This is a genomic window from Methylobacterium sp. J-043 (genome assembly GCF_022829505.1).
GTDB lineage: Bacteria > Pseudomonadota > Alphaproteobacteria > Rhizobiales > Beijerinckiaceae > Methylobacterium > Methylobacterium extorquens_A.
Window position 1 is genome coordinate 616,494 of the sequence record NZ_JAKSYB010000063.1, and the last position, 56,625, is coordinate 673,118.

50 protein-coding genes (1 of these 50 cut by a window edge) are annotated in these 56,625 nt (G+C 70.0%); 25 read left to right on the forward strand and 25 right to left on the reverse strand.

The annotated features are described in order from the left end of the window. From MKK50_RS20890 to MKK50_RS20920, 7 genes are all read left to right on the forward strand, one after another. Positions 1-30 carry the final stretch of a baseplate multidomain protein megatron gene (locus tag MKK50_RS20890; RefSeq protein ID WP_499025038.1) on the forward strand. Its footprint begins 3,879 nt before the window's first position, so 30 of the gene's 3,909 nt are visible here — the last part of the coding sequence; its start codon lies off the left edge, out of view; its stop codon occupies positions 28-30. A 24-nt stretch (positions 31-54) separates the two neighbouring features. Beyond that, positions 55-1,137 carry a DUF2793 domain-containing protein gene (locus MKK50_RS20895; RefSeq protein WP_499025039.1) on the forward strand — a complete coding sequence of 361 codons (1,083 nt, stop codon included), beginning with the start codon at positions 55-57 and terminating at the stop codon, positions 1,135-1,137. A 56-nt stretch (positions 1,138-1,193) separates the two neighbouring features. After that, positions 1,194-1,757 (forward strand): lysozyme, encoded by a 564-nt coding sequence (locus MKK50_RS20900; RefSeq protein ID WP_253373631.1) that lies wholly within the window; start codon positions 1,194-1,196, stop codon positions 1,755-1,757. A 31-nt stretch (positions 1,758-1,788) separates the two neighbouring features. Continuing rightward, on the forward strand, positions 1,789-2,394 hold the full coding sequence (locus tag MKK50_RS20905) for a hypothetical protein (RefSeq protein WP_253373632.1): 606 nt from the start codon (positions 1,789-1,791) through the stop codon (positions 2,392-2,394). Positions 2,395-2,443: 49 nt separating this feature from the next. Beyond that, a complete protein-coding gene (locus tag MKK50_RS20910; protein ID WP_253373633.1) occupies positions 2,444-2,797 on the forward strand; it encodes a hypothetical protein in 354 nt (117 codons plus the stop codon). 462 nt (positions 2,798-3,259) lie between these two features. After that, a complete protein-coding gene (locus tag MKK50_RS20915; RefSeq protein ID WP_253373634.1) occupies positions 3,260-3,631 on the forward strand; it encodes a PepSY domain-containing protein in 372 nt (123 codons plus the stop codon). 38 nt (positions 3,632-3,669) lie between these two features. Next, positions 3,670-4,347: a response regulator transcription factor gene (locus tag MKK50_RS20920; RefSeq protein ID WP_253373635.1), complete on the forward strand. Its 678-nt coding sequence runs from the start codon at positions 3,670-3,672 to the stop codon at positions 4,345-4,347. A 4-nt stretch (positions 4,348-4,351) separates the two neighbouring features. Here the strand turns inward: MKK50_RS20920 and MKK50_RS20925 are convergent, their stop codons facing one another. Next, positions 4,352-4,750, reverse strand: a complete 399-nt coding sequence (locus tag MKK50_RS20925; protein WP_253374113.1) for a type II toxin-antitoxin system VapC family toxin — start codon at positions 4,748-4,750, stop codon at positions 4,352-4,354. Next, positions 4,750-4,986 carry a type II toxin-antitoxin system VapB family antitoxin gene (locus MKK50_RS20930; RefSeq protein ID WP_253373636.1) on the reverse strand — a complete coding sequence of 79 codons (237 nt, stop codon included), beginning with the start codon at positions 4,984-4,986 and terminating at the stop codon, positions 4,750-4,752. The genes MKK50_RS20925 and MKK50_RS20930 overlap by 1 nt, the downstream gene beginning before the upstream one ends. 92 nt (positions 4,987-5,078) lie before the next feature. Between MKK50_RS20930 and MKK50_RS20935 the strand changes: the two genes are divergently transcribed. The 8 genes from MKK50_RS20935 (at position 5,079) to MKK50_RS20970 (ending at position 14,016) form a co-directional block, all read left to right on the forward strand. Then, positions 5,079-6,494, forward strand: coding sequence for an ATP-binding protein (locus tag MKK50_RS20935; protein WP_253373637.1), 1,416 nt, complete (start codon positions 5,079-5,081; stop codon positions 6,492-6,494). Positions 6,495-6,643: 149 nt separating this feature from the next. Next, positions 6,644-8,200 carry a c-type cytochrome biogenesis protein CcmI gene (ccmI, locus tag MKK50_RS20940; RefSeq protein ID WP_499025140.1) on the forward strand — a complete coding sequence of 519 codons (1,557 nt, stop codon included), beginning with the start codon at positions 6,644-6,646 and terminating at the stop codon, positions 8,198-8,200. Positions 8,201-8,360: 160 nt separating this feature from the next. Further along, the gene (ccmE, locus tag MKK50_RS20945; RefSeq protein WP_499025041.1) at positions 8,361-8,870 is read left to right on the forward strand and encodes a cytochrome c maturation protein CcmE; all 510 of its coding nucleotides are present in this window, start codon (positions 8,361-8,363) and stop codon (positions 8,868-8,870) included. A gap of 46 nt (positions 8,871-8,916) precedes the next feature. Next, positions 8,917-10,917: a heme lyase CcmF/NrfE family subunit gene (locus MKK50_RS20950; protein ID WP_499025043.1), complete on the forward strand. Its 2,001-nt coding sequence runs from the start codon at positions 8,917-8,919 to the stop codon at positions 10,915-10,917. Further along, entirely contained in the window at positions 10,914-11,375 is a 462-nt protein-coding gene (locus tag MKK50_RS20955; protein WP_499025046.1) for a cytochrome c-type biogenesis protein, read from the forward strand. Before MKK50_RS20950 ends, MKK50_RS20955 begins: the two co-directional genes overlap by 4 nt. Positions 11,376-11,487: 112 nt before the next feature. After that, positions 11,488-12,165, forward strand: a complete 678-nt coding sequence (locus MKK50_RS20960; RefSeq protein WP_499025048.1) for a DUF1007 family protein — start codon at positions 11,488-11,490, stop codon at positions 12,163-12,165. Then, the gene (locus tag MKK50_RS20965) at positions 12,156-13,169 is read left to right on the forward strand and encodes a nickel/cobalt transporter (RefSeq protein ID WP_499025049.1); all 1,014 of its coding nucleotides are present in this window, start codon (positions 12,156-12,158) and stop codon (positions 13,167-13,169) included. The genes MKK50_RS20960 and MKK50_RS20965 overlap by 10 nt, the downstream gene beginning before the upstream one ends. Positions 13,170-13,284: 115 nt before the next feature. Next, positions 13,285-14,016 (forward strand): hypothetical protein, encoded by a 732-nt coding sequence (locus MKK50_RS20970; protein ID WP_499025051.1) that lies wholly within the window; start codon positions 13,285-13,287, stop codon positions 14,014-14,016. On the opposite strand, the gene MKK50_RS20975 is transcribed toward MKK50_RS20970, so the two are convergent. After that, positions 14,007-14,618, reverse strand: a complete 612-nt coding sequence (locus MKK50_RS20975; RefSeq protein ID WP_499025053.1) for a histidine phosphatase family protein — start codon at positions 14,616-14,618, stop codon at positions 14,007-14,009. The genes MKK50_RS20970 and MKK50_RS20975 overlap by 10 nt on opposite strands. A 244-nt stretch (positions 14,619-14,862) precedes the next feature. On the opposite strand from MKK50_RS20975, the gene MKK50_RS20980 reads away from it, so the two are divergent. Genes MKK50_RS20980 through MKK50_RS20990 form a run of 3 tightly spaced genes read left to right on the forward strand, consistent with a single transcriptional unit; the run spans position 14,863 to position 18,530 of the window. Continuing rightward, positions 14,863-17,064, forward strand: coding sequence for a marine proteobacterial sortase target protein (locus MKK50_RS20980; RefSeq protein WP_499025056.1), 2,202 nt, complete (start codon positions 14,863-14,865; stop codon positions 17,062-17,064). Beyond that, entirely contained in the window at positions 17,061-17,678 is a 618-nt protein-coding gene (locus MKK50_RS20985) for a class GN sortase (RefSeq protein WP_499025058.1), read from the forward strand. The genes MKK50_RS20980 and MKK50_RS20985 overlap by 4 nt, the downstream gene beginning before the upstream one ends. A 51-nt stretch (positions 17,679-17,729) precedes the next feature. Beyond that, on the forward strand, positions 17,730-18,530 hold the full coding sequence (locus MKK50_RS20990; RefSeq protein ID WP_499025060.1) for a helix-turn-helix domain-containing protein: 801 nt from the start codon (positions 17,730-17,732) through the stop codon (positions 18,528-18,530). A 4-nt stretch (positions 18,531-18,534) separates the two neighbouring features. On the opposite strand, the gene sugE is transcribed toward MKK50_RS20990, so the two are convergent. From sugE to MKK50_RS21010, 4 genes are all read right to left on the reverse strand, one after another. Continuing rightward, positions 18,535-18,855: a quaternary ammonium compound efflux SMR transporter SugE gene (sugE, locus tag MKK50_RS20995; protein ID WP_499025062.1), complete on the reverse strand. Its 321-nt coding sequence runs from the start codon at positions 18,853-18,855 to the stop codon at positions 18,535-18,537. A 140-nt stretch (positions 18,856-18,995) separates the two neighbouring features. Next, a complete protein-coding gene (pbpC, locus tag MKK50_RS21000) occupies positions 18,996-21,017 on the reverse strand; it encodes a penicillin-binding protein 1C (protein WP_499025064.1) in 2,022 nt (673 codons plus the stop codon). Positions 21,018-21,282: 265 nt separating this feature from the next. Continuing rightward, a complete protein-coding gene (locus MKK50_RS21005; RefSeq protein WP_499025067.1) occupies positions 21,283-26,601 on the reverse strand; it encodes an alpha-2-macroglobulin family protein in 5,319 nt (1,772 codons plus the stop codon). A gap of 112 nt (positions 26,602-26,713) precedes the next feature. Then, positions 26,714-27,160, reverse strand: coding sequence for a DMT family transporter (locus tag MKK50_RS21010; RefSeq protein WP_253373650.1), 447 nt, complete (start codon positions 27,158-27,160; stop codon positions 26,714-26,716). A 354-nt stretch (positions 27,161-27,514) separates the two neighbouring features. Between MKK50_RS21010 and MKK50_RS21015 the strand changes: the two genes are divergently transcribed. Further along, on the forward strand, positions 27,515-28,990 hold the full coding sequence (locus tag MKK50_RS21015) for a trypsin-like peptidase domain-containing protein (RefSeq protein WP_499025068.1): 1,476 nt from the start codon (positions 27,515-27,517) through the stop codon (positions 28,988-28,990). 66 nt (positions 28,991-29,056) lie between these two features. Here MKK50_RS21015 and MKK50_RS21020 read toward each other — a convergent pair whose 3' ends face one another. The 7 genes from MKK50_RS21020 to dctP form a co-directional block, all read right to left on the reverse strand. Further along, entirely contained in the window at positions 29,057-29,212 is a 156-nt protein-coding gene (locus MKK50_RS21020; protein WP_156635778.1) for a DUF3309 family protein, read from the reverse strand. Positions 29,213-29,326: 114 nt separating this feature from the next. Beyond that, positions 29,327-30,373, reverse strand: a complete 1,047-nt coding sequence (locus MKK50_RS21025; RefSeq protein WP_499025070.1) for a cysteine synthase A — start codon at positions 30,371-30,373, stop codon at positions 29,327-29,329. A gap of 67 nt (positions 30,374-30,440) precedes the next feature. Beyond that, positions 30,441-30,674, reverse strand: coding sequence for a hypothetical protein (locus MKK50_RS21030; RefSeq protein ID WP_253373653.1), 234 nt, complete (start codon positions 30,672-30,674; stop codon positions 30,441-30,443). Between the two features lie 800 nt (positions 30,675-31,474). Continuing rightward, complete coding sequence (locus tag MKK50_RS21035) at positions 31,475-31,672, reverse strand: hypothetical protein (protein WP_499025071.1); 198 nt, start codon at positions 31,670-31,672, stop codon at positions 31,475-31,477. 167 nt (positions 31,673-31,839) lie between these two features. Continuing rightward, entirely contained in the window at positions 31,840-33,192 is a 1,353-nt protein-coding gene (locus tag MKK50_RS21040) for a TRAP transporter large permease (RefSeq protein ID WP_499025073.1), read from the reverse strand. After that, on the reverse strand, positions 33,189-33,911 hold the full coding sequence (locus MKK50_RS21045; RefSeq protein ID WP_499025075.1) for a TRAP transporter small permease: 723 nt from the start codon (positions 33,909-33,911) through the stop codon (positions 33,189-33,191). Before MKK50_RS21045 ends, MKK50_RS21040 begins: the two co-directional genes overlap by 4 nt. Beyond that, positions 33,908-34,930, reverse strand: coding sequence for a TRAP transporter substrate-binding protein DctP (gene dctP, locus MKK50_RS21050; protein WP_253373657.1), 1,023 nt, complete (start codon positions 34,928-34,930; stop codon positions 33,908-33,910). The genes MKK50_RS21045 and dctP overlap by 4 nt, the downstream gene beginning before the upstream one ends. A gap of 175 nt (positions 34,931-35,105) precedes the next feature. On the opposite strand from dctP, the gene MKK50_RS21055 reads away from it, so the two are divergent. Next, positions 35,106-35,765 (forward strand): GntR family transcriptional regulator, encoded by a 660-nt coding sequence (locus MKK50_RS21055; protein ID WP_499025077.1) that lies wholly within the window; start codon positions 35,106-35,108, stop codon positions 35,763-35,765. Between the two features lie 92 nt (positions 35,766-35,857). Next, positions 35,858-37,330 (forward strand): carbohydrate porin, encoded by a 1,473-nt coding sequence (locus MKK50_RS21060; RefSeq protein WP_499025079.1) that lies wholly within the window; start codon positions 35,858-35,860, stop codon positions 37,328-37,330. Positions 37,331-37,386: 56 nt separating this feature from the next. Here the strand turns inward: MKK50_RS21060 and MKK50_RS21065 are convergent, their stop codons facing one another. The 6 genes from MKK50_RS21065 to MKK50_RS21090 all read right to left on the reverse strand — a co-directional run bounded on the left by MKK50_RS21065 (position 37,387) and on the right by MKK50_RS21090 (position 42,860). Then, positions 37,387-39,516, reverse strand: a complete 2,130-nt coding sequence (locus tag MKK50_RS21065) for a TonB-dependent receptor family protein (protein WP_499025080.1) — start codon at positions 39,514-39,516, stop codon at positions 37,387-37,389. 43 nt (positions 39,517-39,559) lie between these two features. Beyond that, a complete protein-coding gene (locus MKK50_RS21070) occupies positions 39,560-39,916 on the reverse strand; it encodes a hypothetical protein (RefSeq protein ID WP_499025083.1) in 357 nt (118 codons plus the stop codon). 141 nt (positions 39,917-40,057) lie between these two features. Next, on the reverse strand, positions 40,058-40,705 hold the full coding sequence (locus MKK50_RS21075; RefSeq protein ID WP_499025084.1) for an SCO family protein: 648 nt from the start codon (positions 40,703-40,705) through the stop codon (positions 40,058-40,060). After that, entirely contained in the window at positions 40,695-41,219 is a 525-nt protein-coding gene (locus MKK50_RS21080; RefSeq protein ID WP_499025085.1) for a copper chaperone PCu(A)C, read from the reverse strand. Before MKK50_RS21080 ends, MKK50_RS21075 begins: the two co-directional genes overlap by 11 nt. Positions 41,220-41,332: 113 nt before the next feature. Further along, a complete protein-coding gene (locus MKK50_RS21085; RefSeq protein ID WP_499025087.1) occupies positions 41,333-42,409 on the reverse strand; it encodes a DUF1775 domain-containing protein in 1,077 nt (358 codons plus the stop codon). A 49-nt stretch (positions 42,410-42,458) separates the two neighbouring features. Continuing rightward, positions 42,459-42,860 (reverse strand): hypothetical protein, encoded by a 402-nt coding sequence (locus tag MKK50_RS21090; protein ID WP_499025088.1) that lies wholly within the window; start codon positions 42,858-42,860, stop codon positions 42,459-42,461. A gap of 284 nt (positions 42,861-43,144) precedes the next feature. On the opposite strand from MKK50_RS21090, the gene MKK50_RS21095 reads away from it, so the two are divergent. The 3 genes from MKK50_RS21095 (at position 43,145) to MKK50_RS21105 (ending at position 46,203) form a co-directional block, all read left to right on the forward strand. After that, entirely contained in the window at positions 43,145-44,449 is a 1,305-nt protein-coding gene (locus MKK50_RS21095) for a L,D-transpeptidase family protein (RefSeq protein WP_253373666.1), read from the forward strand. 335 nt (positions 44,450-44,784) lie between these two features. After that, positions 44,785-45,348: a sigma-70 family RNA polymerase sigma factor gene (locus MKK50_RS21100; RefSeq protein WP_012752434.1), complete on the forward strand. Its 564-nt coding sequence runs from the start codon at positions 44,785-44,787 to the stop codon at positions 45,346-45,348. Between the two features lie 84 nt (positions 45,349-45,432). Then, positions 45,433-46,203, forward strand: a complete 771-nt coding sequence (locus MKK50_RS21105; protein WP_253373667.1) for an anti-sigma factor family protein — start codon at positions 45,433-45,435, stop codon at positions 46,201-46,203. Positions 46,204-46,539: 336 nt separating this feature from the next. Here MKK50_RS21105 and MKK50_RS21110 read toward each other — a convergent pair whose 3' ends face one another. After that, positions 46,540-47,433: a class I SAM-dependent methyltransferase gene (locus MKK50_RS21110; RefSeq protein WP_499025092.1), complete on the reverse strand. Its 894-nt coding sequence runs from the start codon at positions 47,431-47,433 to the stop codon at positions 46,540-46,542. Positions 47,434-48,089: 656 nt separating this feature from the next. Between MKK50_RS21110 and MKK50_RS21115 the strand changes: the two genes are divergently transcribed. After that, positions 48,090-51,926 carry a glycosyltransferase gene (locus MKK50_RS21115; RefSeq protein WP_499025094.1) on the forward strand — a complete coding sequence of 1,279 codons (3,837 nt, stop codon included), beginning with the start codon at positions 48,090-48,092 and terminating at the stop codon, positions 51,924-51,926. On the opposite strand, the gene MKK50_RS21120 is transcribed toward MKK50_RS21115, so the two are convergent. The 4 genes from MKK50_RS21120 to MKK50_RS21135 form a co-directional block, all read right to left on the reverse strand. Continuing rightward, positions 51,902-52,156, reverse strand: a complete 255-nt coding sequence (locus MKK50_RS21120) for a hypothetical protein (protein ID WP_499025095.1) — start codon at positions 52,154-52,156, stop codon at positions 51,902-51,904. The genes MKK50_RS21115 and MKK50_RS21120 overlap by 25 nt on opposite strands. 502 nt (positions 52,157-52,658) lie before the next feature. After that, positions 52,659-54,566, reverse strand: coding sequence for a Hint domain-containing protein (locus tag MKK50_RS21125; RefSeq protein ID WP_499025096.1), 1,908 nt, complete (start codon positions 54,564-54,566; stop codon positions 52,659-52,661). Between the two features lie 234 nt (positions 54,567-54,800). Continuing rightward, positions 54,801-55,787, reverse strand: a complete 987-nt coding sequence (locus tag MKK50_RS21130; protein WP_253373671.1) for a FecR family protein — start codon at positions 55,785-55,787, stop codon at positions 54,801-54,803. 4 nt (positions 55,788-55,791) lie between these two features. After that, a complete protein-coding gene (locus MKK50_RS21135; RefSeq protein ID WP_499025097.1) occupies positions 55,792-56,307 on the reverse strand; it encodes a sigma-70 family RNA polymerase sigma factor in 516 nt (171 codons plus the stop codon). Positions 56,308-56,625: the final 318 nt, after the last annotated feature.

Sequence of the window (56,625 nt, forward strand, 5' to 3'; positions counted from 1 at the left end):
CGGGCGCGGGTGAGCCTGCGGACCGTCTGACATCTCACGCTGACGGAGTGGCCCATGGCCGATACGACCCCGAGCCTCGCCCTGCCGCTGATCGCGGGAGGGCAGGCGCAGAAGCATGTCACCCACAACGAGGCCCTGGCGTTGCTCGACGCGCTGGTGCAGCTCGCTGTCCTCGACAAGGATCGGGCCGCGCCACCCGCGAGCCCCGCCGAGGGCGACCGCTACCTGATCGTCTCGGGCAACCCGAGCGGGGCCTGGACCGGCTGGGCCGGGCGCATCGCCCGCTTCCAGGACGGTGCGTGGCTGTCCCTCAAGCCGCTTGCGGGTTGGACGGCCTACGTCGCCGACGAGGCCGAACTCTACACCTTCACCGGCTCGGCCTGGATGCCGTTCCGCGCGACCATCTCCGCCCTGCACAACCTGACCCGCCTCGGGCTCGGCACCGGGGCGGATGCGGACAACCCCTTCGCGGCCAAGCTCAACAAGGCGCTCTGGACCGCTTTGCCGATCGCCGAGGGCGGCAGCGGCGATCTGCGCTACACCCTCAACAAGCAGGCGGCCGGCAACACCCTCTCCCTGCTGATGCAGACTGGGTTCTCCGCCCGTGCCGAGATCGGCCTGACCGGCGACGACGACCTTCGCGTGAAGGTCTCCCCGAATGGCGGCGATTGGCTCGAGGCGCTGCGGATCGCGCGTGCGACGGGGCGGGTCGCCTTTCCCGGCCGGATCACCGTCGCGGACGTACCGGTGCTGACGGCGCAGGTGATCGCCGGCAATAGCGGGCCGGGCTCCTTTCCGGCCGGGGGGACACGGTACTTCACCAACGCCCTCGTCGGCGGCCACCAGAGCGAGGTCTACGCCGCCGCCGGCCGGCGGGGGCGGTTCCGCGATCTGCGGGTGGTGACGCAGGGCGCGCCCGGCGCCGGCGAGAGCTGGACCGTCACGCTCCAGAACCTGTTCACCGGCACGGCCCTGACCTGCACGATCGCCGGGGCCGGCTCCAACCAAGCGGCCGACCTCGTCAACAGCGCGGTCTTCGAGGCGGCGGACCGCTGGTGCCTCAAGATCGTGGCGAGCAGCGGGGCGCAGTCCACGACCAACATCCTGTTCTCGCTGCTGTTCGAGGGCCTTGAATAGGCCGCCGGCCGCCGAGGCTGACGTTCGACCCATCCCCTCAAAACCGGAGATTGACGATGGACCTCAGTGCCGTCGGCCGCGCCGTGCTGATCGCCCGGGAGGGGCGGCGGCTGCAGGCCTACCGCGACAGCGTGGGTGTCTGGACCATCGGCATCGGCCACACCGCCGCCGCCGGGCCGCCCGTGCCGCGGGCGGGCCTGCGCATCGGCGCCGGGGAGGCGGACGCGATCTTCACCCGCGACGTCGCGGCCTTCGTCCGCACCGTCGCCGAGGCGATCCCCGAGCCGCTGCCGCAGCACGCCTTCGATGCGCTGGTCTCGCTCTGCTTCAACATCGGCCCGGCGGCTTTCCTGCGCTCCACGGTGCTGCGGCGCCTGCGGGCCGGCGACCGGGCGGGCGCGGGCGAAGCGATCCTGATGTGGAACCGCCCCGCCGTGATCATCCCCCGCCGACAGGGCGAGTTCGACCAGTTCCGCACGCCCTACGAGACCGCCCTGCCGCGCGCCCGGCGCGGCGATGCGGGGCCTGTCTCCGCTCCCGCCGCAGCCCCGCCCTCACCGCCCGGCGCTCGGCCCGGCTGGGGCGCGCGCCTGCGGGACTGGCTGCGCGCCGGCCGCTGACCCCTTCTTTCGCCCCGAAAGGATCGTTCCCATGACGCCGACCAAGGTGACATCCAACAAGGTCCTCGTTCGAAGCTTTGCCCGAACAATGGCACGGGTTTTCCTCGTCAGACCCGTCCTGCCGCCGCTCCTCCTGCTCGGCTGTTGCTGCGCGCCCGCGCACGCGACCCCGCTCCCCGTCATCGACGCGGCAACGCTGGTCTTGCCCTGGGGCGACGCCGTCGTGGCGCTCGTCCAGGGATTGTCCGCGCTGCTGACGCCGATGCTCGTCGCCGGGCTCGCGGCGGTGCTCGCGCGCTTCGGCGGTCCCTTGCGGCTCCTCGTCACCGACGCGCTGGTCGAGCGCCTCGTGCGCAACGCCACCGACTACGCCCTGAACGCCGTGGCCGGCGCCGTCCGCGGGCGCAGGCTGACCGTCTCCGTCGGCTCGGCGGTGATCGCGCGGGCCGTGCAGCGGGCGCTCGATCAGGCGCCGGCCTGGCTGATCCGGGCGGCGGGCGGCGGCGAGGGCGTCGCGGAGAAGGTGTTCCGGTCCCTGCCCCTGGAGGCGGCGGCGACCGCCGGCAACACCCTCGAACCCGCTCTGGAACGCGCCCTGGGGCAAGGGACCGCGCGGGGGAGCCGCAAGGCCGTCTGATCGTCCGGTATCGCGCAAGACCGGAGCCGATGATCCGGGAGGCGGTGCAATGGACAAGATCGCAGCCGAAGCCGCGCGTCTCCTCTTCGCCGATGGGGGCACGGGCTGGATCGTCGCTGTGCTGCTGGGACTGGCCTGCCTCCACCTCTACCGGGACGGCCTGCGCGTGCTGGAAGCGCGCATCGCCGAGACGGGCGCCACCGCCGCGGCACTGGAGCGCGCTTCGCAGACCAACGCGGCGGTGGCCGCCGCCCTGGAGAGCCGCACCCGCGTGCTGGAGGATCTGGTCCGGCTCACGGGCGAGACCGCTCGGGCGGTCGCGCGTAGCGACGAGCGCGCCCGGGAACGGTTCGAGGACCTCCTGCGGCGCATCGGCGAGTTGCAGCACCGGCCGAATCTCTGACACGCGATACGGAGTCTTCCATGCTCGGCCGTCGCTCCTCCGCTCATGCTTGCGCCGCCGGCTCGGAGGGAGCCAAGTCGCGGGCCTCCCGCCGAAGCCGGTCCCGTGCCGCCGCCGGCCGCCTGGAGGCGGCGCGCCACGGTTTCGAGCGATCACTGATCACGCTGCGCCGGGCCGCCCTCGACGCGGTCGACAGCGGTGATCTGGCAAGCCTGGCCATGCGCGTGTGTGGTGAGCGTCGCCTTCACGCCAGTAGGGAGGGGACGGCGTGAAGGCGGCCGGCCCTGCGCAGTCCTGCCCAGGGAACCGCGTCGGCGATTCCGCCTTGTCCCCGGCAACATCGCCGACCCGGACATGGCCCTCGACCGCAAGACATCTACGACGGCAGCATCCCCCTCGGGTGCGCCTGCGCTCGCAAACATTCAGGGCGCATTCAGTGCGCTGGCGCGACAGTCATTCTCGATGCGCCAAGCTTTCGCCCTGTTGATCGTCGTCTCGACCGCCGCGGTCCTCGCGGCGGGGGCGGTCGGCCCTCTCGCCGAGGAGACCGGGGCCCTCGCGCCCGTTCCGGCGCAGAGGGAGCCGCTGAACCGCGGCGACGATTGCCTGTCGCCCGCGGACCTGCGGGAGGCGGTGGCCGAGAAGCGCGTCGTGCCGCCCATCGCCGCGATCCGCGCGGCGCGCCAGATCGTTCCACGGGCCGAAATCCAGCGCGCCAGCCTGTGCCGGCACGAAGCGGGTCTCGTCTATCTGCTGACGGCCTTGCGTCGCGACGGGCATTTCATGCACGTCATGGTCGATGCCCAATCGGGACAGGTGAGCGGGCAGTGGTAAGCGTGGCGGTGCGCCGCCGGGATGAGGAGTGACCGACCGTGCGTCTGCTCGTGGTCGAGGATGACCGTGACATCAACCGGCAGGTCGTCGCCGCGTTGGAAGAGGCCGGCTACGTCGCCGACAAGGCTTTCGATGGCGAGGAGGGCGGCTATCTCGGCGAGAACGAGCCCTACGACGCCATCATTCTCGACATGGGCCTGCCCAAGGCCGATGGCGTCACCGTGCTCCAGAACTGGCGCCGGGCCGGGGTGAAGACCCCCGTCATCATCCTCACCGCCCGCGACCGCTGGTCCGACAAGGTGGACGGCTTCGACGCGGGTGCCGACGACTACGTCACCAAGCCCTTCCACATGGAGGAGCTGATGGCCCGGGTGCGCGCGATCCTTCGACGCGCGGCGGGTCACGCCAGCAGCCAGATCGCGTGCGGCCCCGTCACCCTCGACACCCGCTCGGGCCGCGTCTTCGTGGACGGCGCCCCGATCAAGCTGACGAGCCACGAGTACCGGTTGCTCTCCTACCTGATGCATCACACCGGCCGTGTCGTCTCCCGCGCCGAGCTGACCGAGCACCTCTACGATCAGGATTTCGACCGCGATTCCAACACCATCGAAGTGTTCGTCGGGCGCCTGCGCAAGAAGCTCGCCGTGGACCTGATCCAGACGGTGCGGGGGTTGGGCTACCTGATCGATCCGAACCAGCCGCCCGCGCGGGGGTGAGGCCTCATTGGCTGCCAAGATCGGTGAGCGCGAAATCCTCGCCTTTGTAGAGGAGAGGCACTCTGTGACTCCGGGCCACCGCGTAGGCGAAGCAGTCGCCCATGTTGACGTGGGCCGGATGTCCCGTTCCCTTGCCGTACCGCTCGAAGGCATCGAGGGCCCGGTCCGCATCCTCTGCCGTGATCGGGACAAGACCGATCCGGGCGAGGTCGAGCAGCATCTCGATATCGGCTCGGGCCGCCTTGAGCCCGCCCTGCTTCTTGCGGGCGATGCCGAGGACTGCCTCGTAGACGGCAATCGGCGAGGTGATGGTGGGTCCCGCCCTTTCGAGGCGAGCGGCGAGGGCGCGTCCCTCCGGCTCCTCCGTGATGATGGCGATGAGAGCGGAGGCGTCGACGAACATCATTCGTCGTTCAATCCGTCGGAAAAAGCCTTGTCGGCATCAAGGCCCGTGGACGGCCGCGCGGTCACCCGTTCGTGCAGAGGCCTCAACCGTTCCCATAGGCCAGGCCGGGCCTCGTCCCGCTCCAACTCGTTACGCACGGCGACCTTGATGGCCTCGGTGAGCGGAACGCCCTTCCGCTCGGCCAGAAGGCGGACGAGGCGGTCCGTCTCCGCGTCGCGGATATGCAGGGCCATGGGCAACTCGCTTCATCTCTGTGTAGAAAGCCGACGCGCATGATGTCCATGCCCGCGTCCCAGCATGCGAGACGCGCTTCGAGCCAGCACTCATGACCGATCGCCTCGCTTGGCTCCCCTTGCGCCGCCGCTCCATTGCGGTGCGGCTCGCGGTCTCCTCGTTCCTGTCGAGCACCGCGATCCTCGTCATCGCGGCCTTCATCCTCACCACGCTCTACCGCGAGAACACCGAGCGCGCCTTCGACAGCCGCCTGCTCGTCTTCGCCAACAACCTCGCCACCGATCTCGTCTCGCCGAGTGACCCCGAGACACGCTCCTTCTCGCTCGGCGATCCGCGCTTCGACCTGCCGCTGTCCGGCTGGTACTGGCAGGTCGGGCGGCCCGACGCGAAGCCGCGGGATCTGCGCACCTCGCGCTCGCTCGTCGGCGTGCCGCTGAAAGGGCCCGATCAGGCCGGCACCGCGACCATCGGGCAGATCCGCCAGGGCTACGGCCGGGGCCAGGACGACCGCAGCCTGCGCATCGTCGAGCGCGACGTCGATGTCGGCGCCGACGGGCGCTACACCGTGCGGGTGGCCGGGCCGGCGGATGAGATCGTCAACGACGTCGAGCGCTTCCGCTTCTCGCTGTTCATGACCTTCGGCCTGCTCGGCTTCTCGCTTGCGGCCACCGCGCTGCTGCAGATCCGCTTCGGCCTCGCGCCGTTGCGCAAGCTGCGCACGGCGCTCGGCTCGATCCGCCGGGGCGAGGCCGACCGGATCGACGGCGAGTATCCGCGCGACATCGCCCCGCTGGCGGGTGAGATCAACCTGCTCATCGAGACCAACCGCGAGATCCTGGAGCGCGCCCGCACTCAGGTCGGCAACCTCGCCCACGCGCTGAAGACCCCGCTCTCGATCATCGTCAACGAGGCCGGCGGCAGCGAGGCCCCGCCGGAGCTGTCGGAGAAGATCCGCGAGCAGGCGGCGGTGATGCGCGATCAGGTGAACTACCACCTCGACCGGGCGCGGGCCGCCGCGCTCGCCGGCACCCTCGGCACCTCGACGGAGGTCGAGCCGGCGCTGGCCGGCTTGGTCCGCACCTTCGGCAAGATCTACCGCGACAAGGACATCGCCTACGAGGTCCACGTCCCGCCGGGCCTGCGCTTCCGCGGCGAGAAGCAGGATTTCGAGGAGATGATCGGCAACCTCGTCGACAACGCCTCGAAATGGGCCACGGGCCGGGTCTCGATCTCCGCCGCGCCGACGGCCGAGCACGACTATCCCCACCTCCTCGTGGCGGTGGAGGATGACGGGCCGGGCTTGCCGGAGGAGGATCGCGCGGCGGTGCTCAAGCGCGGCCGCCGCCTCGACGAGACCAAGCCGGGCTCCGGCCTCGGCCTGTCGATCGTGGCGGATCTCGCCACGCTCTACCGCGGCCGCTTTCGCCTCGAGGCGGCTTCCCTCGGCGGCCTGCGCGCGGTGATCGAGGTGCCGGGCGACGCCCCCGCGGGGGGCGGACAACGCTGAGTGGTGGCGGCCTTCGCGAAGGTTACGCATCGGCACGTCTGTGCTATGGCCCTGCTTCGCTCGCGCGTGACGACGTGTCACTTCGGGGCGATGTCGTGCGGGCCCCGCTCGGGCTCTACACGGGGCCGAGCTTAAAAACTTTGGGTCTGATGACGGCGATCTGGTTCATCCTGGCGGCCATGACCGGCGCAGCCGTGTTCGCGCTGCTTTGGCCGATGTCGCGCCGCCGCCGGCACGGGGTCGGGCCGGAGGCGGAGGGCGGCAACGGGCTCGCCACCGAGACCGGCTTCTACGAGGATCAACTCGCCGAGATCGAGCGCGATCTCGGCCGCGGCCTCATCGCCCCGGCGGAGGCCGAGGCAGCGCGCGCCGAGGCCGCACGCCGGTTGCTGCGAGCGAGCCGCGAGGAGCAGGCGGACGGGTCGGGGCCTGCGCCGATCGCCGAGCCGCATCTGCGCCAGCGCCGGGCGGCCTCCGCCTTCGCGCTCTCGACGATCCCCCTCGTCGCGCTCGTCGTCTACGGCCTCTACGGCTCGCCGAACCTCCCCTCGCAGACCGACGCCGACCGCAAGGCGACGCGGGCCGGCGCGCAGGATCTGATGACCGCCATCGGCCAGATCGAGGCACGGCTCGCCAACCACCCGGACGACGTCCGCGGCTGGAGCGTGCTCGGCCCCGTCTACATGCGGCTGGGTCGGTTCGACGACGCGGCCCGCGCCTACGCGGCGCTGGTCCGCCTCAAGGGCGAGGACGCCCAGGCTCTGTCCGATTGGGGCGAGGCCCTGGTCGCGGCCGCCGACGGCACGGTCTCGCCGGAGGCGCGCAAGGTGCTGGGCCGGGCGCTCGCCGCCGACCCGAAGGCGGCCAAGCCCCAGTTCTATCTCGCCCGCGGCGACGAGCAGTCCGGCGACGTAGCCGGCGCCGTGCGGCGGCTGGAAGCGATGGCGGCCTCCGCCCCTGCGGACGCTCCCTGGCTGCCGACGGTGCGCGAGAACCTCGCCCGGCTGAAGGGTGAGACCATGGCCGCGCCGAAGGCCGGAGGAGAAGCCGGGGAGGGCGTCAAGGACGCCGCCAAGGAAGGCGCGATGTCCGAGGCGCCGGTGGCCGGGCCGGGCGGCAACATCCAGGCTCTGCCCCCCTCGGAGCGGATCGACGCGATTCGCGGCATGGTCGAGGGACTGGAGCGGCGCTTGGCCAAGCAGGGCGGCAGCGCCGACGAGTGGCTGCGCCTCGTGCGCTCACACGCGGTGCTCGGCGAGCGCGACAAGGCGCTCGATGCGCTGGAGCGCGGGCGCAAGGCGTTTCCCGACAATAAGGAGGCGCAGGCGCGTTTCGATGCGCAGGCCCACGAACTCGGCCTCGCCGGGGCCGGGGCACCCCCGCCGAAGGCCGAGAACGGCGAAAAGTCCGGCGAAAGGAATGCGGCGGAGCCCGACGCCGCCACCGCGATCCGAGCGATGCCGCCGGCCGAACGCGAGGCGGCGATCCGCGGTATGGTCGCGAGCCTCGACCGGCGGCTCGCCGCCAAGGGCGGCAGCGCCGACGAGTGGATGCGGCTCGTGCGCTCCTACGGCGTGATCGGCGATCGGGCCGCCGCAGCCCGGGCCCTCGACCGGGCCAGGATGGCGCTCGCCGCCAACCCGAACGCCGTGGAACGCCTCGATGCGCTCGGCAAGGAACTCGGTCTGACACCGGCTCAACCGTAGCGGAAGGCCGCCCCTGACAATCGGTCCCGCCCGTTCAACCTTGACCCCGCGGGCAGGCGGGCCGAAACCGGTCTCTTGATCCTCAGCAGACGTCGGACCACCATCAGGCGTTCAAGCCTGAAGGAACGAGAAGAAGCCGACGAACCGGGACGGAACCGTCGTGACCCGCAAGAGCCGCCGCCTGATCCTCATCGCCGCCTGCGGCGCCGTGCTGGCCCTGGCGCTCGGGCTGATCCTGTCGGCGATGAGCGGCTCGATCGTGTTCTTCCGCTCCCCCGCCGATGTGGCGGCGCAGGGTGTGGCGCCGGGCACCCGCTTCCGCCTCGGCGGCCTCGTCAAGGACGGCTCGGTGAAGCGCGGGCCCGATCAGAACGTCGAATTCGCGGTGACGGACACCAACGCCACGGTTCCCGTGCAGTATCGCGGCCTGCTGCCGGACCTGTTCCGCGAGGGCCAGGGCATCGTCGCCGAGGGCACGCTCGATGTCGGCGGCGTGTTCCGGGCCGACACGGTGCTGGCCAAGCACGACGAGAATTACATGCCCCGCGAGGTCGCCGACGCCCTGAAGGCGCAGGGACGCTGGCAGGAAGGCGGGGGCAAGGAAGCCCCCAAGGACGCGGCGAAGCCCGAGACGGCCGACGCCACCCTGGGCCGGCGCAGCGAGCGGTGAAAGATTTCATGACCGTCCGGACCGAAACCGCGCGAGGGAACTGCCGGTGATCGTCGAAATCGGCCATTACGCGCTGGCGCTCGCGCTGGCGCTCTCCCTGGTGCAGGCGGTGATGCCCGCTTGGGCCGCCCGCTCGGGCGACGCGGCTTTGCGCGAGGTGGCGGGGCCCGCCGCGCTCGGCACCTTCGCCTGCATCCTGTTCGCCTTCTGCGCGCTGACCTACGCGCACGTGACGTCGGACTTCTCGGTCCAGAACGTCGTCGAGAACTCGCACACCGCCAAGCCCTTGATCTACAAGATCTCCGGCGTCTGGGGGAACCACGAGGGCTCGATGCTCCTCTGGGTGCTGATCCTCGCTTTGTTCGGCGCCTGGGTCGCCACCGCCAAGACCTCCGTGCCACCGGTGCTGCGCACCAACGCGCTGATGGTTCAGGCGAGCATCACCTTCGTGTTCGTGCTGTTCATCATCACGACCTCGAATCCCTTCGCCCGTGTCGCGCCGGCGCCGCTGGAGGGCAACGACCTCAACCCGCTGCTGCAGGATTTCGGCCTCGCGATCCATCCGCCGCTGCTCTATCTCGGCTATGTCGGCTTCTCGGTGACCTTCGCCTTCGCCGTCGCCGCCTTGATCGAGGGGCGCATCGATGCCGTCTGGGCGCGGGCGGTGCGGCCCTGGGCCCTGATCGCCTGGAGCTTCCTGACGCTCGGCATCGCGATGGGCTCGTACTGGGCCTATTACGAACTCGGCTGGGGCGGCTGGTGGTTCTGGGATCCGGTCGAGAACGCCTCGCTGATGCCCTGGATCGCCGGCACGGCGCTGTTGCACTCCATCGTCGTCATGGAGAAGCGCGACGCGCTCAAGGTCTGGACGGTCCTGCTCGCCATCCTCACCTTCTCGCTCTCGCTGGTCGGCACCTTCATCGTCCGCTCGGGGCTGCTCACCTCGGTGCACAGCTTCGCCTCCGATCCGAGCCGCGGCGTGTTCATCCTCGCGATCCTCGCGCTGTTCATCGGCGGCGCGCTGACCCTGTTCGCGTGGCGGGCGCCGAGCTTGCGCCAGGGCGGCCTGTTCGCGCCGATCTCCCGCGAGGGCGCTCTGGTGATGAACAACCTGTTCCTCGTCGCCGCCTGCGCCACTGTCTTCGTCGGCACGCTCTACCCGCTGCTGCTGGAGATGCTGACGGGCGAAAAAATTTCGGTCGGCCCGCCCTTCTTCAACTGGACCTTCATCCCGCTGGCGCTGCCGCTCCTCGTGATCGTGCCGTTCGGGCAGGCGCTGGCGTGGAAACGGGGGGATGCCGCCGCCGCCGCGCAGCGCCTGCTCGCCGCCTTCGCGGTGGCCCTCGTCGTCGCGCTCGGCGCGGCGGCTCTGGCCTGGGGCGGCCCGGTCATGGCACCGGTCGGCCTGGGCTTTGGCGCCTACCTCATCATCGGGTCGGTCCTTGAGATCTGGGCGCGCGCCCGCGGCTACGGCCACAACCGGACACGCGATCTTGGCACCACCTGGCGCCGGGCGATCGGCCTGCCGCGCTCGGCCTGGGGCACGGCTCTGGCCCATGCCGGCGTCGGCGTCGTCGTGCTCGGCATCGCCGGGCAGGGTTGGGCGACGGAGGGGCTGGCCACGATCCGGCCGGGCGGACAAGTCGCCTCCGGCCCCTACGTCGCTACACTCGATCGTGTCGGCCCGACCAAGGGCGAGAACTACGAGGAGACCACCGCCTTCCTGACGCTGCGCAACCGCGCGGGCGACTACGTGGGCACGACCGAGACCGGAAAGCGCTTCTACCCGTCCCGCCGGATGACGGTGACCGAATCCGGCCTAAAGACGGTCGGCGTCAGCCAGATCTACGCCAGCCTCGGCGAGGTGATGCCCGACGGCTCGATCGGCATGCGTCTCTACTACAAGCCGCTGGTGCTGCTGATCTGGATCGGTTCGCTCATCATGGCGGCCGGTGGCGGGCTCTCGCTCACCGACCGGCGCATGCGCGTCGGCGCTCCCGTCAAGGCGCGCGCCAAGCTGCCGCCCGCCGCGGTGCCCGCCGAATGACCCGCCTCCGCTCCACGATCGCCGCGCTCGCTCTGAGCCTCGCGGCGATCCCCGCACTTGCGGTGCAGCCGAACGAGGTGCTGAAGGACCCCGCCATGGAGGCGCGGGCGCGGCACATCTCGGAGGGCCTGCGCTGCCTCGTCTGCCAGAACCAGTCGATCGACGATTCCGACGCGCCGCTCGCCAAGGATCTGCGCGTGCTGGTGCGCGAGCGGCTCAAGGAGGGCGACAGCAACGGTCAAGTCATCGATTACGTCGTGGCCCGCTACGGCGAGTTCGTGCTGCTGCGCCCCGTCTTCGGTTGGCATACGCTGCTGCTGTGGCTGAGCCCGCTGCTCGCGGTGGGTCTCGGCGCCTTCGGTATCTGGCGTCTGTCGCGCCGCCGCCCGCCGACACGGGTAGCGGGTTTGTCCAAGGCGGAGGAAGCCGAGGTCGAGGCGCTGCTCAAGCGGCCGTAAGCGCAAGGGGATCGGCAGAGGCGCTCCGGCGCCCTGCTTTCGCCCGATCGGACGGGCAGGATCCGGCCCATCGTCGTCATCGCCGACCTGCCGCGAGCCTCCCCCGAGCGCCATGCCGATCGCCGCCTCTCTCCGATATCGCGCCCTCGCCGCCGCGCTCGGCCTCGTCGCCAGCCTCGCGACCGTGAGCTCGGCCCGGGCCCACCCCCATGTCTGGATCACGGCCAAGGCCGAACTCGCCTACGAGGCGGGCCGCGTCACCGGCATCCACCATGCCTGGACCTTCGATCCCGAATACACCGCCTTCCTGACGCAGGGGCTGGACGCCAACGGCGATGGCAAGGTCTCGCCCGAGGAGCTTCAGGGCTCGGCCAAGGAGCATGCCGGCAACCTCGCCGAGTTCGCATACTTCACGAAGCTTAAGGTGGCCGGCAAGGAGCAGAGCTTCGCCGAGCCGCAGGAGGCGCGCATGGCGATGGAGGGCGGCCGGCTCACCCTGAGCTTCCTGCTGCCGCTGAAGACCCCCGCCGTGCAGGGCAAGGGCGTCGCGGCGGTCGAGGTCTACGACCCGACCTACTTCATCGCCTTCAGCCTCGCCGACGGGGCCGACGCGATGCGCCTCGCCGGTGCCGCTCCCGGCTGCAGCATGACCGTGACGCGGGCGAAGAACACCGAACCGACGGTGGCCTCCGCCGGCCAGTCGATGACCGAGGCGATGTTCGAGGCACTGACCGCCGCCTCGAATTACGGTGAGCAGTTCGCCAACCGGGCCATCGTCGCATGTCCCTGACCGCCGCCCTGCGCCCCGCGGGTCTGGCGGGCGGGCGGTGGCCGCTGCGGCTGGCAGTTGCTGCCGGGGCGGTCGTGGCGGCTGGCGCTCTTCTCGCCGGCATCGCCTGGACGCTCGGCCCCGTCGCCGCGCCGCCGCCGCGCTCGCCCTTCGGCATCGGCTTCCGCGAAGCCGCGCCCGCGACGACCGGGCTCGGCGGCTGGCTGCTCGCGGTGCAGTCCAATTTCTCCAGCAACCTTCGCGCGGCCGTGACGGCGCTGAAGGCCGGCGGCCCCTGGATGCCGCTGATCGTGATGGGCTTTGCCTACGGCGTGTTCCACGCCGCCGGCCCCGGCCACGGCAAGGCGGTGATCGCCGGCTACATCGTGGCGGGCGAGCGCACGCTGCGGCGCGGCTTCGCCCTGAGCGCTGCCGCAGCCCTGCTCCAGGCTTGTGTCGCCATCGCCATCGTGCTCGTCGGCGTGCTCGTCCTCAACACGACCGCTGCCGGGATGACGCGGGCCGGCACCCTGATCGAGACCGTGAGCTTTGCCCTCGTGGCAGCGCTCGGCGCCGTGGTGACGTGGCGTAAGGCCGGGCGGCTCGCCGGCCTCGCCACCGATGCGCCGCCCGAGGCGTGCGGCCCCGGCTGCGGCCATACCCACCTGACCGATGCCGCCGCCCTCGACCGGCTCGGCGGCTGGCGCGAACGGGCCGGCGTGGTGCTCGCCGCGGGCTCGCGCCCCTGCGCCGGGGCGGTGCTGATCCTCGTGTTCTGCGCTGCGCAAGGCCTGCTCGCCGCCGGCATCGCCGCGACCTTCGCCATGGCGTTCGGCACCGCGCTCACCACCGGAGCGCTCGCAAGCCTTGCGGTATTCGCCAAGGCCCTGGCGCTGCGGCTTGCGGGCGGGCGTGGGCAGGCTGGCGCGCTGGCGGTCGGCGGGCTCGAATTGCTGGCCGGGGCCTTTGTGCTGGTGCTCGGGCTCGCCATGCTGTCGGGTGTAGCCTCCGGCCTGGGTGGCTAAAGCATCGTCCCGAAAGGTGGCCGCCGGCTTTCGGAAAAAGACGATGCTTTTGACAGACCTCTCGCCAAGGCCCACGCAGCCGTGCAAGCTTACCCCGGATCGGGAGGAGCCCTGCTTGAGCGAACACCACGCCCTCGACGTCTTCGCGCCCCTCCTCAACTGGCGGCTCCTGAAGGGCTCGCACGCCTTCCCCGGACCGGACGGGGGCACCTGCATCAACGAGGCGGCGATGGTCGCGGCGGGGCTGCCCTACCGGGCGATCACCGCGAGCGAGGAGTGTCCGCCCTGCTTCTCACGCCCGCTGGCGGCCTACGCGCTCGGTCTCAACGACGCCATGCCGGAGGCTGCGCGGCAGGGGCTGATGGCGTTCGTGCTGCGGCTCTCCGGCTCGGCGGATGCGCCTGCGGTTGAGGCCGCCCGCACCACCTTCCTCGCGCTCGAGAGCGCCCGCCGCATTCTGCCGCCGCTGCTCGATGCATCCGGATTGCCGGCGCTCGCCGCACGCTGCGAGACGGCCTCCGATGCGGGGGCGGCCATGGTCGTGCTCCGCACCGCCGAGATGCAGGGCGGTGCGCTGTCCCACGCCGCCGCCGGCCGCCACGCCTGGATCGTGGGTGCGCGCGCCTCCGCCGTGTCGCGCACCGCCACGGCGGCGTTGCGCGCCTTCGACGACCCGCGCAGCGCCGCCGAGGTGGCGGAGGGGGCGGCCCCCTTCGCGGAGGGGACGTGGCGGACCGCGCTCGGCCTCCTCGACGCGGCGCTTCGGATCGGCCGGCAGGCGCCGGAAATCGACCTGATGTCCGCGCATGCGCGTCTGGAGGCGGCGCGGGCCAGCGTTCAGCCGTAGGCGCGCGGGCGCGGCTCAGCGGCGAGGTCGACGTCGAGCGCCTCGCAGTTGGCGAGCCAGCGCCCGGTCAGGTGGTAGAAGAAGGTGCAGTGGCCGACGACCGCAATGGTCCGCTCCGGCCGCGCCCGCAGCCAGTCGCGAAACCCAGAGACGCGCTGGTCGAACAGCGTCCGCGGCTCGACGTGCCAGCCCTCGGGCCCGGCCTCGCCGTCCGCGTACCACCACGTCTCGGGAAGGTGGCCGACTTGGAAGGCCGGAAATTCCTGCGCCAGCACCGAGGCCGCCCGGCCGATGTCGCAACTGCTCTCCTGGCACTCGCGGTGGAGCACCTCCACCAGCACGTCGGGCCCGGCCGGGTGATCGGAGAAGATCCCGGCAGTGGTCTGGAGCGCCCGGGTCAGCGGCGAGGTGACGACGAGTTCGAAGGGGATACCGCGCAGCGCCTTCCGGGCCGCGGCAACCTGCGCGTGGCCGCGCTCGGACAGGCGCGCATCGATGTGGCCGGGGTCGCGCCCCGTCGCCTCGTGATGCGCGTTGAAGGTCGATTCGCCGTGGCGGATGCAGACGATGCGGGTGGCGGAGGGCGGGGTCGAGCGGGACATCGCCCCGATGTAGGCGGATCCCGCGCCGCGGGAAGCGGCCGTGACGCCGCGCCCGATCTTCCGCACCGATCCGGACGAAGCGTCACAGTAAGCGGCGAATGGCGCCGCTTTCCGGACATCGCGCGCCGCCCGGGTGCGGAGCGGGGCCGAAGGTGGGCGAAGCGTCCCGTGGCGGCGCGGCACCCACTGGAGGAGCCTTGGCAGGAACCGGCCGCCGCGCCGGCATCCGCCGATGGAGGCTTCCATGCTCTCGCTTCCCCACTCGCCGCTTCCCCACTCCCCGCTGCCACACTCGGCGCTCGCGCGCCCGGCTCCCGGCCTGACGCGCAACCTGCTGCTCGGGCCGCTGATCGCCCTGCTGCTCGCGCTCGTTGCCGGCATTGCGCCGGCAAGGGCACAGGATTCGAGGGCACAGGACGGCAGCGGCACGCTGTTGCTGCGCTTCGAGGGCGGGGCGCCCGTCGAGGCGCCCCGCCTGAAGGCGGATGCCGCGATCACCGTGAGCGGCCCGACCGCGCGGGCGACGATCACCCAGGCCTTCCGCAACACGACCGCCGAATGGGTCGAGGGCACCTACCTGTTCCCGCTGCCGGAGGATGCGGCGGTCGATACGATGAAGCTCGTGGTCGGCGACCGGGTCATCGTCGCCGACATCCGCGAGCGCGAGGCGGCGCGGCGCGTCTACGAGGCAGCGAAGGCCGAGGGCAAGGCCGCCGCGCTCACCGAGCAGCAGCGTCCCAACCTGTTCACCAATGCGGTCGCCAATATCGGCCCCGGCGAGACCGTGCTGGTGCAGATCGAGTACCAGCAGCCGGTGCGGTCCTCCGCCGGCACCTACACCCTGCGCCTGCCGACCGTCGCCGCCCCGCGCTACAGCCCCGCGCCCCCGGCGGTGACCTCCGTCGTCGAGCGGGCCCCCGCCGCCGATCCCGTTCCGGATCGCGAAACGATCGCGGCCCCGGTGCTCGACCCGGCCCGCCACGCGCCGATCAACCCGCTGACGCTCACCATCGCTCTCAAGGCCGGCTTTGCCCTGGGCCAAGTGCGCAGCGCCACCCACGCAATCCGCGTCGAGGAAGTGTCCGGAAACGAGCGCCGCATCACGCTCGCCGACGGCGCCACCGCCGCCGACCGCGATTTCGAGCTGACCTGGACCGCCGCCCCCGGCGAGGCGCCCTCGGTCGGCCTGTTCCGCGAGCGGGTCGCGGGGGCTGAGGCGGTGCTCGCCGTGGTGACCCCGCCGGAGACCGCGAGCCCGGCCGCAACCGTCCCTCGCGACGTGGTGTTCGTCATCGATAATTCCGGCTCCATGGGCGGCGCCTCGATGCGCCAGGCCAAGGCGGGCCTGCTGATCGGCCTCGACCGGCTGGGCGCAAATGACCGCTTCAACGTGATCCGCTTCGATCACAGCTTCGACACGCTGTTCCCGGATCTGGTGGCCGCCGACGCGCACCATCTGGCGCGCGCCAAAAGCTTCGTGGCGGGGCTCCAGGCGAGCGGCGGCACGGAGATGCTGGCGCCGCTCCGGGCCGCCCTGCGGGATGCGACGCCGGAGGAGACGGCGCGCCTGCGCCAGGTCGTGTTCCTCACGGATGGCGCCATCGGCAACGAGGCGCAGATCTTCTCCACCATCGCGACGGAGCGTGGGCGCTCGCGGCTGTTCATGGTCGGCATCGGCTCGGCCCCGAACGGCGACCTGATGCGCCACGCCGCCGAACTCGGGCAGGGCAGCTTCACCCAGATCGACACGCCCGAACAGGTGACCGACCGGATGCGCGCCCTGTTGATGAAGCTGGAGAGTCCCGCCGTCACCGACCTGACCGCGACCTTCTCCGAGCCCAGCATCGACGTGACGCCGGCCCGCCTGCCCGACCTGTACCGGGGCGAGCCGCTCACCCTGTCGGCCCGGATGGGGCAGGCCCGCGGCACCCTGACCCTCACCGGCCGGATCGGCGGCCAACCCTGGCAGACGCTTCTGCACCTCGATGCGGCGCAGGAGGGAACCGGCATCGGCAAGCTCTGGGCGCGGGCGAAGATCGCCGAGGCCGAGACCGCGCGGCTGACCGGTGGGCTCTCGCCGGAGGCAGCCGACGCGGCGATCCTGCGGCTGGCTCTCGACCACGGGCTGACGACCCGCCTGACCTCGCTCGTGGCGGTGGACGCTACCCCGCGCCGGCCGGCCGGGATGCGCCTTGCCAGCACCGAACTGCCGCTTAACCTGCCGGCCGGCTGGGACTTCGAGACGGTGTTCGGCACGCAGGACGAGGCTCCGCAGCTTCCCCCGCCGCCGCGCCAGCGCCGCGCCGCGGCCTCGGCCACGCAGATGGCCGCCGCGCAGGCGGTGGCGCTGCCGCAGACCGCCACGGATTTCGAGATCCGCGCATGGCTCGGGGCGCTGCTGCTGGCGCTCGGTCTCCTCCTCTCCCACCGCCGGTTCGCGGCGTGAGCGGGCGCGCACGACAGGGCGCCGCATCACGGCGCTCGGGTCGGCGGGGCCTCGCCGCCCTTCCGGCCTTCCTGCTCGTCGCGGCCGGCTTGGTTCTGCTGGCGCAGGCGGCCTGGATTCCGGCCAAGGCCGCCCTGGCGCAGGTGCTGCTGGAGCGCGCCTTCGCCCGCACCCTGGCCGAGGGCGTGGCCGTCCCTCCCTGGCCCTGGGCCGATACGGTGCCGGTCGCCCGCATCGGCTTCCCGCGGCTCGGCGAGCATTACGTGGTGCTCGCCGGTTCGAGCGGGCAGGCGCTGGCCTTCGGGCCCGGCCATGTCGAGGGCACGCCGGAGGCGGGCGAACCGGGAACGGCGGTCTATGCCGCCCACCGCGACACCCAGTTCCGCAGTCTCGGACGGCTCTCCATCGGTGATCTCATCGAAGTGGTGCGCCGCGATCGCGTCAGCGCACGCTTCCGCGTCACCGGGAAACGAGTCGAGCGCTGGGACGCCTCCGGCCTCGATCCGGCCGCGCCGGGCCGCCGCCTCGTGCTCGCCACCTGCTGGCCGCTCGACGCGGTGACGCCGGGGCCGGAGCGGTTGCTGGTGGAGGCGGATGCGGTCACCGAGCCTTGACGCCTCCCTCAGCTGTGCGGTTCTGTGCGGATCCGTCCGGAACCGCACGCCATGTCGCTGATCGAGGCCGATCACCCCGAGACCGAACTGCCTGACGGGCAGAGCCGCGCCATCGCGGACGCTGTGCGTGAGGCGCTGGCCCGCCGCCGGATGTCCCGGCAGGCGCTCGCGGACGCGGCCCGCATCAGCATCTCGACCCTCGAGAAGGCGCTGTCGGGCCGCCGGCCCTTCACGCTGGCGACCACGCTGCGCCTGGAGGAGGCGCTGGGCCTTCCCCTCAGGGTGCAGGGCACCGCACCGCCGATGGCGATCGCGGAGAAGGCGCGCCACGCCCCGGAAGAGTTCGGCTCCTACACCCGCGAGGCGGTGGCCTTCCTGACCGGGCGCTACCTGACGCTACGCCCCTCCTTCGGGCAGGCGGGGGCGATCTTCGCCTACCGCACCGAGATCGCCTGGGACGCCGACAGCGCCCGGCTCGTCTTCCGCGAGGCCGAGCGGCTCGACGCGCCGTTCGCGCAATCCGGCACCGTCTCGGTGCCGAACCAATCGGGCCAGATCTACCTCGTCACCAACTTCCAGGGGCAGTACCGCCTCGCTGTGCTCGGACGCCCGACGATCCAGGGCGAGATGTTCGGCATCCTGATGACCCTGTTCTCCGGCCGCGGCACCCAGCTCACCCCGGCCGCGGCCCCGCTCGCCCTGGTGCCGGAGCGCGGGGCGCTGGCGGAGGGGGCGCAGTACGGGCGCATCACCACCGGGATGGCCTGCGAGCCGGCCTACCGGCGCATCCTCGACCGGGTGCGCGAGGATGTGTTCGCGGTGTTTCCAGGGTGCGGGGAGGGAGTGGCCTGAAGCGTCAGGCCGTGCTCGACAGCTTCATCAGCACGAGGCCGCCGACGATCAGCAGCGCCGCCACGATGCGGGTGGCGTTCATCGCCTCGCCGAGAAAGGCGATGCCGACGATGAAGGCGCCGACGGCACCGATGCCGGTCCAGATCGTGTAGGCGGTGCCGAGCGGCAGGCTGCGCATCGCCCAGGCGAGGCAACCGAAGCTCAAGCCCATGGTCACGAGGGTGATGACGCTCGGCCAGAGGCGCGAGAACCCCTCCGACTGCTTCATCGAGAAGGCCCAGACGACCTCCAGCAAACCGGCGACGACAAGAACGATCCAGGCCACGGCAACCTCATGGGGCGCATGAGCCGGGCCGTCCCGGACTTGGGCCCCTGGATGGGGGAGGACGTTGCCTCGCAGACGCTTCACTTAAAGCGGAGGCTGGAAGAGTCACGTGTGAGGCCGCACCGCAAAATCGCCAGTCGCTATTCCAACCGCACCACCACGCTGTCGCTGGCGCCCGCCGCATCCATCACCGAAATCCGGGCGAAGCCTGCCCCCTCCGGGCTCCATTCCGATTGCCGGCGCATCGCCTCCGCCACCGGCAGGCCATCGACCATCCAGGTCAGCGGCGGCTGGCCGCCCAGCGCCTTGAGGGCGAGGCGTGCCTGCGCGCCTTCACTCAAACCGAGATCGACCCGGGCGCCGTCCGGCGGGTAGGCGATCTTGAGGGGCACGCCGAGGGTCGCGGCGAAGGTTTTCGGCGCGTCGCGGCGGATGTGGCGCAGCGGCGGGGGCAGGGCCATGGTCGCGACGACCAGCGCGTCGCGGGGACGGGGCAGGGTCTCCGGCTCGCCGCCGAACCGGGCGAAGGCGTCGAACAGGATCGGCGCGGCTTGGGCGCGCCCGACGAGCCCCGGCACCGAGGCGCCGTCGGGGCGGCCGATCCAGACCGCGATCGTCACGCGGGCATCGAACCCCACCGCCCAGGCGTCGCGGTAGCCGTAGGAGGTGCCGGTCTTGAAGCTGATCCGGCCGGGCAGGGCGTTCTCCGGGGGCGGGGCGCCGCGCAGGGTGTCGGCGACGTACCAGGCCGCCACCGGATCGGCGATGCGCCGCTCCGGCTCCGGCGCGGCCGGGTTTCCGTCGAGGCGCCGGGCCAGCGCCGGCACGCCGCCGCCTCGGGCGAGCCCCGCATAGAGCCGGGCGAGGTCGGTGAGCGTGATGCCGAGGCCGCCGAGCGCCACGGGCAGGCCCGGCGCCGTGTCGCGCGGTAGCAGGATCGTCGCGCCGGCGCCCCGCAGCCGCGCGATAAAGCGGGCGGCGCCGACCGCATCCAGAAGCTCGACCGCGGGCAGGTTCAGCGATTGCTGGAGTGCGACCCGCGCCGTCACCGTGCCGCGATACCCCATGTCGAAGTTTTCCGGGGCGTAGCTCGCGGCAAAGCGCGCCGGGCGGTCGTCGAGCAGCGTTTCCGGGTGGGCGAGCCCGTCCTCGAAGGCGAGCGCGTAGATGAACGGCTTCAAGGCCGAGCCCGGCGAGCGCACCGCCTGCGTGGCATCGACGGCACCCGCACGGGCAGCGTCGAGGTAGCCGGCGCTGCCGACATGGGCGAGCACCGCGCCGGTGCGGTTGTCGAGGGCGAGGATCGCGGCGGAGAGCGCCGGGCCGGCGGCAGTCGCGCGCTCGGTCGCCAGTGCCTCGAGGCTCGCCTGAAGGCGCGCGTCGAGCGTCAGATGCTGCACCCGCGCTGACTCGTCGGCGGCATGCGCCTGCTCGGCGGCATGGGCCGCGAGCATTGGGAATTGTTTGCGGAGTGCCGGCACCGGCTCGGCCTTGGCGGCCTGCGCTTCGTCGGCGGTCAGCACGCCGCGCTCGGCGGCGATGTCTAGCACCCGATCGCGGGCGCGCCGGGCGTTGGCAGCGAAGCGGTCGGGCCGGCGTGCCTCGGGTGATTGCGGCAGGGCGACGAGGAGCGCGCTCTCGGCAAACGACAGCCGGGCCGGCTCGCGGCCGAAATAGGCAAGGCTTGCCGCCCGCACCCCCTCGACCGGGCCACCATAGGGGGCGAGCGCGAGGTAGAGGTCGAGCACGCCGGATTTGCCGAGCGTGCGCTCCAGCTCGACCGCGCGGACCATCTGCCGGAGCTTTGCCAGCAGCGAGCGCTCGGCGCGTGGCTCGACGAGGCGGGCGACCTGCATCGACAGCGTCGAGCCGCCCGACACGATTTTTCCATGCGCGAGCCATTGCCACGCAGCGCGAGCCGTCGCCGCCGGGTCGATGCCAGGGTGGCTGTCGAAGCGGCGGTCCTCGTAGGCCTTGAGCATGGCCAGGTACCGCGAATCGATCGCGTCCGCGGTGACGGGCAGGCGCCAGCGCCCGTCGGCGGTGGCGAAGGGGCGCAGCAACTGGCCCTTCCGGTCGAGGATGACGGTGGAGCGCAAGCTCGCCTGGGTCAGGTCGAGGGGCGGGAGCGTGGCGGCGTAGCGCCAAAGGGCGCCTGCCATCAGAGCGACGAGGACAACGGAGAGAGCGAGAGCAGCGCCGACGCGTCTCCCTCTCCCCGCGCGCGGGGAGAGGCCTGTCTGCACCTTGTCGTGCAGACAGGAAGCGGAGGCGGAGCCGGAGCGGCGGTGAGGAGGAGCCTCAGGAGGAGCTTCTTGCGGCGCCGCCCCCTCACCCCCGGCTGCCGCCTTGCCGAGCCCCCGACGAGGGGGGCTCGGCCCTCTCCCCGCGCGCGGGGAGAGGGGCTCTGCGTCGGCGGCCATGCCTCTACTTCGCGGAAGTGACCTCGACCGATCCGAACGCGGTGCGTCCGAACCGTTCGGGGCGGTACATGTCCTCGACGCTCGCGCCCGGATGCACGTAGGTGCCGGGCGAGACCACGCGCACGGTGTAGGCCGCCGAGAAGAAGGCGGATTGCTCCGGGGTGCGGTCGTAGGCGGCCACGAAGCGGTCGTCGCGGAACTCGGTGTGGACCGGAGCCACGTCCGACTTGGCGAAGCTGAGGCCCGAGAGCGCGTCGGCATCGAGGAGCTTCGGGTTGTCGATCTCCAGCCCCGCGGGCAGGCGATCGACCAGCAGCAGGCGCCCGGCGCTGGCCTTGGCCTCGGTCACCTTCAGCACCACGACGAGGCGGTCGTTCTGGCGCAGGGGCTTTCCGAGATCCACCGGGCTGCCGTCGAGCCGGTAGACGCTGCGCTCCACCGTGAAGCCCTGGGAGGCCGCCGGCTCCGGGGCGATCGGGTTGCCCTGGACGCCGATCGCGACCGGCACCGCCTCGCGGCCGGCATTGACGATCCGCACCGGGCGCGCCTCCAGAGCGGGGGCCCGATAGAGCCGCGAGAGCGGTCCGGTCTCGGTCTTGCCGTCGACGGTCAGCGCGAGGCTGTCGGAATCCTTGGCGAGGCTTTGCGCGGCCAGCACCATCCAGGCGTTCTCCTGGGTGCTGGTGGAGCGGCCGTCCGCCCGCTCCTGGCCGAGCACGGCGGCGACCGGCTGCAGCGTCGCCTGAGTGAGCCCGGCCTCGCCCGAGAGCGCCAGCAGGGCGGCGCCATCGCGCAGGCGCGAGCCGTAATCGGCGCGGTAGGTGCCCCGATCACGCTCGGCCTGGAGGGCCTGCACCGCCGCCTCGAAGCCCTTTTGCGCCCGGCCGCGATCACCGAGGAGGGCCAGCGCGGCGGCGAGCTGCCCGCGACCCAAGGGCGTGGCGAAGTCGGTGAGCTTGGTGTCGGCGAGGTAGCGCAGATCACCCATCACCGGGCGGCCGTTGCGGGCGAGCACGTAGGCGGCATAGGCGATGTCCATGCCGCCGTTCTCGATCGTGGTGGTGTTGGCCACCGTGTTGCGCAGGCGGTCGAGCGCGCTGTTGAAGGCGGTTTGCGGCACGGCAAAGCCCCGCTCGCGGGCGCGGGTGAGGAAGTCGGTGGCGTAGGCGGTCAGCCACGTGTCGCCGGCATTCTCCGTGGACCACGCGCCGAAGGCGCCGCTCGAATCCTGGCGCGCCAGCACCCGCTCGATCGCCCCGCGCACCCGCTCGTCGAGTTTCCCGTCGAGGCCGAGCTTCTCGCCCGCCGCGAGCGCGTTGACGTAGAGCAGCGGCATCGCCCGGCTGACGATCTGCTCGGAGCAGCCGTAGGGGTAGCGGTCGAGCGATTGCAGCAGGGCGGCGACGTCGATGCCCCCCAAGCGGTTGGCGGAGACCGAGACCGCCCCGGTGCCCGGCAGGATGTCGGCGAGCAGATCCGGCGTCAGGTCGAGCCCGGCGCCGGGCTCCAGCGGGCGCACGCTGCGGCGCACGAGGGCGCTGGTGCCGGGATTGATCCCGAGCGCGAAGGATTGGCCGGCGCTGCCCTGGATGCCGGGCCCGGTGAGGCTCAGGTCGAGCCGGGCCGTGCCGGGGCCGGCGGCGGTGATCGGGATCACCAGTTGCCCCTTGGCGCCGGCCTCCAGGCGCAGGGTGGAGCGCACCGCCTCGCCCGCCACCACGACGGGGCCGGTGAGGTCGAGGTCGACGGTGTAGTCGCCGGCCGCCCCCTCGACGTTGTCGAGGGCGACGAAGAAGCGTGATCGGTCGCCGACATTGAGGAAACGCGGCAGGGTGCCGGTGAGGACCACCGGATCGCGGACGATCACGTCGGCCTGGGCCTGGCCGACCCTCGCCTTGGTCCAGGCGGTCGCCATCAGCCGGGCGGTACCGTTGAAGGCCGGCAACTCCAGCGGGATCTTGGCCGTTCCGTCCGCACCCACCGTGACGACGCCGGAATAGAGCGCGAGCGGGGCTTGTGTCGGCGGTGCGTCGGCGAGTTCGGTCGCCCCGCCGTCGCCGCCGGAGCGGATCGCGCCGAGCGTGCCCTGCATGCCGTCGATCAGGTAACCCCAGAGGTCGCGGATCTCGGGGCCCAGCGCCTTCTGGCCGAAGAAGTAGCCGAACGGGTTCGGCGCCTCGTAGCGGGTCAGGTTGAGGATGCCGACATCGACCGCCGCCAGCGTCACCCGCGCCTCCTCGCCGGGAGCGAGGCCGGCGAGTTTCACGGGCACGGTCAGCGTGCCACGGGGGCGCACCTTCTCCGGCGCCTCGATCGAGACGGAGAGGCCGCGCTTCTCCTTGTCGACGGAGAACCATGCCACCCCGAGCGCCCGGCCCGGCATGCGCTTGGCCGCTTGGTCGAGCGGCCGGTAGGCGGTGGCGACGAGGTAGGCGCCCGCGCCCCATTCCGCCTTGACCGGGATGTCGACGGTGGTGCCGCCCTCCGCGACCGTCACGTCGCGGATCTCGTGAACCCGGTCGCTGACGACGGCGAGCGTCGCGGTGCCGGCGAATTTCGGCGCGAGCCGGGCGCGCAGCCGTTCGCCGGCCGCGTAGGCCGGCTTGTCGAGGGTGAGGTCGAGGAGGTCGGGCACGTCGGCGGTCTCGGCGCCGCCCCAGCCGACGGTGAAGGAGACGCTGACCCCCGCTTGCGGCTGGCCGGGAACGCTCGCTTCCAGCCGGTACTGGCCGAAGCCCACCGGCACGGCGATGCGCGCGGGTGCGTCGGCGGCAATCGCCACGCGCCCGTCGGCGACGCGACGGCTGGATTTGACCGGCTCGAAGCTCCAGCGCCCGTCGGCCCGGTACCATTGATAGGTGCGCTCGACCTTCGACAGCGTCCAGGTCACGCCGTCCTGTGTCAGGCGGCGTCCGTCGGGGGCGGCCATGACGACGTCGAAGGTCGCGGTCGCGTTCTCGGCGAGGTCGCCGCCGAAGTTTTTCCGAATGGCCAGCACGGGCTGGGCCGGCAGGATCGGAAGGGTGACGCTGCGGCTCAGCGCCCGGCCGCCCGGTTCGCCGACGGCGAGGGTGATCTTCGCCTCCAGCGCGCGGGGGGCCGCCACCTCCTGCACCGGCACCGTGATGCTGGTCTTGCCCTGCGCGTCGGTGGTGGCCTTGGCGTCGATCTCGGCGGTCGTCGCCTCCACCGCCTCGTCGTCGAGGCCGATGGAGAAGCCGTCGAGGCCCTTGATGCCGGGATTGGCGGCGGCCTGCACCGCGACCGAGCCCGAGACCTCGAGCCCCGAGCCCGGCGCGCCGTAGAGGTAGCGCGCGGCGACATCGATGACCGCCGGCTCGCCGCGGGCGAGGCTCGGCGTCTTCGGGGTAAGGCTCACCTCCAGCCGCTCGGGAACGTAATCCTCGACGAGCCAGCTCGCCTCGCCGACGGGCGGCGCCTTAGGGTCGGTATAGGCCGCAACGCGCCACGTGCCGTGCATGGCGCCGGCCATCAGCGGCAGGGCAAGGGAGCGCCCGCCGAGCCCCTCGTCGGCCACCGCCGCGCGGCGGTACTCGACGCCGTCGGGCCGCTTCACCACAAGCGTCAGCGGCAGGCCGGCCACCGCCGCCCCCTGCGGATCGCGCAAGATGGCGGTGAGCTGCACCGTCTCGCCGGAGCGGTAGACCCCGCGCTCGGGGAAGACGTAGGCTTCGGCCCCGCCCGGCGCCGGGCGACCCTTCACCCCGCGGTCGGAGAGATCGAAGGCGCCGAGCGCCAGATCGAGGAAGCCGTAATCGTCGCCGACCTGCGCCACCACGAGGCCCGGCGCCAGCCCACCCTCGCCGCGGGCGAGGCCGGCGGGGAAGGCGGCATGGCCCTGGCCGTCGGTCTTGGCGGTCGCGAGCACGTCGTTGTTGCGGGCGACGAGCCGGATCTCGGCGCCCGACACGGTCTTGGCGCTGGCGAGCGAGCGGGCGAAGACGTGCACGCCGTCGCGGCCCTTGAAGGCGGTCAGCCCGAGATCGGAGACGACGAACCACTGCGTCGCCTGGGTCTCGTAGCCGCCATACTCATCGTCGGATGAATCCGTGGTGCCGGTGGGCTTGGCCAGCATCAGGTAGAGGCCGGGCTCCAGCTTGCCGACCGCCTGGAGCACGGGGAAGGCGGTCACCGCCTCGCGGTTGGTCTCGGCCTTGGCCGTATCGAGCGTGCCCTTCCAGACACGCTGGCCCTTCTGGTCGGCGATGGTTTTGGCCGTCGAGCCGCTGAGCTGGCTCAAGAAGTCCTCGGAGCGGAGTGCGGGCAACAGGCCGCGATCGCCGATGCGCAGCACCTCGACATCGAGCTTGTCCGCGTTGACCGAGACCAGCGGCACGCCGGCCTGACCGGTGCGGGGCAGAACGTAGTTGCGGCCGGTGAAGCGCACCTGGGGCGAGCGGTCGCGAACGTAGACCTCGTAATCGGCCGATTTCAGCAGATTTTCGCCGACCGAAGAGGGCAGGCCCTGGCGCACCACGAAGGCGTAGCGCTCGGAATGCTTGAGCCCATCGACGCAGACCTGCGAGCCCTCCGCCGTGACGGCGGCGTTGGTCGCGCCCGAGACGGCGATGTAGGGCGCGTAGTCGGTCTTCGGGACGAGGCTTTCCGAGAAGGTGAAGCAAACCCGCGGTGCGGCGGCATCCGAATCGACCTTGTAGTCGAGGATGCGGAAGCCGTGATCCGCGCGCAGCTTCTCGTAGGCGGCGCGGGTCTGCGCCTCGTCTCGGATTGCGAGGCTCGCCCGGTAGGCTTCCAGCGCGGGCCGCCACTCGGACTGGGCCGCCTGGATCTCGCCGAGCCGGGACAGGGCGCGGGCCTCGTCCGCCGGGTTCCTTGCGCGGAGATAGCCCTGGTAGGCGGCGGCGCTCGCGCGACCCTTCAGCTTGAACCGGGCGGAATAGTCGGCGCGCTCCTCGTCGTTGCCGGCGGCAATGGCCGCGTTGGCGTAGTCGAGCCAGTTGCGGACATCGTTCGGGTCGGCGGCGACTGCGGCGGCGTAGGCGTTCAGCTCGGCATCCGGCTCGGCCCCTTCGGTCCGTGCGGCGGTCTCCGCCTCGCGGCGCCACTGTGCCGCCGTTTTGGCGCCGGGGGGCGCCTCGCTCTTGAGCGCGGTCTCCAGCCGGACGCCCGCACTCGCAAGCCCCTCGCGCACGAAGGTTTTCGCAACAGGGGCGGTCACCGATCTCGGCGGTGCGGCTGGGGGGGCGGCCGGGCGCAGCGTCTGGGCCAGGGCCGGGACACCGAGCCACATCGCGCCGATGAAGGCTGCTCCGAGGTGCCCGAGACGGTTGCCTTGGGACATGCGCGCGTCTCCTCCGACCGGTGCGCCCGAAGCAGGGGCGCCCGCGGCCGGCACGCTATCACTTGCCGCGCCGGCCGCAACGCTTGCGCCGAGCCATCGGCAACGAGGGACCTCAGTAGAGGCAGATCAGGGCAACGCCGGCCAGGAGAAGCAGCGCGCCGCCGAGCCGCGGAAGGTTCGCTTCGTGCACCGGCACGCCGAGCAGCCCGAAATGGTCGAGGGCGAGCGACATCAGCATCTGCCCGACGATGAGGAGGGCGACGACCGCGGCGGCGCCGATGCGCGGGATCAGGAAGATCGCCCCGACGACGTAGATCGCACCGAGCAGTCCGCCGGTCCAGGCGTACCAGGGCGCGCGGGCGGCCGCGGCGAGCGAGGGCAACGGCTCGCGCAAGGTCAGCGCCAGGAGGCCGACGGCGAGGCCGCCGACCGTGAAGTTGACGAATCCGGCCCAGAGACCGGAGCCGAGTTCGCCCCTCAGCCCGGCATTGACCGCCTGCTGGACGACGAAGGCGACGCCCGCGAGCGCCGCCGCACCGTACAATCCGATCTGCAGCAAAGCCGCGCCCTTCCGCCTGTCTCGAACTCTCGTGCCAAAGCTGTCGCCCGGGGCCGCTCCGTCCACCGGGGCACGATCACGATCCCGCATGCCGGCGCCAGGGCAATCGCTCGAAGCGATTTCCCTGGTTTGTCGTTTGGCCTCAGTCGCCGGCGCCCGCCTCCGCGGGCTTAGGCTTTCGCTCCGCTCGACGCTTTTCAAGACGGACGTCCTGAAAAGCCCGCGCCGCGAAGCCGCCGATGCGGCTTCGAGCGATGGCACTGATGACGGAGCCCCGCAGCGACTTGTGGCGGGCACGCTCCGGCTGGCATCATCGCCCGCACTTCGAATCGAGCGGTGGTGATGACGGGACGGATGAGAGCTTTTCGCACCGGCCTGCCGGCCCTGCTCGCTGCCGGACTCGCAACGGGGGCGCTCGCGCAAGGGCTTGCTCCACCGGCCGCGCCGGCCCGGCCGAAACCCGCCACCCCGGCTCCGGCCGCCCCCGATCCCGCCTTCGAGGCGGCACGGGCGGGCTTCGAGGCGCTGCCCGAGACGGAGCGTCGGAGCCTGCAAGACTCGCTCGTCTGGACCGGCGACTATAACGGCGTGACGACCGGGGCCTTCGGCAAGCGCAGCTTCGATGGCATCCAGACCTACCAGACCCGCACGGGCGCCGCCCCGACCGGCCTGCTCACCCCGCCGGAGCGCGCGGCGCTCAAGCGCGAGGCCGAGGAGGCCCGGCGGGCGGCGCGCTTCAAGGTTCAGCCCGATCCGGCGAGCGGCGTGGTGGTCGGCGTGCCGGAGGCGCTGCTGCCGAAGAAGAGCGCGATCCCCGGCGGCACCCGCTGGCAGAGCGCCGACGGGCGGGTGACCTTCGACACCAAGTCGTTCCCGCAAGGGGAGACCAGCCTCGACGCCCTGTTCGAACGCGCCATCGCCGCGATGCCCGGCCGCAAGGTGACCTACAAACTGAAGAAGCCGGATTTCATCGTCATCACCGCCGAGACCGCGGGCGGGCGCTCCTACATCCGCTACGCCGAAGGCCCCCAGGGCATCCGCGGCTTTACTCTCGGCTACGACAGGGCGTTGGCGGACACGGTCGACCGTCTCGTCATCGCGGTGGCCAACAATTTCTTGCCGTTTCCCGAGGACGCGCCGCCTCCCACCGCTCCGACGGCAGCCACCGGCCCGGCCCCTCGCGGGACTGCCTCCGGCTTGGCGGCCGCGCCCGCAGCGCCACCGCTGCCCGGTGCGCAGGCCGAGGCGCGTCCTGCCGCGACCGGCCTGCTGCTGGGCGGCGGGCGGGTGCTGACGGCAGCCTCCGCCCTCGAAGCTTGCGCCGCGCCGCGCATCGGCGGTGCGGCGGCCCGGATCGAGCGGCGCGACGCGGCGGGCAGCCTCGCGCTTCTGTCCGCAGAGGGGCTCGCGGGCGGTGCGTCGCCGCCGCTCCGCGCCGAGCCGGTGAGCGAGGGCGAGGCCCTGCTCGTGCTCGGCGCTCAAACCAAGGGCCGCCCGAGCGTCGCCCCCGCCACCGCTGCCGTCGAAGGCGTCGACGCCCCGCTCCAGCCCGGCGCCGGCGGTGCACCGGTGCTCGACCGGTCGGGCCGGGTCGTCGGACTCGTCGCCCGCTTTCCCACAGCACCTCGCCTGATTGCCGGAGTGATGCCGCCGACGCGCTATGCCGTCGTGCCGGGGAAGGCCGTGGCAGCCTTCCTGAGCGAGAGCGGTCTGACCGCCGGAGCGGGCAAGGACGCGGCGAAGGATCCCGCGAAGGGCGCCGCGACCACGCTGGGCGGGGCGGCGGCGCCCGCCCTCGATGCCGTCGTTGCCATCACCTGCGCGCGATGAGGGCGGCGCCGGGCCTTAGAGCATCGTCTTTTCCGAAAGCCGGCAACCCGCTTTCGGGATGATGCTCTAGATCCGGTGCGTGACGAGCAGCACGATCAGGATGATGATCAGGAGGCCGCCGAGGCCGAATCCGGGGCCGCGGAAGCGCCCGCCGCCGTAGAAGTTGCCGCCGCCGAACAGCAGCAGGATCAGCAGGATCAGGAGGATGGTGGTGATGGTCATCGGCGGAGGCCTCGTTGGTCCGCCCAGACCCCTTTGCCTGAGCGCCAACAGCAACGCTTGTGCACGCGATTTCGTTCAGCCGGCTCGCAACTTATCCCGAGGGGTGTTGGGGCGTCAGGCCCGCCAGTCCGGCAGGGCGCCCCCGGTCTCTGCAAGCCACGCGGGCACCGGCAGGCCGCGCTCGCCCAGGAAGGCGGGGTTGAACAGCTTCGAGGCGTAGCGCGCGGCCCCGTCGCAGAGGATCGTCACGATGGTGTGGCCGGGTCCGAGTTCGCGGGCGAGCCGGATCGCGCCCGCCACGTTGATGCCCGACGAGCCGCCGAGCGACAGGCCCTCCTCGCGCATCAGGGCGAAGATGATGTCGAGCGCTTCCGCATCCGGAATCCGGAACGCGTGATCGGGCGTGAAGCCTTCGAGGTTCTTCGTGACCCGGCCCTGGCCGATGCCTTCGGTGATCGACGAGCCTTCGGCCTTGAGCGTGCCGGTGCTGTAATAAGCGTGCAGCGCCGAGCCCTCCGGGTCGGACAGGGCGATCTTCACGCCCGGCTTGGCCGCCCGCAGCGCCTCGGCCACGCCTGCGAGCGTGCCGCCGGTCCCCGCCGCGCAGACGAAGCCATCGACCGCGCCGCCGGTCTGCGCGAAGATCTCGGGGCCGGTCGCCTCGATATGGGCGCGGCGGTTGGCGGTGTTGTCGAACTGGTCGGCGAAGAAGGCGCCGGCCTCTTCCGTCTCCGCCAGCCGCTCGGCGAGGCGGCGGGCGGCGTGGACGTAATTGTTCGGGTTGGCGAAGGGGACGGCGGGCACCTCGACGAGCCGGGCGCCAGCGAGCCGCAGCGTCTCCTTCTTCTCTGCCGATTGCGTCTCCGGAATCACGATCACGGTGCGGTAGCCGCGCACGGACGCCACCAGCGCGAGCCCGATCCCGGTATTGCCCGCCGTGCCCTCGACGATGGTGCCGCCGAGCCGGATCAGGCCGCGCGCCTCGGCATCCCGCACGATCGAGAGCGCTGCCCGGTCCTTCACCGAGAGGCCGGGATTGAGGAATTCGGCTTTGCCGAGGATGGTGCAGCCGGTCTCTTCGGACGCGCGGCGCAGCCGGATCAGGGGCGTGCCGCCGATCGCGGCGAGCACGTCGGGCGAGACGGTGGAGGATGCGGACATGCGGTGCGGCGGCCTTCCTGAGCGCCCGCGCGGGGCGGCGGATCAGGCAGGCTTAATCAGCCGACTTTCAGGAATCCAGGTAGCCGGCCTCCCGCAAGGCGTCGGCGACCGCAGTAAAGAAGGGATCATCTGCCTCGGCGTCGTCCTGCGACAGCGTTCTTCCCTCGTCGTGGGGCGCGGTCTCGCTCCGGTCGAAGTCCCGGAAGTCCTGTGGCTCCGCCGGGTTTCCGGCCGCTGCCGCGGATGCGCCGAGCCCGAAAAGGCCGGCTGCCGTGAGGAAGGTCTCGTTCAGGGAGATCATGGCCGGCTCCTGTCTCGAAAACGGGACGCCACTAGCCTAATCGGTTAACGAAATCTTAGCAATATTGACGAGGAGAGCCGGAAAACAGCGTGTCGGCCTTCACCGCTCCTGAGCGCTGCGGGCAGGGCGGAAGCGAATCACGCCGTAAGTGTGGGGTGCGGCTCGAAGCCCCGTTTATCGCCGTCGCCTTGCAGAGGAGCGCCGCGCGGAGCCTGCTTTTCAGAATTTCGATCCGGGGCAAGCGCGGAGGCCGGCTCCGGCGATGGAGGCTTGGACGGCACCGGCGTGATCGCTTTGGGCGTCCATCCCGCGCTTTCGGTTCAGGTCCGGTTCAAGCGCGACGGTGCAGTGTGGCCGCAGGTCAAGGACTGTGACTTTCCTGCACCGGTTTTGGCGAACCGAGCTGCTTCGGCGCCGCAATCCCGCAGGATGAGCACTCCGTCAAGCTTCTCCCGCTAGACGTTCCTCTCGCGGCGGTTTCAGCCACCGCCTTCGATGCCTGCCCCGTTTCCTCTCAGCCGCGAATCCAATCCATGACGGTCGTCGCCCTCATCGCCTGCAACCTCCTGCTGGCGGGTCTATTTTCCTTGGTCGCCGTCGCTCTCGACTGAAGGCCTCCCGAGACAACACCCGCGGTGTCGACGTGGGCGGAGGCCCACGGTCGGCGACCGGGCGTTTCGTGAAGGCGCTTTTGACCACGACCACCGCGCTCCCGCGCAAACCCGCATCACACCGCTCACGAACCCCGGTCGCTCCGTCGCGGCCGGGGTTTTCGGCTTGTCGGGTCCGTTTTTCGAGCGTCAGCCGCGCGTCGCCCGGTCCTGCGCCGTGTCCAGACGGCCGATGAGTGCTTCGAGGCGTTCGCCGACCGGTTCGGTGAGGCTGTCGGCGTAGTGGCTGCGCAGGCTCTTGCCGAGGTGGCGGCGCACGCTCGGGCTCAGCGGCGGCGCGGCCGCGGCATCCTCTGCGCGTTTCGTGTCGGCGATGGGCTTCGTCACGGATCGTCTCCCGTCCGGTGCCGGAAGCGGCTGTGAGGCGGCGATCCTGCGCGCTGGAAAGTTAAGGCGAGTTTTACTGCGGCGACCAAGAAACGATTAACCCTCCGTGCCGGGGCACGGAGGGTTCTTCTTCCTCGAAACCATCGGTCCGAGTGCGGCTGCGGTTCTTACCGGGTCGTGGGCAGGAGCAGGTCCGGCAACCAGAGGGCGATGCCCGGCACGAGGCAGAGAAGGACGATCGCGATACCCATCAGGATCACGAAGGGCAGGGTGCCCCAGATGATGTCCTTGAGCGGGATGTCGGGGGCGATGTTCTTGATGACGAAGATGTTGAGACCCACCGGCGGGTGGATCAGGCCCATCTCCATGGTGATCGTCATCACCACGCCGAACCAGACGAGGTCGAACCCGGCGGTCTTGAGCGGCGGCAGGATGATCGGCGCCGTCATCAGGATGATCGAGACCGGCGGCAGGAAGAAGCCGAGCGCGATGACGAGCGCCAGGATGGTCGCGAGCAGGAGCCAGGGCGAGAGCTGCATCGCGACGATGGCCTGCGCCGCCGCCTGAGAGATGTGGAGATAGCTCATCACGTAGGCGTAGAGGAGCGACATGCCGATGATGAGCATCAGCATGGTCGATTCCCGCAGCGTCGCCGTGAGGATCGGGTCGAGATCGCGGAAGCGCCACACGCCGTAGATCACCGCGATCAGCGCCAGCGCCAGCAGGCCGCCGAGGCCGGCGGTCTCGGAGGGCGTGGCGTAGCCGCCGTAGAGCGCGACCATGACGCCGGTGAGCAGCACCACGAAGGGCAGCACCCGCGGCAGCGTCGAGAAACGCTCGCGCATGCTGTAGCTGTCCTCCTTGAGGATCGGATGCTGCGCACCCGTCCGCTCGTAGGCGAGCTTGGCCGCCGCGAACTCGGAGCGGAAGCGGAACACCGACCAGCTCGCGAACAGCACGACCAGCAGGAAGCCCGGACCGATGCCGGCCAGGAACAGGCGCCCCAGCGACTGCTCGGCGGCGACCGCGTAGAGGATCATGGTGATCGAGGGCGGCAGCAGGATGCCGAGCGTGCCGCCCGCGGCGATGATCCCGGCAGCAAAGCCCGGCGAGTAGCCGCGGCGGCGCATCTCCGGAATGCCCGCCGAGCCGATCGCCGAGCAGGTGGCGGGCGAGGAGCCGGCCATCGCCGCAAACAGCGCGCAGGCGAACACGTTGGCGATGCCGAGCCCGCCGGGGATGCGGTGCATCCAGGCGTGCATCGCCGAGTAGAGATCCTGACCCGCCTTGCTCCGCCCGATCGCCGCACCCTTCAGGATGAAGAGCGGGATCGAGAGCAGCGTGATCGAGGCCATCTCCTCGTAGACATTCTGCGCCACCGTATCGAGCGAGGCGGCGGGCATGAATGCGTACATGAAGGCCAGCGCCACGAAGCCGAGCGCGAAGGCGATGGGAATCCCTGAGAGCATCGCCCCCAGCGTTGCCCCGGCATAGAGGAAGCCGATCGCGGCGGTGCTCATGCCTTGCCTCCCGTCGTCTTGATCGGCCGGACCGGGGCCGGGTTGCGCGTCGTCTGGCCCATGGGGTCCGGCCCTTCGGGCGTCACGTCCGGGCGGTCGTGCATGTCGCGGTTGAGATCGGCGCCCATGCCGATCTTCGGCTTGGCCCAGCCGGCGGCGCGGGGACCGTAGAGGACCGCTTCCGCGATCTGCAGGACGAACTGGAAGGCGAGCAGGCTCATGCCGGCCGACATCAGCAGGTAGGGGATCCAGAGCGGCGGTCCCCAGGTCGATTGCGAGATCTGGCCGTCTTCCCAGGCCTCGTGGAACAGGCTCCAGCTCTTCCAGGCGAAGAAAGTGACGAAGGCCAGCCCGACGATGTCGACGAAGATCAGCCGCACCCTGTTGACGCCCGGCGGCAGCAGGCCGGTGAGCGCCTCGATGGCGACGTGCCCGCGCTTGGCCTGAACGCCCGCCGCCGACAGGAAGGTGGCGCCGACGATGAGGAACACGGCGGTCTCGTCCTGCCACTCGGTCGGCTCGTGGAAGATGTAGCGGGTGAGGACGGAGTAGCTGAGCACGAGGCAGGCGGCGACGAGTGCCAGCCCGCCGCAAACCAGGATGACGTGGTTGAGCCGGCGCGTGGTCCGGTCGATGACGCCGAGCAGGCCCGGAACCCGGACCTCCGCGGCCTTGTGTGTCTCGGCAGCCGCCGAGGCCGCGTCGAAGGCGTGGCTCATCCGACCTTCTCCGCCAGCTTGAGCAGCTCGGCGCAGCTCGCGTTCTTGTTGGCGAAGTCCTTCCAGGCGGTGTCGCGGGCGATGTCGCGCCACTTGCCGAGATTCGCCTCGTCGAGCTGCACCACTTTGGCGCCGGCCTTGCCGAACACCTCCTCGACGCGGGTGTCGTCGGCCTTGGCGCCCTCCTGGCCGAAGCTTTCGAGCTCGGCGCCGACCGCCATGACGAGATCCTGCTGGTCCTTGGGCAGGCCCGAGAACACGATCTTCGACATCATGATCGGCTCGAGCATGAACCAGTAGGAGCGCTCGCGGCCCGAGGTCAGGGCCTTCGAGATCTCCTCCAGGCGGAACGAGATCAGGCTGGTGGAGGAGGTCAGCACCGCGTCGCAGGCGCCGGTCTGCATCGCGGCGTAGGATTCGTTCGACGGCAGCGAGAGCGTGGCCGCGCCGGCCTGCTTCATCATCAGGTCCATCTCGCGCGAGCCGCCGCGGACCTTCATGCCCTTGGCGTCGTCGGGCGTCAGCAGGGGGCGCTCACGGCTCGCGATGCCGCCAGCCTGCCAGACCCAGGAGACGAGCACGATGCCCTTGGCATCGAGGATCTCGGTGAGTTTGCGGCCGACGGGCGCGTCCTTCCAGGCGAGCGCCTGAGCATAGGAGGAGACCAGAGCCGGCATCAGGCCGATATTCATCTCCGGCACCTCGCCGCCCGCGTAGGGCGAGGGGTAGAGCGAGAGATCGAGCGCGCCTTTGCGCATGGCGCTGAACTGCGCGTTGGTCTTCATCAAGGAGGAGCCGGGATAGACCTGAACCTCCATTGCGCCCTTCGAGCGCTCCTTGATGGCGGCGGCGAACTTCCGGCACATCCGATCGCGGAAGTCGCCCTCGTCGACCGTGCCGCCTGGGAACTGGTGCGAAAGCTTCAGGGTCGTGGCGGCCCGGGCCGGGCCGCTCCCGAGCTTGAGCAGCGCGGGCGCAGCAAGCCCGGCCGCGAGAAGGTGGCGGCGGTTCAGCGTCATGGCGTTTCCTTCCCAATACCGCTTTCGCGGAATCCTGCCCGTCCGTTCTTGCGGACTTTTGTGCAGCGCAAAATATACGTTTCAGCGCAGCATTTAATGCAAGATCGCGTCATCTTGCATATTTTGTCAACGCTCGTGAATATGGATCGGCAGGAAATCGCCGATGACTCGACCCATGAACCAAACTCAGCGCCTCAGGCAGACGATCGAGGACGAGATCGTCGAAGGGCGTCTCGCCCTCGGCGCGCGCCTCGACGAGACGCAGCTCGCCGAGCGCTTCGGCGTCTCGCGTACCCCGATCCGCGAGGCGCTGCTGCAACTGGCCGCCACCGGCCTCGTCGAGACCAAGCCGCGCCGCGGCATGGTCGTGAGCGCGCCCGAGCCGGGCCATCTCCTGGAGATGTTCGAGACGATGGCCGAGCTGGAGGCCGCCTGCGGGCGGCTCGCCGCGCGCCGCCTCACGCCGGAGCTCGAGGCGGAGTTGACCGGCGCGCTCGCAGCTTGCGCACGGGCGGCCGCCGCGGGCGATCCGGAAGCCTATTACGGGGAGAACTACGTCTTCCACACGGTGATCTACCGCGCCTGCCGCAACGACTTCCTGTGCGGGCAGGCGCTGGCGCTGCACCGCCGCCTCTCGCCCTACCGGCGGCTGCAGCTGCGCACCCGCCACCGGGTGGCGCAGTCGCTTGCCGAGCACGAGGCGGTCGTCGCCGCGATCCTCGCCAGCGATGGCGCCGCGGCGGCCGATCAGCTCCGCCGCCACGTGCTGATCCAGGGCGACGGGTTTTCGGAACTGGTGGCGAACCTGCGGGCGCTGGATCACAGCGCAGCATGAGCGCCCCGGAGGGTCGCACGCGTCCAGTGCTCTGGTAGGGCCGGAGCGGAGGCCGTAAGTTCAAGCTTCGCGGTTCGCCGTGGAGGTTCTTCGTGTCCCGCCGCCCCTTTCCAGGCGCCCTTCCCGCCGCGCTGGCCCTGACGATTCTCGCCGGATCGCCCGCCCTGGCGCAGCCCACCGGGCGACCGGTCTACGAGGGCGCGGGCGGCGATCCGCGGATCTCGGTGTCCCAGCCGGAATCGACGAGCCAAGCGTCCGGCGGCTATGTGCGCTCGATCGAGCCCTCGCTCGGGCCTTTCGGTGACCCGCTCGGCATGCGGCCCCTGCTGAAGGAGCGGGGCATCGAGTACAGCCTCACCTACATCGCCGAGACCCTCGGCAACCCCGTCGGCGGCATCCGCCAGGGGGCGATCGTCGAGGACCGTCTGAACCTGCGGCTCAACCTCGACCTGCAGCGGCTCGCCGGCTGGGACGGCGCCACGATGCACGCCAACGCCTACTTCATCCACGGCACCGGCCTGTCGCGCTACTATGTCGGCAACCTGATCCCGGCGAGCGTGATCGAAGCGCTGCCGGCCTCCCGCCTCTACGTGCTGTGGCTCGACCAGCAGCTCTTCGACGGGAAGCTCGGCATCCGGGTCGGCCAGCAGGCGGCCGACACCGAGTTCTTCGTCAGCCAGACCGCGACCCTGTTCGTGAATTCGACCTTCGGCTGGCCGGCGATCACCGGGCTCAACCTGCCGAGCGGCGGCCCGGCCTACCCGCTCGCGTCGCCCGCGATCCGGGCCAAATACGTGCCGGGCAACGGCTTTTCGCTCCAGGCTGGGCTCTACGACGGCGATCCGGCCGGCGCCAGCCGCCCCGGCGACGACCCCGAGGGGCAGCGCCTCGACCGCACCGGCACCAATTTTCGTACCCGCGACCCCGCCCTCGTCGTGGCCGAGGCGACCTACGCCTTCAACACGCAGGAAGGTTCGAAGGAACTGCCCGGCGACATCACCCTCGGGGGCTGGCAGCACTTCGGGCGCTTCGAGAGCCTGCGCTTCGACCAGACCGGCCTGCCGCTCGCCGACCCGAACTCCACCGGTATCGGCCGCTCTTTACGCGGCAATGCCGGGATCTATGCCATCTGGGACCAGACGCTCTACCGGGAAACCGGCAAGGACGACGAAGGCCTCGGCTTCTTCGTGCGCGCGGCGTGGTCGCCGACCCGCTCCAGTCTCGTCTCCGCCTATCTCGACACCGGCCTCGCCTATAAGGGCCTGTTGCCGGGCCGCGACGACGACACGGTGGGCCTCAGCCTCGCGCATGCCCGACTCTCCGACGACGCGCGCCGGTCCGACATCGACACCATCGTGCTGACCGGCACGGCGATGCCGCGGCGGCGGGCCGAGACGGTGATCGAGGCGACCTATCAGGCGGTGGTGGTGCCGGGCTTCACCGTCCAGCCGGACGCGCAACTGATCCTGCATCCCGGCGGCGGCATCGCCAATCCGCGCGACCCGGAAGGCCGCCGGGTGCGCAACGCCGCCGTATTGGGCTTGCGCGCGACGGTTCAGTATTGAGGGGACGGCCGGGTTTCGTGCCGGCCGCCCCTAACGCTGGCGTCGAACGGTCGCCCTCAGAACGAGGCCCGCACGCCTCCGAACACGCTGCGGCCGTTGCCGGGGAAGAACGCCACCGGGCCGCCGGCCACGGTCGCGGCGTTGGTCACCACCGAAATGTCGGAGACGTAGCGTTCGTCCAAAAGGTTGCGGGCATCCACGAACAGCGAGACGCCGTTGGCAAAGTCGATGCCGGTCTGGAGGCCGAGCAGGGCGTAGCCCGGCACCTTGAGGGTGTTGGCGTGGTCGGCAAACGCGCCCTGCGGCACCCAGTCGAGGGTGGGGGCGAGGTGGAATCCGCTCGGGTGCCGGTAGCCGAGCACCGTGCGCAGCACGTTCACCGGCACGCCGGCGATGCGGTTGTTGCCGAAGACCGGATCGCCGACGAAGCGGAAGTCGTTGTGGGTCCAGATCTGCGTCACGGCGAGCCGGTCGCCGATGCCGGTCAGATCCGTGGCGAGGTCGAGGGTCACGGCGGCCTCGATGCCTTGGTGGCGGGTGCGCGGGGCGTTGAAGGTCGCCGCCGGAATGCTGAGGCCGGGGTTGGGCGTGAAGTTGATGAGCGCGTCGCGCAGCTCCGCCCGGTACAGCGTCACGTCCCAGGCCAGCCGGTCGATCCGGCCGCGCGAGCCGGCCTCGTAGGTCCAGGCGCGCTGTGCCTCCAACGGCACGAAGGTGGTGCCGAGCGTATTCGCCTGCACGAGGTCGGAGAAGTCGGGCACGTCGCGCGAGCGGGTGACGTCGGCAAAGACCTGGATGTCCGGCAGCGGCTGCCACAGCAGTCCGAGCTTCGGGTTGACGCCCTCGTAGGTGACGTTGGCAAAGCGCGCGGTGGGGTTGGTCGGCAGGCCGCCCTTGTCGCTGAAGGTGCGGTTCGAGGAGAACAGTTTGGCACCGGTCATCAGCGCCATGTCGGGCCGGAACCAGAACCGGTTCTCGGCATAGGCCTCGTAGTTCGAGGCGCTCTGGCGGGCATTGAGCGTCTGGGCGCCGCGGAACCCCGCCACGTTCACGAATTGCCGGGCCTCGTTGATGCCGGCGAACGCCCGCAGGCCGAGGATCAGGTCGTTGCGGAAGCCGCCGAGATCGAACGTGCCGGCCCAGCGCGGCGCCACGCCGTAGGTCCAGCCATCCTGGTCGATCACCTGAAAGATCGGGTGATAGAGGTTCTTGTGAATCGCCCAGGAATCGATGTCGAGGCGCCCGACTTCGAGTTCGAACGAGGTGCGGTTGGCGATGCGCTCCGTCGTCACCTTTCGCGATTGGTTGCCGGTGATCGCCGCCGGGTTGGCGATGCGGGGATTGTTGAGGGCGTTGAACAGCGAGAGCGAGCCGGGCAGCTTCTGGTCGGTATCGTAGAAGCCGAGGAAGAACCGCGTCTCGACGCCCGGCGCGAGCCGGTAGCCGACATTGGCGTTGACGTTGCGGGTGCGCTGGGTCTCGTGATCGCGGAAGCCGTCGGAATTGGTCGCGGTGCCGGAGATCAGGACATCGGCCGGCCCTGAGATCCGCGAGACCTGAAAATGCTCGCGGATGGTGTTGAAGCTGCCGCCGTCGATTCGGGCGATGTTCGGTGCGAGCGCCGTGTAGGCGGTTGGCGTCACGAAGTTCACCGCCCCGCCGAGCGTGGTCGCGCCGAAGGTCAGCGCGTTGCCGCCCTTGTAGACCTCGACCGAGCGCAGGCTCAGCGGATCGATCTGGTAGAAGTCGCCGCTGCCGTCGGCGAGGTTGAGCGGGATCCCGTCCTGCAACAGCTCGATGCCGCGGACATGGAAGCCGCGGGCGATGCCGGAGCCGCGGATCGAGAGGCGCATCTCCTGGCCATAGCGCTCCTGCACGAACACGCCGGGCACGTCTTTTAAGACGTCGCGCACGGTGTTGGCGTAGCGGTTCTGGAACGTGGCGGCATCGACGAAGGCGACCGAGCCGACGGTGGCGTTCACCGCCGCGCGTTGCGCGGCGACGCTCGGCACGGTGAGCGAGCCGGCCGCCGTGCCGGTGCCGGAGACGCTGATCTCGGAGAGGGTGGCTGCCCCCTCGGTCGCGGCCGGGGCTTCGGCGAGGGCCGGAGCGGCAAGCGCGAGGCCGGAGGCGAGCAGGGTCGATGACAGGGCGGCACGCGGCACGGCCCGTTGACGGGAAGGCATGAGGAAACGTCCGTTGTCTGAAGGATCGGGAGAAGGCGATCGGTCAGACGACGGGCGGGGCGCGGGCGCTCGGGCGCGTGCCGGGCGGCGCGCGGGGGAGGGCGACGATCTCGGGGCCCCACGCGACCGGGGCGATCCGCTCCCGCGGCCACGCGACGACGGCGTGGGCGGGCTGTGGCGCGTCGAGGCTCGGTAGGGTGTGTGCGGCTTGGCAGCAGGGCAGGTGCCCGTGCCCTGGATGCGACTTCACGGGGCCGTCGGCCTCGCCGGCATCGGGGGCGCAGAGGATGTGGACGAGACCGTTCTGCGGGCCGAGGCTACCGGCAAGCGCGGCCCCACCGACGACGACCTGCAGGGCGAACGCGTAAAGCGCGGCCACGGCAATGACCGCGCGGCACACGGACCATCCCGGCAAGCGCCCTCGCATGGCGCCAGCTATGGCCAAGCTTACCCGGACGTCAACGGAGGCGCGATCGGGAGAGCCCTGTTTTCTGCTGCGGCGATCGCAGAACGGAAGATCGGCCCCCGCCAGCCGAAATACTCAGGTGTCGCGGCCGTCGGAGACCAGCTTTCGCAACTGCTTGAGGGCGAGGGCGTGCCCCGCGTTCAGGTCGAGCGGTCCGGCAAAGCCCCCGTCGCGGTCCATCATGTAGACCATCAGCGTGTGCTCCAGGGTGTAGTCGCCCCCCGGCAGCGGCACCCGCTTCATGGAGGCCCGGTAGTCGCGCGCCACCCGCTCGATCTGCTGCGGCGTGCCGGTCAATCCCGTGATCCGGTCGGTGAACGAGGCCATGTATTCGCGCATCACCGCCTGCGTGTCCCGCTCGGGGTCGAGGGTGATGTAATAGGCCTGGATGTCACCGCCCTGGGCGCCGAACGCGTCGAGTAGCGTGCCGAGGTCGGCCAGCGTCGTCGGGCAGACGTTCGGGCATTGGGTGAAGCCGAAGAAGACGAGGAAGGGCTTGCCCTTCAGCGCCTGCGAATCGACGGTGCCGCCCTTCGAGGATTCGAGCCGGAACGGGCCGCCGACCACCGACAGGGCGGAGGGCCTGTCCCCCCGCGGCAGGAAGGCCACCGTCGCCCCCGCGATGCCGACGAGGGCGAGCGCGAAGGTGGCGAGGATCAGCGTGCTCCCCCGCTGCGAGGCGGGGGAAGCCGTGCGGGGCTCGGGCCGGGGTTCAGTGGCCATGGTCGTGTCCCGCGTGGTCGTGCGCCTCGGGCCCCTTCTCGGATCCTTTCTCCGGCGCCTTGGCGGCAAGGCTCTCCACGGCGAACTCGACCGGAACGGTCCCGGCCCGCTCGAAGCGCAGCGTCCCCTTCACACGCTCGCCCTTCTTCAGCGGCGTCTTCAGGTCGAGGAACATCAGGTGATGGCCGCTGGGGGCGAGCGTCACCGTCTGGCCGGGCGGGATCGCCAAGCCGTCGGCGAGCGGCGCCATCTTCATCACACCGCCCTCCATCGACATCGTGTGCAACTCCCCGCGCCCGGCCGTCTCGATCGCGCCGCCGGTGAGCCGGTCGGGCTCGGTGCCGGTATTCGTCACCGTGAGATAGCCGGCCGCGACCCGCGCGCCGCCGGGCGTCGCCCGTGACCAGGGATGGCCGATCTTGAGCGGGCCGGCTTTGTAGTCGTGGGCGTGGACCGGGTTCGTTGCAGCGAGGCCGAGAGCAAGGAGGGCGGCCGGGACAGCGTGAAGGCGCATGATCGTGTCTCCGTTCGGAGCGGAAAGGGGGAGGGCGCGGGCCTCGAGCCTCGAACGCCGCATGTGGCGGCGATTCTCCCGTAAGGCTCTTGCCCGCGCGGCGGTGTCGCCGGTCAGTGGTGGTGCTTGTGGCCGTCGGCCTCGGGTGCGGCGCCGCCGGGGCCTTGCGCGCCGGGTCCTTGCGCGCCGATCGGTGCCACGGTGAAGGTTGCCGGCACCGTCCCGGCCCGCTCGAAGGTCAGCGTGCCCGCGACGGTCTCACCCGCCTTCAGCCCGTCCTTCAGGTCGAGGAACATCAGGTGGTAGCCGCCGGGCTTGAGCGCGACGCTGCTCCCCGGCGCGAGGGCAAGGCCGCCCTCGACGGGGGCCATCTTCATCACGCCGCCCTCCGTCGTCATCGAGTGGATCTCGGCCCGGCCCGCCTGGGGGATGGCGGCGCCGGTCGGCCGGTCGGGCTCGGTGCCGGTGTTGCGCAGGGTCACGTAGCCGCCGGCGACCCGCGCGCCGCCCGGCGTCGCCCGCAGCCAAGGGGTCTCGATCGCGATCGCTCCGGCCTTCGCGACGGCGGTAGCCGGAGCCTGCGCCGCCGTTGCCTGGGCGGCCGCTCCTTGGGCCGCCGTTCCCTGGGCCGCCGTGCCTCGGGCGGCGACGATCCGCACCGTCGGGGCCGGTGCCTTGAGGGCTTGCGCGCTCCCGTTCTCGGCCGGGACCTCGCTCCAGCGGTAGCTGCCCTCGGTGCAGTCCTGCTCGACGGGGAAGGTGATCGTCGAGCCCGGGGCGAAGGCGTCGGAAATCCGGGCGAAGAAGGTGAACTCGTCGATCTGCTCGTCCGGCAGGTTGCCGCCGCTCCACGTGATCCGGGTGACGCCCTCCGAGACCTGTCCGTGGAAGGACGGGTAGGACCGGGCATAGGCCGACTTGACGGTTTCGATCGTCCAGCCGGGCTTCGGCATCGGCTTGGCCCCGGTCACACCCTCGGGGATGGTGACGCTGACGCGGGTGGTCGGCCGGCCGTCGCAGCCGTGCATGATCTGGACGACACCGCGATAGGCGGCGTTGGGCGTGGCCTCCTTGCGCTCCAGCACGGCGTGGGCCGAGGCGGGCGAGACGAGGCCAACGACGGCGCCTGGGCCGATCAGGACGAGCGGCAGGGCGGCGCGAAGAGGGGCGCTGAGGCAGAAGCAGGGCATGGGACGGTTCCGATTGTCTGACATCGAAGGATCGCGGGGATCGGGCGGGTCAGGCAGCCGGCGGGGCTCGGGCGTGGGCGAGGGTGAAGGGCGGCGGACGGGCGGCCCGGCGCTGGACCCCGGACCAGCCTGCGCGGGCAGCGTCCCGCTCGGGCCACGCGGCCTCGGCGGAGACGGGAGGCGGGAGCGTGGCGGCCGGCGCGTAATGCGCGGCGGTGCAGCAGCCGGCGTGGTGCGAATCCGGGGCCGGAAGCCCGTCCTTCGCCGCCTCGGCGGAGACGGTTCCGTCCGCGATCGGTTGGCAGAGGAAGGCGGGGGCCCCCGCGACGGGAAGGGCCGCGATGCCGCCGAGCAGGGCCTGGAGCACCAGCGCGTAGAGGGCGGCCACGGCGGTCAGCCCGCGCAGGACGCGCGGCGCTCCTCCGGTCCGATCGCGGCGTGGGCTCGGCATGGGCACGAGCCTTACGCCGCTTCGCGCCGCTCCGGTAGGGGCCGGGTCGGCGCCATGCCGCCGCGCCCCGGCGAGGCCGCCCCGCGAGCGGCTCTGGACGCACTGCGTGCGCCCTCACACCCGGACGCCACAATATGGCCCGGAACGGCATGGCTTCTTAACCACGAGACCGCAACAACCGCGGCACGAGGACTTGGCCGAGACTTGGTTCTTCGACGCCTCGCGTTCGAACCCTGACTCCCGGCCGGATCCACCGACCGCACCTTCATCCAGAGCCCGGATCGATGCTGCAGAGCGCGCGCCACCCCCACTCCCGCCCCCTCGCTGCCGCCCTCGTGGCGGCAACGGTGCTCGCCGGCCCGGCGCTCGCCCGCGAGGGCGGCTTCGCCCAGGCCGAGTGGGCGCAGGACTATTCCTCGCCCACGACCATGCAGGTGCATCGGTCCTCGACGCCGATCCTCTCGCCCGACACCATCGCGGCGACCGAGGCGATGGCCGAGAAGTACCGCGCCATCGTCTCCCGCGGCAGCTGGCAGAACGTGACCGGCGCGGCCGGTCTTCGCGTCGGCTCCCGGGGGCCGGCGGTGGCGGCGGTGCGCCAGCGCCTGATCGTCACCGGCGACCTCGACGCCACGGCCGGCGGTGCAGGCGTCTACGATTCCTACGTCGCGGCCGGCGTGAAGCGTTTCCAGGCCCGGCACGGCCTGTCGCAGACCGGCCAGATGAGCCCGGCGACCCAGGCCGCGATGAACGTGCCCGCCGAGGTGCGCCTGCGCCAGCTCGAGACCAACGTGATCCGCCTGCGCTCCTATTCGGGCGATCTCGGCCGGCGCTTCGTCATCACCAACATCCCCGCCGCCCTGGTGCAGACGGTGGAGAATGGTCAGGTCGTGACGCTGCACGCCGCCGGCGTCGGCAAGATCGACCGCCAGTCGCCGATCATGAACACCAAGGCGACGCAGATCAATTTCAACCCGACCTGGACCGTCCCGGCCTCGATCGTGAGGAAGGACCTGATCCCGAAGATGCAGAAGGATCCGAACTACCTCACGGACAACAAGATCCGCATCCTCTCCGGGGGGCAGGAGATCTCGCCGCGCTCCGTGAACTGGAACTCGGACGAGGGCACCCGCTACACCTACCGCCAGGATTCCGGCGCCGACTTCAACTCCATGGGCGTGGTGCGCATCAACATTCCGAACGCGCACGGCGTGTTCATGCACGACACCAATTCCCGTGGCGTGTTCGGCGACGACTTCCGTTTCATCTCCTCGGGCTGCGTGCGCGTGCAGAACGTGCGCGAGTACATCACGTGGCTCTTGAAGGACACGCCCGGCTGGGACCGGACCCGCGTCGAGCAGGCGGTGGAGAGCGGCCAGCGCATCGATGCGACGCTGACCCAGCCCGTGCCGGTCTACTGGACCTACATCACCGCCTGGGCGACCCCGGACGGCACGGTGCAGTTCCGCGACGACATCTACAAGCGTGACGGCGTGAACGTGCCCTCCACCATCGAGGCGCCGACGCCGGTCGCCAGCGCCGCCTCGACCCGGCCCGAGGTGTACGAGCCGGGCGACGAGGAGAACTGAGCCTCCGCTCGTTCAACTCGATTTCTGATACGGTTTCCGCTTGATCTAAGCGGGGAACGTACCAGCAAGCCCGCGCGGCGCCTGAGCGACGTCCAAATCCGCTATCCCGAAGGGATCAACCGGATTTGGTGTGAGCGAACGCGAACAGCCCGGACCGGATCTCGCATCCGGTCCGGGCTGTTCGCGTTTCGAGGCGGCGGGTGGAGCTCTCGCCGCAAGGCTCCGTGCCCCGAAAACCACCCGGCTTCCGGGTCGCGCGAAATTTTTCAAAAAAAGAACGACGCGCCGGATTAAAGGCGTGCGCCAGTCGTCAGCAGGTTATGGTGGCCGACAGAATGCGCTCGAAACGCTCCGAAATCGTCGACCTGCTGGTGCCCTTGCGGCGCTACGCCCGGTCGCTCACGCGGGATTCGCTGAAGGCGGATGACCTCGTCCACGATACAATGGTTCGCGCCCTCGAATCGCGCGCGAACTTGAGGCCGGATACCAACCTGCGCACCTGGATGATGACGGTGCTGCACAACGTCTTCATCGACGAGCAGCGCCGCAAACGCGTCGAGGCCCGCCACGCCGATGTGCTAGTGCAGCTCTCCGACGACGTGGCCCCGCCGGCCCAAGAGGGGCAGGTGCGACTCATGCAGATCCGCAAGGCGTTCGAGGGACTTCCCGAAGAGCAGCGCGCCGCGCTCCACCTCGTGACCCTCGAAGGCATGGCCTACGCCGACGCGGCAGCCGTGCTCGGTATCCCGATCGGCACCCTGATGTCGCGGCTCGGCCGCGGCCGAGCAGCCCTGCGCGCCTTCGAGGAAGGCGGCCGCAAGGGCAAGGCCACCGCCGGCTCCTCCGACGATGGCCCAGACCGTGGACGCGCACATCTGCGCGTCGTCGGTGGGAATTGATGACCCTGTTGAGCCGTTAACAACAACGACACCGGGAAACGAAGAGGTTCGACGGTGGGCAAGCAGGGCAGTCGGAGTGGGCTGATGGTTGATCCGGTTACGGAAGCCGAACTCATCGCGTATGTCGATGGCGAACTCGAGCCGATGCGTCGCGTCGAGGTCGAGGCGCATCTCGCGCGCAATCCCCAGGACGCGCTGCAGGTCATGGCCGACCTGCGCGACCGCGACGCCCTGCGCGAAGCCTTCCTGCCGGTGCCGAGCCTGCCGCCGGAGCGGCTGCGCTCCAGCGCTCGCCGGATCGACCGCGCCTTCGCGTGGCAGCGGGTTCGCTCCCGCCTGCGCCGGGCGGCGGCGGTCGTGGTCCTGGTCGGGGCGGGCTGGCTCGCCCATACCGAGAGCGGCAGCTTCGGCGTTCCCGGCTCCTTCGCCTCGCCGATCGATCCGTCCCTGGCCGAAGAGGCGAAGCAGGCCCGCGAGGCCGTGCAGATCCGCGCCCGCACGACCAGCCAGCCCATGGTCTCGGCCTACGACCCGGCCGACCTCGAAGCTGCGACCGGTGTCGACCTGCCACCCCTGCCGAAAGGCTGGACCGTTCGTGACGTGCAGATCTTCCCGAGCCGGAACGGCACCGGAATCGAAGTCTCGATCCAGTCGGCCGAGATCGGCGAACTCGCCCTGTTCGCCAAGCACAGCAGCGGAGCGCCCCTATCCGAAGGGACGGAGCCGGTTGCACGCTCGAGCGACGGAACGACCGCCTACTGGCGGACCGGCGGCACGGCCTACGCCCTGAGCGGATCGCACGACAACCCAGCCCTGCACGCTGCCGCGGCACGTCTTGCCACGATTCGGAAGTAGGGACTGCCCGGACGCGGCCGTCGAGTTCCTTGATGGCGATCGACCTTAGAATCAGCGCCGAGTGTTCCGTCTTGGATTGATCCAGGCCGAGACACTCGGCTTTCTTTTGGCTTCGGCAGCCGCATTGGGGCGGGCTGGCCCCTGCCCCCCGAGGCGAGGCCTCCTCCCGCGTGAGAGGCCGGCTCTTGCCGGCCCCGACCGGCGACATGAGGCCGGCCGCTGGTGCCGTGACCCCAATCGATCGCCGGGAGTGTTCCGGTGCAGCGTTCGCCGCACGACCGGCTTGGTGATCGCGCTGATGCCTGTCCCAGGTGCGATGGGTCGGCGATAAGGCGTTCAGGTGGTTGCGAGCAGCCTTGCCGTGCGCTGCTGTCGCCTCAGGACTCCGCGCAGATGAGCGATGGCGCCCTCCTGCATGCCGCGTAACCTCTCCGGATCCGACTCGGCATCGCGGCGCATCGAGACGTAGAATTCGAACCCGCCCGGCTCCGTCGCGGCGATCTGATTCAGCACAAAGGGGAACAGACCGAGGCGCGCTGCCGCCTCGATGGCGTCGAGGAAGGAGAAGGGCGTGAAGACCCAGCAATGACACGTCCGATAGCGGCCTGACGCGAGGGCTTCGCCGGCCTGCTTGTAGGCCAACGCCAGCGCAGCTTCGCCGCATAGCCGCGACGCCCGCGTCGGGTCCTCGCCCGCCCAGATTTCGCCGGGTTCGACGGCGCGTGCCTCGTAGGTGTGGGCGAAGATTTGGCGAAGACTCGGTCGTATGTAGCCCAGCAGATCCGCCTCAATCAGCTCGGCGACAGTGCTGTTGGCGCGGCCTGCATCGAACATGAATCGCCGATCGGGCAGGGATAGGTTGAGAACCCCGCCCGGCCTCAAAGCGGCGTGGATGCCACGAAACCACCCGAGCAGGTTCGGCACGTACTGCGCGACCTGCGCGGCGATGGCGAAGTCGAGCCCCTCCTGCCCGATGGCTTCTACCAGTGAGCCCGAGCCTGCCCAGGCATAGTCGATCGGAACGGCATCCGGCAGTTCGGCCTGGGCGTCGGTGGCGTGATCGACGTACGCGACGCGGATGCCCGTGGGGAGCGCCGTCGGATTGTTCGCCGGTCCGAACTCGATGCCCCGTGCCTCCGGCAGCGGAACGTCGTGCGTGAGGCGGGCGAGGCGCCGGTCCATGGAACGATGGCTTAGGAACGCGTCCAGCGACAGGGAACCGGAATGCATGCCGTGGACGCCTCGCCTTTCAATCGATGGAACGGCCCGACGTTACCCGCCACGCCGACGCATGTGCAATCATTTGATGAAGGGCATCGCGGGCCTGGATGCCCAATCTCGTCTCCCGATGGCAGGCCGTGCGCGCGGTTGAAGAGCTACGCGAGCCGCTCGAGGCAAGATAGAGTTGCTGCGGGTTTCGGCAGCCTGCCTCATCGGTGGAAACAAGGGGGCCTGTCCACGCCGTATCCGTCGGTACCGGGTGGCGGACCTGGGATGCGAGGAGAGGATTGCTCATGCTCGACCCTCCGGCTACTGCTGCGTTTGGTGCAGTGCGTGAGGCAGCATGCGGGGCCCGGCAATCCGACGTGGACGTCATACAGAGCGGTATGGGCCAAGCGCCGAACTCCTCCCCGGTGGGCGGCCCTGCATCCTTATCCGCATTCTCGAATGACGCCGCAATCGATCTGATCGCCAGGTTTTTGCCTCTGCGCCGCTGCACTGCCAGAGGCCGGTTTTGCAGCCGAATCGCCTTCCGTCTTGGGCGATCGAATTGATGCCGGCCCGCAGAGGCTGTGCCTGAGACGGAGGATCCGTCCACGATCACCCGAGACGTTCCGACTGAGCCGTGCACGAGGTTGCTGACATTGTTCAAGCGTAGCTTGCAAATGCTCTCGAAGCAGGTCGGAGCCAGGGCGATTTCCCGGCAATTCGACCTACGGATGTCCGAGGCAGGGAAGGGAGGAGGCTTCGATCACGTCTTCTACCGCCGGTACTATCCCGACCTCGCGATCCTCGGGGACGAAAGCAAAGTTCTCAAGCAGCACTACCTCAAGCATGGTCGGGCCGAAGGCCGGTCCCCGAACGCTGCCGCTCTGGTCGCCGCTCTCGAAGCCGAATGGGGAGCGTTACCGGGCGATTTCGTCCCCGAGCATTACCGTGCACTCTACGACGATCTGGCCGGCCTGACCGAACCGTGGCAGCTCAGCGAGCATTATCTACGCTTCGGACGGTTCGAGGGGCGTGCTCACGGGGCCGATCTATCGGCCTTCGAGCAGGAATACGAGCGCATGCTCGCTGCCGGCACGGCCTTGAACGGGCGCCGCCCCGCCGAAAGCTTCGTCCATCTTCTGGTCGCCGCCCGGGTTTTGCCGGGAGCGTGGCTCGACCTCTTCGTGCTCCATGAATTCGCGTTGCTGAACGAGGGGTGGCTGACGCACCCGCCCGCCTCCCGCATGGAAGGGCTGGTCGCCTTCCTCACAGAGGGGGTGGAGCGGCTCGCCCCGATTTCGATGCGCCTGCGCTTCGATCCCAATTTCTACCGCTCGAACAACCCGGATGCTTCGACCGGCACCAGCGATGCGGATCTTTACCGTCACTGGCTCGGCAAGGGTATCCGGAAGGGCGAGCCTGCGAGCGAGGCCGCGGCGCTGGTCCAGCTCATCGGGGAGGAACGCTTTCCCGAGAGCTTCGACGAGACGGCCTACCGCTCTCTCTTGACCGAGGGGGTTGCGCCGCCGCCGGCCGGGCGGCTGAATGCCCTGCGGCATTTCATCGATACGGGCTTTCAGCTCTGGGAGCTGGAAGCCGTGCGGCAAGCCTGCTCGGCCCAACTGCTCGAGCGGATCGGCGAGTACCATCTTTCCCGTGGCAACGCGATCGCGGCTAAAGAGGCGTTCGATCGGGCGCTCAAGGCCGGCCTCGTCTCCGGCCGCCTCCATCATCGGCGCGGCGACACGCTTCTCAGGCTCAACCGCACCACCGATGCTGCGCGCGCCTTCGTGAATGCGGCGGACGTGCCGGGCGCCGTCGTGTGGAGCCACATCCACGCCATCGACGGCCTGCTCGCGCGACCGGACAACGTACCGGAGGCGCTCGACCGCGTCCGGCGCTCGGCCGCGGATTGGCATGCCAATCCGCATTGGCGCGCTGCCGCGCACCGCGCCATGGTGGCATCCTTCGCCCGCGTCAGCGAGGAGGCGAGGGCCGACTACGCCGCCGGCCGGCGGAAGGAAGCGGACGATCGACTCACAGCCTGCCTCGACCAGATCGGGAGCTTGATCGCGGCGGTCGATCCGCTGCCGGCACCGCTTACCGTTCCGGCGAACGGACATATCGTCATCGTCGCCAACCGCGACCTTCCGCAATGCGATCATTATCGCGTCGTGCAGAAAATCCAGCAGCTCGAGCATGGCGGCTGGACGGTCGAGGTCTTCAAACAGGATGAGGCCGCCGATTGTCGGCCGGCCCTCGACAGGGCATCGGCGGTAATCTTCTACCGAGTGGCAGCCTTTCCCGGCGTCCTGCACGCGATCCTCTACGCGCGCGGCCTCGGCCTGCCGACGATCTATGAGATCGACGACATCGTCTTCGATGCGGCCCTGTTCCCGGATCCCCTGGAGAGCTTCGAGGGGCAGATCACGCCCAAGCAATATGTCGATCTGCAATACGGCGTGCCGCTGTTCCGCTACGCCATGCAGGCCTGCGACATCGGCCTCGCCTCCACGCCGGCGCTGGCCGAGCGGATGCGCCCGCTCGTCCGCTCAGGGGTCTGCCACGTCCTGCGCAACGGGCTCGACACGCGAAACCTTCCCTTCCTGCGGCGCCCCCACGCACCCGTTTCGACCGCGGCGCTGACGGTCTTCTACGGATCGGGCACGCGGGCGCATAACAAGGATTTCAACGACTTCGCCGCGCCTGCGCTTCTCGCCATGATGGAGCGGCATCCGCATGTCCGGCTCGTGATCGCCGGCTATCTGCGCCTTGGTCCGGGCTTCCGGCGGTTCGCTCATCGTGTGCGACAGCTCGGCTTCACCGACGACGTTTCTGCCTATTGGGAGGCGCTCTCGGGGGCGGATATCAACCTCGCGGTTCTCGCGCCCGGCCCGTTTGCGGATGCCAAGAGCGAGATCAAGTGGCTGGAAGCCGCCATGTGCGGCATCCCCTCGATCGTCAGCGCGACGCGCACCTACCGGGAGATCCTGATCGATCGGCAGGACGTCCTTCTGGCCGAAACGGTTCCGGATTGGACGAAAGCGCTCGCCACGCTGATCGACGATCCGGCCTTGCGCCGAAAGATCGGGGATCGGGCGCGAGACAAGGCGTTGGCGTCCTATGGCCTCGATGCAGCCGCCGAGGTCCTCGGAGGAATCCTCCCTGCTCCACCTCAGAGGGTCCGGCGGTCGGCCGATACGGCGTCGGATGCCCGCGAAACCTCCGCCGAGGCATGGGCTGATCTTGCTGCCGGGGATGCGGGTCCGTCGGCTGCCGCTGCGCGATCCGTGATGCGAAAGCGCCGCGAGGGGCGGCCGCGCATCCTGGTGGTCAACGTCTTCTTCCCGCCTCAGACCGTCGGGGGCGCCACCCGGGTCGTGCGCGACAACATCGACCACATCCTCGATCATGCCGCGGATCGGTTCGAACTCGCGGTGGCGGCCTCCGATATAGAGGTCGAGCCTCCCTACCGGACACGCATCGATGCCTACCGCGGCATCCCCGTCTTCCGCATCGCCACGCCGCGCGAGCGGAACATGGACTGGCGCCCGTTCAACCCGAGCGTCCGCCTGGAATTCGAGGCATTGCTCGACCGCTTCGAGCCCGATCTCGTCCATGTCCACTGCGTGCAGCAATTGACTGCCAGCGTGGTCGAGGCGGTGCGCGCCAGAGGAATTCCTTACGTCGTCACCGTCCACGACGCGTGGTGGATCTCCGACTTCCAGTTCCTCATCGACGAGGACGGGCTGGTGCAGATGCCGTCGCCCGACCTTCTCGCCGACGCGACGAGCCGCTCTGTCACCCCGACCGGCTCCATCGCGCGCCGCCGCGGGCTGGCGCGGGTGCTCGACTCGGCGGCGGCCATCGCCGCGGTGTCGGAATCCTTTGCCGACATCTATCGCAAGGCCGGCTTCCCCCAGACGATCGCGATCCCGAACGGCGTCTCGCCGTTGACGCCGAGCACACGGCGCGAGAACTCGTCGGGCCGCGTGCGCCTCGGTCATATCGGTGGCCGCACCGCGCATAAGGGCGCGATCCTGATCGAGGCGATCCTGCGGTCGGGCCGGTTCGAGAACCTCAGCCTGACCCTCGTCGATCACGCCCTGGCGACCGACTACGTCAGCGAGGAGACCTGGGGCGTGACCCCCGTCCGGATCGTCGGCAAGGTGCCGCAGGAGCAGATCGGCGAACTCTATGCCGACATGGATGTGCTGCTCGCTCCTTCACTCTGGCCCGAGAGTTTCGGGCTGGTGACGCGGGAGGCGCGGGCCGCGGGGCTGTGGGTCGTGGCAAGCGATCTGGGCGCGATCGGCGAGGATATCGACGAAGGCGTCAACGGCTTCCGGGTCGATGTCGGATCTCCGGACGGGCTGCGCGCGGTGTTCCAGCGGATCGATGCCGATCCCGAGCGGTTCCGTGCGAGCCCACCGCAACCGGCGCACCCGTCCCGGACGGCCGCGGATCAAGGTGAGGATCTGATCGCTCTCTACGACAGGCTGCTCGCGCCGTAGGGTGACGCGGCATCCGCTTCGCAGACCGGGGACGACCGCTCGCACTTCGTGAAACCAGCGGCACTCCGGCCAGGACGTCTCTTGTGGGCGAGACGGCAGGAGCGGATGCGGTACGGCCGGCGCTCGGGCGGCAGGCCGTCGAAGAGGCCGTCGCCCGCCGCGAGGGCTGCATCGAACCGCGTCTGTACGGGGCGCGCGAGCGTGGCGAATGCCGCCGCCTCATCGGGCATCGAGATGTGATGGTTCTCCGTCGGTGTGTGCCGTCATCGGTCCCCCCGCACGCGCCACGAAACCCGTCCGGATGTCCGCTATGCAACAAGTAAGGAGCGTTGCTTCCGGCCGGAACCGATCCTGGCCTTCCCCGGTGCGGCGGCTTGCCCGTCTCAACCGGGAAGGCCTTCACGTCGCTTAGCTTGAACGCGACCGTCTGTCAGAACGGGCTCGTTGCGAGCTCTTCCTTTGGTGCCCGGCCTCGTCGAGATCCGGAGCGACTTCGCCCCCGTGACCCGCGGCGCGGGGATCCGCTCGTCATCGCTCTCGGCAATCGGCGATGAACCCAGGGTGTCCGTCCGCGCGCGCCCGCCGCACGCAGCCCGGCCCGGACAAGGAGGCCGGCTTCGTCCTCCTGTCCGTCCTCGGCATCCTCGCCGTGGTGCGCGCGATCCTGGCCGGCGCGCTGCAACTCAGCCGGCGATGCTGTGCGATTGCCCGAAGCGGACTGGCACGGGGCTCTTACGTGGCGATCCAGGGGGATGCCTCATCCCAACCGCACTGGGTGTTCAAGCTGCTGGCGAAGACGGCCGCGAGGCGCAACCGCTCCGCTTCGACGGCCGGGCCGTCCACCATCACCGGGCGGCAGCGGCCCTTCATTTCCGGCGTGTTGAAATCCGGATCGAGCAGCGCAGAATCCTCGCCCGAGAACCAGGGGCGCGTCCCGAGATCAATGTAGCTTTCGGCCGGCAAACCTTCGGCGAGCAAGATGTCGTGAGCGTCGAGTTCGACGTGCCAGTAGGTGATCCGTTCGGTCGGAACGCGGGTGATCGACGTGCCATTGATCAGGCACATCACCGGCACGAGCACGCCGCCGCAATGGTCACCGTCCGCCCCGATCAGCACCGGATGGCCCGGTGAGAGCGTCAGGTCGCGCACGGGCAGGGAGCGCCCGCCACGGCCAGGGCCGAAGGCGCCGGCCCGTATGCGCACCGGCCACTGCTCCGACGGCGCGGCGCATTCGGCCGGCACGACCTCTCGCCGGCCGATCCAACGGATCGGGCGGCGCCCGCCCGTCGCCGTCACCGCCACGTCGCCGACCCGCAGCGCCTCGACCGGAACCTCCAGCTCGTGGGCGTCACGAACCACGCGGAACCGCGTCCCGGTCGTGAAGCAGACGGGGGTGGCGAACGCGATGTTCTGAACGTTCGTCAGGGTATCGACGGCACCTGTCACCCGATCCGTGACGATTGCGGCGTTCGCCGTCGTCCGGACGACGGTGTAGTCGGTCTCGGCCCCGGCAAAGACGACCGTGTTGGTGCCGCCGCCGCCGTCGATCCGGTTGTTGTTGGCGTTGCTGTAGATGGTGTCGTTGCCCGCGCCGCCGATCGCCGTATCGATCTGCGTGTTGTGGGCGATGCCGATGTTGTTGACGAAGCCGCCGGCGGAACTGAAGGTTCCGGCGTTGAGGTTGATTGTCGAATCGGACCCATACCCGGAAAGATCTAAAGTATTTCCGACCCCCGCATTGTAAATCGTAACGAAGGGCGTGGTGTTGTAAGAAAAATCGTAATAAGATTTTGATGTTCCGGTGATATTCGTATTGAAGCCGTATGTTTGGCCTCCGGAAAAGGTCGACGTCTTGGATGCGCCGTAGAGCCGCTGCATCGCCGCGATATCCAGCATCATCGGCGTTTGGGCTTCGCTCCAGTTGCTGCCCGTGACGGGGTTTTGAGAATAAAAAGGCGTGCTGGTGTTGTCGGCGGTGAAGTATGACATGACAGACCATTGCTGGCTGTCGAAGGCATTGAGTTGATTGGCCGCTTCTACGCCCGCATTGTAGGGGCCCGCATGGCCCAATCCCAGCATATGGCCGAGTTCATGCGTGACCGTGCTGACGCCGCGCGTCGTGAAGTCACCGAGAACACCGAAGCCCTGGTTGTCGTTCGGAATGTTGACGTTCGCCGAATAGCCCAACTGGTTCGTGGCCGGGGTGAGGACCGAGGGAATGTCGGTCGTGCCCGGGGTCGTCCGCAGCGAGCCCGGAGATGTGGTGACAGCGCCTCTGGCCGCATCGGTATCCAGCACCAGATTGGTGTTGGATGAAAGCGGGACTTCCTTGAAGCTGATGTCAGCGATATCGGCCCAGAGATTGAGTCCGTCGCGATAGGCTGCCTGGGCCGAGGCAGACACGCCCGGCTCGAACGAGTAGGTGACGACACCGCCGGGCGTCCCCGCCTTGCTGCTGGCGCTGAGGGTGTTGCCGTCGGAGTCGTTGTTCCATTTGTTGACGAAGCTGCGGTCGGTCCAATAGGTCGGCGGATCGTTCCGACGCCAATTCCGCCAGGCGAACGAGGCGATGGCCCCATTCTCATCGACACCCGCGAGGTAAGTCACAGCTGTCCGTTGCTCGTCCGTCAGCGTCGCCATCGCAGCCCCGGCCCTTTTCTAGAACGCCCCGACGCCCAGCCGCAGTCGAGGTTCGTGCTCCTTCTGTGTGACGAGACGGAAAAGTTGGCAGTCCCGGCCGGCGTCTTTCGATGGGCGGACGCGTGATCGATCCGGTGGGCCTCCGCCGGGCCGCCCGCGGCATGGGTTCGAGACCTGCGTTCGGGAGAGCCGGCCGGCAGCGCTTCGATCGACCTTCGTCGAAGGCCGTCCTTCTCAGGTCGAGGACTCGATCGTTATCCAGATGCCGGCGGTCTGCGTCATCTTCGAACCGATCGAGCGAGCCAGCGTGTCCAGGGCGGCGACGGGGTCGAAGAAATTGAACACGCCGGTCGCGCGCCGGTCCCTCACCTCCGGACTCAGCCTGATGAAGCCGGCGTAGTAGGGACGGATCTGTTCGACGATGTTGGCGACGGACTCGTCGTCGATGACGGCGAGTCCGGTCGTCCACGAAGCTTCCGCCTCGGCATCGACCTTGCTGCGGGAAAGCCCGGCGCCATCGAGGGTGAGGCGCTCGCTCGTCCAGATCTTGAGCCGCTGCCCTTCCCCCTGGAGGGTGCCGCTGCCTTTCAGGCCGGTGACGGCCAAGCGCCCGTCGCGCCGGTCGAGAACGAAGCTGCCGGCCGACGCATCGAGGTGGAACGCGCCCAGATCGACCACGAACGGGCGGCTGTCGCGCTCGGACACATCGAGCATCATCCGGCCGTTGAAGAATTCGAGCCGCCGCTCCTCCGGCGACAGTGCGACGTTGATCGAGGAGCGCGGTGCCAACACGACCTTGCTGCCGTCGGCGAGTTCGAAGCGGTCGTGCTCCGCCGTGCGGGTGTATCGATCGCTGAAGAGATCCTGCAGCGGTACGAAACGTTGCAGCGAAGCCGCGCCGATGCCACCTGCCGCGATGAGGCCGACCAAACCGCCCAGGACCGACCTGCGGTCGCGCTGTGCCGTCTGGCCATGGATCTGGGAGACCGTGCCGCGGGGAAGCCCCGAGCGGGCCAGGATGTCGAAGGGCTGAAGGCCGCCCGACATGCGGTTCCAGGCTTCGGCGTTGGCGGGACTGGCATTGCGCCAGCGGTCGAATTCGCGAAGCTGACGCTCGGTCATGTGTCCGGAACTCACGGCGACCATCCACTTGATGGCCGAGCGCCCGCTATCGTCGATCCGGGGATCGTCGATGTCGTCCTGCCGCCTGGCTTTCGCCATTCCGTCAGCTTTCCATTTTTGCCAAATAGACGGCGGAAAATCCCTGGGTCATGTACTTGCTCACGGCGCTGAGCGAAACATTGAGTTCCCGGGCGATGTCCTTGTTCGCCATACCATCGATCTGGCTCATCAGGAACGCGGCTCGTGCGCGGGGCGACAGCTTGGCGAGCACCAGATCGATCTTCTGAAGCGCCTGAATGATGATGAGGCGATCCTCCGGCGAGACATCCACGGCCTCCGGGATCGCCATGAGCGCATCCTCGTAGGCATTCTGAAGCTTCTTGCGACGGCGGGCATCGAAAATGATCCGCTTGGCGATCGTGGTCATCATGGCGCGGGGTTCGCGCACACTGGCCACATTCGGCAGCGTCAGAAGCGACAGGAAGACGTCCGAGACGATATCTTCAGGGGCATGGACCGTCCAGGGCTGGCGCGACAACCAAGATCCGAGCCAGGAAGAATGCTCCCGAAACAAGGTCTCGATCAGTTTGGAGTCCCGACCAACAGCAACGCTTGCCATCCAACGCCCCCGCGCTTGAAGTCCGTCCCGCGCCGCAAGGGCGAAGGCGAACCGACATTCTGTTTTAAGCTGCCCGCATGCGCTATGCGGAAGCAGATTGGTTCTTGGTTCGTGAGTCAGCTCGGTTCGGATTTATACTTTATTTCACGTTTAAACTTGCCAAAGAACACCGCTCGCATAGGCTTTCCTTTCTGCGATTGGCGCCAGCACAGACGATCACCCCTTCCTGGCATCCCGACTGCATGATGAGATGCTTCCCCAGGCTCCATGCAGCCCGCGTGCCAACATATGACATGATTGTCATTTTTCACAATCGAT

What these genes read in the sequence shown, in the direction of transcription:
- MKK50_RS20910 (WP_253373633.1), top strand. Translation starts at nt 2,444, where the DNA reads ATGGACAAGATCGCAGCCGAAGCCGCGCGTCTCCTCTTCGCCGATGGG.
- MKK50_RS21030 (WP_253373653.1), bottom strand. Translation starts at nt 30,674, where the DNA reads ATGATCTCCCTGAACGAGACCTTCCTCACGGCAGCCGGCCTTTTCGGG.
- MKK50_RS20990 (WP_499025060.1), top strand. Translation starts at nt 17,730, where the DNA reads ATGTCGCTGATCGAGGCCGATCACCCCGAGACCGAACTGCCTGACGGG.
- MKK50_RS21075 (WP_499025084.1), bottom strand. Translation starts at nt 40,705, where the DNA reads ATGGCCACTGAACCCCGGCCCGAGCCCCGCACGGCTTCCCCCGCCTCG.
- MKK50_RS21005 (WP_499025067.1), bottom strand. Translation starts at nt 26,601, where the DNA reads ATGTCCCAAGGCAACCGTCTCGGGCACCTCGGAGCAGCCTTCATCGGC.
- MKK50_RS21115 (WP_499025094.1), top strand. Translation starts at nt 48,090, where the DNA reads ATGCTCTCGAAGCAGGTCGGAGCCAGGGCGATTTCCCGGCAATTCGAC.
- MKK50_RS20955 (WP_499025046.1), top strand. Translation starts at nt 10,914, where the DNA reads ATGACCCGCCTCCGCTCCACGATCGCCGCGCTCGCTCTGAGCCTCGCG.
- MKK50_RS21080 (WP_499025085.1), bottom strand. Translation starts at nt 41,219, where the DNA reads ATGCGCCTTCACGCTGTCCCGGCCGCCCTCCTTGCTCTCGGCCTCGCT.
- MKK50_RS21120 (WP_499025095.1), bottom strand. Translation starts at nt 52,156, where the DNA reads ATGCCCGATGAGGCGGCGGCATTCGCCACGCTCGCGCGCCCCGTACAG.
- ccmI (WP_499025140.1), top strand. Translation starts at nt 6,644, where the DNA reads ATGACGGCGATCTGGTTCATCCTGGCGGCCATGACCGGCGCAGCCGTG.
- MKK50_RS21085 (WP_499025087.1), bottom strand. Translation starts at nt 42,409, where the DNA reads ATGCCCTGCTTCTGCCTCAGCGCCCCTCTTCGCGCCGCCCTGCCGCTC.
- MKK50_RS20915 (WP_253373634.1), top strand. Translation starts at nt 3,260, where the DNA reads ATGCGCCAAGCTTTCGCCCTGTTGATCGTCGTCTCGACCGCCGCGGTC.
- MKK50_RS20900 (WP_253373631.1), top strand. Translation starts at nt 1,194, where the DNA reads ATGGACCTCAGTGCCGTCGGCCGCGCCGTGCTGATCGCCCGGGAGGGG.
- MKK50_RS21135 (WP_499025097.1), bottom strand. Translation starts at nt 56,307, where the DNA reads ATGGCAAGCGTTGCTGTTGGTCGGGACTCCAAACTGATCGAGACCTTG.
- MKK50_RS20960 (WP_499025048.1), top strand. Translation starts at nt 11,488, where the DNA reads ATGCCGATCGCCGCCTCTCTCCGATATCGCGCCCTCGCCGCCGCGCTC.
- dctP (WP_253373657.1), bottom strand. Translation starts at nt 34,930, where the DNA reads ATGACGCTGAACCGCCGCCACCTTCTCGCGGCCGGGCTTGCTGCGCCC.
- MKK50_RS21015 (WP_499025068.1), top strand. Translation starts at nt 27,515, where the DNA reads ATGAGAGCTTTTCGCACCGGCCTGCCGGCCCTGCTCGCTGCCGGACTC.
- MKK50_RS21110 (WP_499025092.1), bottom strand. Translation starts at nt 47,433, where the DNA reads ATGCATTCCGGTTCCCTGTCGCTGGACGCGTTCCTAAGCCATCGTTCC.
- MKK50_RS20980 (WP_499025056.1), top strand. Translation starts at nt 14,863, where the DNA reads ATGCTCTCGCTTCCCCACTCGCCGCTTCCCCACTCCCCGCTGCCACAC.
- pbpC (WP_499025064.1), bottom strand. Translation starts at nt 21,017, where the DNA reads ATGGCAGGCGCCCTTTGGCGCTACGCCGCCACGCTCCCGCCCCTCGAC.
- MKK50_RS20975 (WP_499025053.1), bottom strand. Translation starts at nt 14,618, where the DNA reads ATGTCCCGCTCGACCCCGCCCTCCGCCACCCGCATCGTCTGCATCCGC.
- MKK50_RS20935 (WP_253373637.1), top strand. Translation starts at nt 5,079, where the DNA reads ATGACCGATCGCCTCGCTTGGCTCCCCTTGCGCCGCCGCTCCATTGCG.
- MKK50_RS21065 (WP_499025080.1), bottom strand. Translation starts at nt 39,516, where the DNA reads ATGCCTTCCCGTCAACGGGCCGTGCCGCGTGCCGCCCTGTCATCGACC.
- MKK50_RS21095 (WP_253373666.1), top strand. Translation starts at nt 43,145, where the DNA reads ATGCTGCAGAGCGCGCGCCACCCCCACTCCCGCCCCCTCGCTGCCGCC.
- MKK50_RS21090 (WP_499025088.1), bottom strand. Translation starts at nt 42,860, where the DNA reads ATGCCGAGCCCACGCCGCGATCGGACCGGAGGAGCGCCGCGCGTCCTG.
- MKK50_RS21105 (WP_253373667.1), top strand. Translation starts at nt 45,433, where the DNA reads ATGGTTGATCCGGTTACGGAAGCCGAACTCATCGCGTATGTCGATGGC.
- MKK50_RS21130 (WP_253373671.1), bottom strand. Translation starts at nt 55,787, where the DNA reads ATGGCGAAAGCCAGGCGGCAGGACGACATCGACGATCCCCGGATCGAC.
- MKK50_RS21125 (WP_499025096.1), bottom strand. Translation starts at nt 54,566, where the DNA reads ATGGCGACGCTGACGGACGAGCAACGGACAGCTGTGACTTACCTCGCG.
- MKK50_RS20930 (WP_253373636.1), bottom strand. Translation starts at nt 4,986, where the DNA reads ATGGCCCTGCATATCCGCGACGCGGAGACGGACCGCCTCGTCCGCCTT.
- MKK50_RS20905 (WP_253373632.1), top strand. Translation starts at nt 1,789, where the DNA reads ATGACGCCGACCAAGGTGACATCCAACAAGGTCCTCGTTCGAAGCTTT.
- MKK50_RS20925 (WP_253374113.1), bottom strand. Translation starts at nt 4,750, where the DNA reads ATGTTCGTCGACGCCTCCGCTCTCATCGCCATCATCACGGAGGAGCCG.
- MKK50_RS21025 (WP_499025070.1), bottom strand. Translation starts at nt 30,373, where the DNA reads ATGTCCGCATCCTCCACCGTCTCGCCCGACGTGCTCGCCGCGATCGGC.
- MKK50_RS20965 (WP_499025049.1), top strand. Translation starts at nt 12,156, where the DNA reads ATGTCCCTGACCGCCGCCCTGCGCCCCGCGGGTCTGGCGGGCGGGCGG.
- MKK50_RS20895 (WP_499025039.1), top strand. Translation starts at nt 55, where the DNA reads ATGGCCGATACGACCCCGAGCCTCGCCCTGCCGCTGATCGCGGGAGGG.
- MKK50_RS21045 (WP_499025075.1), bottom strand. Translation starts at nt 33,911, where the DNA reads ATGAGCCACGCCTTCGACGCGGCCTCGGCGGCTGCCGAGACACACAAG.
- MKK50_RS21055 (WP_499025077.1), top strand. Translation starts at nt 35,106, where the DNA reads ATGAACCAAACTCAGCGCCTCAGGCAGACGATCGAGGACGAGATCGTC.
- MKK50_RS21040 (WP_499025073.1), bottom strand. Translation starts at nt 33,192, where the DNA reads ATGAGCACCGCCGCGATCGGCTTCCTCTATGCCGGGGCAACGCTGGGG.
- MKK50_RS21100 (WP_012752434.1), top strand. Translation starts at nt 44,785, where the DNA reads ATGCGCTCGAAACGCTCCGAAATCGTCGACCTGCTGGTGCCCTTGCGG.
- MKK50_RS21020 (WP_156635778.1), bottom strand. Translation starts at nt 29,212, where the DNA reads ATGACCATCACCACCATCCTCCTGATCCTGCTGATCCTGCTGCTGTTC.